Raw genomic sequence first — 57,671 nt, forward strand, 5'->3', positions numbered from 1 at the left:
GCGGCGGCGGTGGCGCCGGAGGTCATGACGTCGTCCACCAGCAAGACCCGCCGGCCAGCGACCACGGCGCCGGCGCCAGGCGCCGCCGCGAAAGCGCCGCGCAGATTGCTGGCCCGCGCGGTGCGCGTCAGCCCGACCTGCGGCGCGGTGCGGCGGACGCGGCGCAGCAGGTCTGGCGCCGCAGGCGGGCCGCCATGGCGGCTCACCGCCGCCGCCAGCGCCGCCGCCTGGTTGAAGCGCCGGCTCCACAGACGCGTCCGGTGCAGCGGCGTTGGCGTGACCAGATCCGCCTCCGCCAGCAACTCGCCGCCGGCCGCGGCCATCATCCGGCCGAGCAGATGGGCGATATCAGAGCGATCGCCGAATTTCATCGCGTGCACCAGATCGCGCGCCACGCCTTCATAGCGCACCGCCGCGCGCGCCCTGCCCCATGGCGGCGGATCAGCAATGGCCGCCGGCGACACCGTCGCCGCGCCAGGATCGGCGGCGAATGGCGCGCCGAGGCGCTCACAACAGGGCCGGGTGATGAAGCCGAGGCCGCGCCAGCAGGCGGGGCACAGGGCGTGCGGCGCGCTGACCGCCTGGCTGCAATGCAGGCAGATGGGCGGATACAGGGCATCGAGGCCAGCGCGGCGGAGACCGGCGAGCAGGGCCGGAAATCGCCGCCAGGCCGGCGGGCCGCGTTCGCTGTCATCTTCCGGGATATCCGTCATGCCGGCTGCCCCTGCTTTGACCGTGGACTGGCCACCGCCATATAAGCGGCATCATAGATCGCGCCGCCGCGCTGGATGAAGCGGAATTCGCGCCATCCACGGACGCGGCGCGCCGGAAGCCGCCGGAGCCGGAAGCCCGGAACAGGAAAGCCGCATGTCCGCGCCAGATACGCCCCAGGGGCACGCCGCCCCGCTGGTTTTCGATCGCCCCCTGGCGCGCCGTTATCTGGAGCGCGCGGCCCGGGCGGGGCTGGCGGATTTTCTGGTCGACCGGGTGGCCGAGGATCTCGACCTGCGCCTGTCGGCGATCAAACGCGATTTCTCCTGCGCCCTCGATCTTGGCGGTCCTGGCGAACAGGTGCGCGATGTGTTGCGCCGGCGCGGCGTGGCGCGGGTGGTGCGCGCGCCCGTTGGCCAGGGGCTCGGCGGCGACGTGGTGGTCGATGAGGAGGCCTTGCCGTTCGCGCCGGAATCCTTCGATCTGATTGTCGGCGTGCTGTCATTGCAGGGCGTGAACGACCTGCCGGGAGCCATGGCGCAGCTGCGCCGGGTGTTGAAGCCAGACGGCCTGTTCATTGGTTGCCTGCCTGGCGGCGCGACGCTCACGGAACTGCGCCAGGCCTTCACCCAGGCGGAGGCAGAGACCACCGGCGGCGTCAGCCCGCGCGTGGCCCCCTTCGCCGACGTGCGCGACATGGGCGCCCTGCTGCAACGCGCCGGCTTCGCCCTGCCGGTGGCTGACCTGGAAAGCCTGACGGTGCGCTATGGCCACCCCCTGCGCCTCGCCGCCGACCTGCGCGCCATGGGCGCCGGCAACGCCCTGGTCGACCGGCTGCGCAAGCCCTTGCGCCGCGACACGCTGATGCGCATGGCCGAGGTGTATCTGCAACGCTTCTCCGACCCGGACGGGCGGGTGCGGGCCACCTTCGAGCTGGTGTGGATGTCGGGCTGGGCGCCGCATGAGAGCCAGCAGAAACCGCTGCGGCCCGGCTCCGCCAAAGCCCGCCTCATCGACGCCCTGAAAGTGGACGCCGCCGCCATGGCGCCGGTTCCGGACCGCAGGCGTTGACGGGATATCGTCGCGCGGATGCGAACCGCGCCCCTGACAGAACTTCTGACAGCACTCCTGGCGGGAAAATGATCCGCGGGACGGATGACATCTGGACAAATTGGGGCCAGGCTTGCCGGACGCTGCCAGCGGGTCGCGTCCAGGGGCATGAGCCCCATGCGCGCCGTCTCCAGCGAAGCGGAGCCTGTCCTGGCCGGCGACAACGCCTGGCCGCCCGGACGCTCCGACAGATAACGCCGGAGCGACGGGACCTCGGCCGTTTGGCTGCAGAGCCGTGAATGCTCCTGCATGACGGGAGCTGTCGTCATGAAGCCGTTCACCTTCGACACCGCGCATTCCATCGTTTTCGGCCCCGGCGTTTCAGAACGCATTGGCGAACTGGCGCTGCAGCGGCTTGGCGGAGCGGTTTCTGATGGCGGCCGCGCCCGACTGCTGGTGGTGACGGACCAGGGCGTCATCGCCGCGCATCTGCTTGACCCGGCCTTGCGCTCCCTGCGCGCCGCTGGTCTTGCCGCAGAAGTGTTCGACGGCGTCGTCGCCGATCCGCCCGAAGCGGTGGTGCTGGCCGCCGTGGCGCAGGCGCGGGCCATGGGGGCGACGGCGGTGATCGGCTTCGGCGGCGGCTCGCCCATGGATACGGCCAAGCTGGTGGCGTTGCTGGCGCGCTCCGGCGCGGCGCTGGGCGATATCTATGGCGTCGGCAAGGCGGCCGGGCCGCGCCTGCCGCTGATGCTGGTTCCGACCACGGCGGGCACTGGCTCCGAGGTGACGCCGGTGGCGGTGGTGACCACCAGCGCCCGCGAGAAGCAGGGCGTCGTGTCGCCGCTGCTGTTGCCGGATGTGGCGCTGCTCGATCCGGAACTGACCTATGGCCTGCCGCACCATGTCACCGCCGCTACGGGCGTCGACGCCATGGTGCACGCCATCGAGGCGCACGAATCGCTCAGCCCCAACAACAATCCGCTGTCGCGGCTGCTGGCCCGCGAGGCGTTGCGCCTGCTCGGCGACGGCATCCGCTCCGCCGTGCGCGAGGGCAGCCACCCCGAGGCGCGCTGCCAGATGATGCTCGGCGCCATGCTGGCCGGCCAGGCTTTCGCCAATTCGCCCGTGGCCGCCGTGCATGCGCTGGCCTATCCGGTCGGGGCGCACTTCCACGTGGCGCATGGCCTGTCCAACGCGCTGGTGCTGCCGCATGTGCTGCGTTTCAACTGTGCAACCGATGGCGGCGCCTGCGCCGGGATCGCGCCGGCGCTGTTTCCGTTCCTCGCCGCAACGCCGGCGTCGAAACGCGGCCTGGCCCTGGCCGACGCGCTGGCCCATCTGATTGACGAAATCGGCCTGCCGTCGCGCCTGCGCGAGGTGGCTCACGGCGCCTCCAGGGATGTTCTGCCCGAACTGGCGCGCGACGCCATGAAGCAGACCCGGTTGCTGGTCAACAATCCGCGCCCGGTTTCAGAAGCCGATGCGCTGGCGATTTACGAAGCGGCCTGGTAGGCCGCCAGGCGACGCGGCGAACCAGGCATGCTCACGCTGGCGCCGGACGGCGCTTTCGACCAAAGGCCCATGCAGCGAAAGCGTAAGCCTCAGGGCGCGCGACTTGCGGGAAGGGTTGCGACTCCCTTATAGAACACTATCAGAACGGGCGGCGAACAACGCCGTCTTTCGTCCACTCCGCGCGACTGGTCCCCGGTGGCGGAACGTGCCGGAAATCCGGCCTGAGCGAGGTGCTTGCTGATGCGAGGCGCTCTTGGCGGCCCACGCGTGCTCCTGCGTCGTCTCCGCGAGGTGATGGCGGAGACGGTCAGCGCCCAGGAGAAGCTCGACCGCATCGTTGTCCTGATCGCCAACAACATGGTGGCCGAGGTCTGCTCGGTCTACGTGCTGCGCGCCGATGGCAATCTGGAACTTTACGCAACGGAAGGCCTTAAGCGCGAGGCGGTGCACCACACCATCATCAATTCCGATGAGGGCCTCGTCGGCCTGATCGCCTCCAGCGCCGAACCGCTGGCGCTTTCCGACGCCCAGAGCCACGAGGCGTTTTCCTACAGGCCGGAAACCGGCGAAGAGATCTATCATTCATTCCTTGGCGTGCCGATCCTGCGCGCCGGCAACACCCTCGGCGTGCTGGTGGTGCAGAACCGCGCCTACCGGATTTACACCGAGGAAGAGATCGAGGCGCTGCAGACCACCACCATGGTCATCGCCGAGATGGTGGCCTCGGGCGATCTGCAAACCCTGGCGGAGCCTGGCCAGGACATCGCCATCCGCCGCTCGCTGGCGCAGCGCGGCGCCTCCCTGTCGGAAGGCATTGGCCTTGGCTACGTGGTGCTGCACGAACCGCGCGTGGTGGTGCAGAAGCTGATCGCCGATGACGCGGCCGGGGAACTGGCCCGCATCGACGGCGCCATCACCAGCCTGCGGGCGCGCATCGACAGCCTGCTGGCGCGCGGCGACGTCGCCCACAGCGGCGAGCACCGCGACGTGCTCGAAACCGTGCGCATGTTCGCCAATGACCAGGGCTGGCTGCGGCGGATTCGCGAGGCCATCAACACCGGCCTGACGGCGGAAGGCGCGGTCGAGCGCGTGCAGTCCGACACCCGCGCCCGCATCCTGCGCCAGACCGACCCCTATCTGCGCGAACGCCTGCACGATCTGGACGAGCTGGCCAACCGGCTGCTGCATGAGCTTTCCGGGGCCAATTTCACCGCGGCGCGCGAGGAATTGCCGGACAACGCCATTCTGGTGGCGCGCTCCATGGGGCCGGCGGCCCTGCTCGACTATGACCGCTCCCGCCTGCGCGGCCTCGTGCTGGAAGAGGGCGGCAAGACCAGCCATATCGCCATCGTCGCCCGGGCGCTGGGCATTCCGGCTGTCAGCGAAATCGACAATATCGTCTCGCTTGTGGAAGCGGGCGACGCCATCATCGTCGACGGCGTCGCCGGCGAGGTGCAGATTCGCCCGCAGCCCAATGTGGAGGCGGCCTACGCGGAAAAGGCGCGGCTGCGCGCCCGCGCCCAGGCCAAATACAAGCGTCTGCGCAAACTGCCTTCCACCTCGAAGGACGGAATCGAGGTCCGGCTGAACATCAACGCCGGCCTGCTGGTCGACATGCCGCATCTGGCCGAATCCGGCGCGGCTGGCGTGGGGCTGTTCCGCACGGAGCTGCAATTCATGGTGGCGGAAAAGCTGCCCTCCACCACCGAACAGCAGATGCTCTACGAGCAGGTGCTGCAGGGCGCCGGCGACGCGCCCGTGACGTTCCGCACGCTGGATATCGGCGGCGACAAGGTGCTTCCTTACATGGAGCGCATCGAGGAGGAGAACCCCGCCCTCGGCTGGCGCGCCATCCGCATCGCCCTCGACCGGCCAGCGTTGCTGCGGGCGCAGATGCGCGCCCTGCTGCGCGCCGCCGCCGGCCGCTCGCTGCGCGTCATGTTCCCGATGGTGGCGACCATCGACGAATTCCTGCGCGCCCGCGCTCTGGTGGCGCGCGAGCGGACCTATCTGCAACGGCACGGCCACGCGGACCCGGCGGAAGTGAAGCTCGGCGTCATGGTCGAGGTGCCGTCGCTGCTGTTCCAGCTCGAAGAGATCTGCGCCGAGGCCGACTTCATCTCGGTTGGCTCCAACGACCTGATGCAGTTCCTGTTCGCGGCGGATCGGGAGAACCGCCACGTGGCGGGCCGTTTCGACCCGCTGGGACCCGCGGCGTTGCGCGCCTTGCGGCACATCGCCCACACGGCCGCCCGGCACAATTGCATGGCGACGGTGTGCGGCGAGATGTCGGGCCGGCCGCTGGAGGCCATGACCCTCATCGGCCTTGGCTTCCGGGCCCTGTCGATGCCGCCGGCGGCGGTCGGGCCAGTGAAAGCCATGCTGCTGGCGCTGGACGTGGCGCCGCTGACGGCCCTCCTCGATGAGGTCCTGCGCTGCGACGGCCAGCTGGAGACGCTGCGGCCGCGCCTGGAAGCCTTTGCCGAAGCCAATTGCATCCCCGTGTAAGCAGCGCCCGGGATCGGCCATCCGCCGGCCGGCGCCCCAGGCTGCGGACAGCCCTGCCAAACTGGATCGGACCCGACATATCTCTTTGGTTTCCATTGGCTTGACGCGCTTTCTCAAGGCAAAGCAGCCCCAGTTCCCCCCGGAAAACGCTGTCGCGGCTTTTCACTGGCCGCGCTTTCTGCCATTGCGGACACATGAACGGATTCAGGCCCCCCGAGGACCGGCTGGACGCGATTCTCGCCCGCCATGCCCAGCTGAACGCCACCCTGGCTGAGGGGCCGGACGGCGCCACCTTCGCCCGCGCCTCGCGCGAGCTGGCGGCGCTTGAACCGGTGGCGGCTGCCATCGCCGCCTACCAGGGCGCCCGCGCCAATCTGGCGGATCTTCAGGCCGTGCTGGACGATCCCGCCTCCGACGCCGAGCTGAGGGCGCTGGCGCAGGACGAGCTCGCCGGCGCGGAAGACGCGATGGAGCGGCTGTCGCACGAGGTGCGGCTGATGCTGTTGCCGCGCGACGAGGCGGACGAGAAATCGGCAATTCTGGAAATTCGCGCCGGGACCGGCGGGGACGAAGCCTCGCTGTTCGCCGGCGACCTGTTCGGCATGTACAGCCGCTACGCCGCCCTGAAAGGCTGGTCGGTCGAACCGCTGTCGGTGAGCGAGGGCGTGGTCGGCGGCTTCAAGGAAATCATCGCCGAGGTGCGCGGCGCCGGCGTTTTCGCCAGGCTGAAGTTCGAATCGGGCGTCCATCGCGTGCAACGGGTGCCGGCGACCGAAAGCTCCGGGCGCATCCATACTTCGGCGGCCACGGTGGCGGTGTTGCCGGAGGCGGAAGATGTCGACGTGGACATCGACGATGGCGACCTGCGCATCGAGACCATGCGGGCGGGCGGGGCCGGCGGCCAGCACGTCAACAAGACGGAGTCCGCCATTCGCATCACCCATCTGCCCACCGGCACGGTGGTCCACGTGCAGGAAGAACGTTCGCAGCACCGCAACCGGGCGAAGGCCATGAGCCTGCTGCGCGCCCGACTGCATGACGCCGAGCGCGGCCGCAAGGACGCCGAGCGCGCCGCCGACCGGCGCTCCCAGGTGGGATCCGGCGACCGCTCCGAGCGAATCCGCACCTATAATTTCCCGCAGGGACGTGTGACCGATCACCGCATCGGCCTGACCCTCTACAAGCTCGACGAAGTCATCGCCGGCGCCGCCCTCGACGAACTGGTCGACGCCCTCACCGCCGCCCGCCAGGCCGAGTTGCTGGCCTCGGACGGCGACGCATGAACGGCGCGCCACGCGGCCGCCACCCGGATGCGCGGCTGGCGCCGCTTGACGCCCTGCCGGCAGCAACCGGACGGGCGGCCACGCTTGCCGCACTGGGCAAGGTTCTGGCCGGGCCCGATGCGGGAGAAGGCGCCCGCATCGCCCGCATCCTGTTTGCCGGCGTGCTCGGCCTTGAACTGGTCCAGATCATCGCCAGTCCTGACGCGCCGCTGTCCGGCGATGAGCGGGCGCGGCTGCGCGCCGCCGCCGCCCGTTGCCTGGCTGGCGAATCGCCGGGGCGGGTGTTGGGGCGACGCGCGTTCTGGGGCATGGAGTTCCGGCTCGGCCCGCACACACTGGAGCCGCGCCCGGACACGGAAACCCTGGTGGAAACAGCGCTGGATCGCATGCGCGAACAGGGAGTTACGGGGCCTTTGCGCCTGCTTGATCTGGGCGCCGGAACGGGCTGCATCCTGATCGCCCTGCTCAGCGAATTGCCGGAGGCCTTTGGCGTCGGCGTCGATCTGGCCGCCGGAGCGGCTGCGATCGCCCGCGACAATGCAGCAGCCAATGGCGTTGGCGGCCGCTGCGGCTTTGTGGCCGGCGACTGGGCCGGCGCCCTGGCGACGGAGCGGTTCGATCTGGTCGTTTCCAATCCGCCCTATATCGAAAGCCACGCCCTGGCCGGCCTTGACGCAACGGTGCGCCTGCATGATCCGGTGCTGGCGCTGGACGGCGGCCCCGACGGGCTTGCGCCTTACCGGCTGCTGGCGCCCCAGGCGATGCGGCTGCTCCGTTCCGGCGGCGTGGCGGCGTTCGAGGTGGGCGTGGGCCAGGCGGCGGATGTGGCGGCGCTGACGCGCGCCGCCGGGTTCGCCGCGACGCGGGTCACGCAGGATCTGGCCGGGGTGATGCGCGTGGTGTCCGGCGTCAAACCGTGAACGGCAAGGACGGTGGTCCTGAATTTCTGCTTGGCGATGACGCGCGAAACAGGTAATGTGCCAGCCATACGACGTGATTTGAGCCCGTAATCTGGCGCTTCGGAGGGAGAAGCGGCCTTATGGGCGCGTCGATCGGCCGTGCCGATCCGGCGCCTTTTCCTGTCAGGCAGATGCCTGACCGTCGGAAAGGTCCCAGGATTCAGATCGTTGGAGTTTGACCTGGTTGCCCTGCTGATGGGGCTGGGTCTTTCAATCTCTGATGACGGCCGATGGACGATTACGGAAGCATCCGCAGACCAGAGCATTTGCACGCGAAGGAGATCCATTCGCGGACGGAAATGCACCAGGTGGACAATGAACCTGGTCTGGCGTCTGTCTGGAGCGGTGGCGGGTTGAGAAACCGGCCGCGTTTCAGGGACTGCCCGGCGGCCGGATGCGCGCCGTCATCAGTTGATCACCTGAGCCAGGGTTATCGGCTTCTCCAGTGAGAAGCGGCCTGTAGCTCGCTGTGGATGTTGATCCCGGCCGTCCAGCGCGCGAAGCCGGCGCGGAGCGGAAAGTAGTGCAAGACAATGGCTTCACATGAGAGACAGATGAGACCAGGTCAGAACAGGCGCGTGCGGGGACGGAGTAACCGCAAGGGCCCCAACCCGCTGACGCGCAGCTACGAGTCCAATGGACCGGATGTGAAGATCAGGGGCACGGCCCAGCATATCGCTGAGAAGTATGCGCAACTGGCCCGTGACGCGCAGGTCACTGGCGACCCTGTCGCTTCCGAAAACTATCTGCAGCACGCGGAGCACTATTTCCGCATTATCGCTGCGGCCCAGGCGCAATTCCAGCAGACCTACGGCGCCCTGCCCCGCTCCTTCGACGACGCTGACGACGGCGAACTCGATGAAGAGTACGGCGTTGACGCCCCGGCGACCCAGCGCCCGCCGCAGGTCGCAACTGGCGATGAAGCCTATCCAGCCAGCGCGCCGCAGCCCGGTCAGGGCGCCTCGTCCGGCTATCGCGACCGGCAGGAGCGTTTCGAACGTCCCCAGCGCGGCGAGCGTTATGAGCGCCAGGAACGTCCCGAGCGGCAGGATCGCCCGGAACGGCAAGAGCGTCAGGAGCGTCCCGCGCGCGGCGAACGCCAGCCGCGCGTCAACGCCGGCGAGAGCGGCGAATTCCGTCAGGCCGGCGAGCGCGAGCCGCGCGGCAGGCGCGAGCGCTTCCGGCGCGACCGGGACGCTGCCCCGACCCGCGATGCCGAGACGCCAGTGGATGAAACGGACGCCGCTGCGGGCCTGCCGGCTTTCCTGACCACGCCGCTGCGCGCCGCGCCAGCCCCGGCGCCTGTGGAAGCCCAGCCCGAGCCGGCCGTTGAGAGCAGCGCGGACCTGTCCGTAGCCGCCCAGCCGCAGGAAGACGGTGGCGTCGATGAAACCGGCGAGCGCTTCCCGGTCCGCGCCCGTCGCCGCCGCGGTCGCCCGCGCGCCGGCGAAGCCGCCGATTCGGCTGACATCGAGCAGTCGGCCGCTGGCTGATTGCTCCCGTTACCGAGCTTTTGAAACCGGGCGATGCCAGTCGCCCGGTTTTTTTGTGCGCCGCGAGGCCCGGACAAGCCCCCGGCAGATCCCCGGCGGCATTCCAGAACGACGGCCCAGAACGACGGCCCAGAAGGACTTGCCCGCGGGCGCGAGGCGCGCCACGCGGGAAACCACCCATGCAACCGGGACGCATCGCCATGACCTGACGCGTAATGGACGCCGGTTGTTCCCCGTGACCTGATTGGCGGCACAATTGCTGGCGGCGGCTCCATGGCCGCTCACCACGCCGGGCAATGACCGGGAAAACGCCATGTCCATCACCGCCACGCTTGACGATCAGGATCCAGGCTCCCCGCAGGCGCCTGACCACGCCAGCCTGTCCCCGCGCACCCGCTGGCTGCTGGAAGGGCCGGTGTTCACGCGGCTGCTGGTGCTTGCCGCCCCCAATGTCGGCGAAGCGATCGCCCGCATCACCTTCATTATCGCCGACGCCTGGTTTGTTTCCTGGCTGGGGCCGGAAGCGCTGGCCGGCGTCTCCGTCGTGTTCCCCCTGCTCATCATCATGCAGACCATGACGGCGGCGGGGGTTGGGGCTGGCGTGGCGTCAGCCGTGGGCCGGGCGCTTGGCGCCGGCCATATCGACAACGCCCAACGGCTTGCTGGCGTTTCCGTGGCGCTGGCGCTGGCGGGCGCCGCCCTGTTCACCGCGCTGGCGCTGGCAGGGGGGCCAGCGCTCTACCGGGCCATGGGCCTCAGCGGCGCCGCCCTGGAGGCGGCCGTCATCTACAGCGTCGTCGGCTTCAGCGGCTGCGTCCTGATCTGGCTGCAGAACATTTTCGCCAATATCTGCCGTGGCTCCGGCAACATGCTCGTGCCGGCGATGGCGATTGTCGTTGGCGAGGCGGCGCACCTGCTGCTGTCGCCGACGCTCATCATGGGGTGGGGGCCATTTCCCCAGATGGGCGTGGCGGGGGCCGGCGTCGCCTTTCTCTCCGCCTATGCCGTGGGTTCGCTGATCATCGGCGTCTACCTGGTCTCGCCCAGGGCGTTGGCCCGGCTGCGGCTGCGCGCCATCCGCCTTGACTGGCCGCAGGTGCGCGACATCATGAGCGTCGGCCTGCTCGCCGCCATTTCAGCGCTGCTGTTCCAGATGGCGCTGTTCCTCGTCACCGGCATGGTCGGCCGCTTCGGCAACGCCGCGATCGCCGGCTATGGGGCGGCCGCGCGCCTCGACCTGTTGCAGGCGCCCATTACCTTCGCTTTTGGCTCGGCTGTCATCGCCATGGTCGCCACTGCCGTCGGCGCCCGCAATCCGGTCCGCGCCCGCCAGGCGGCCCTGGCTGGAATGACCATCGCCGCCGGCATCGGCCTGGCGTTCAGCGTCGTTTCATGGAACGCTGCGGGCTGGATGGCGCATTTCACCTCCGACCCGGAGGTCTCCCGTTATGGCGAACTGTACCTGCATTGCCTGACCCCCATCTTTCCGGTGCTCGGCGCGGGCCTCGCCGCTTACTTCGCCTGCCAGGGCCTCGGCGACATTCGCCGGCCGTTCATCCTGTCCGTTGTCCGCTTTGTCATCGCCATCGGCGGCGGCTGGCTGGCGCTGGCGCTGTGGGGCGACGTGCTGGGGGTCTATCTCGCCAGCGCCCTCGCCTCCCTTGTGTTCTCGGTCGCCATGATCGCCATGGCCATCCGGGCGTTCCACCGCGCCGGCTAGCGGATGATGCGAACAATCGTGCGGCGCCAAAGCTCTGGAGCGTGATCGCGGTCCAGCCTGACCTGCGCCAGCTATTCGCGCAAATCCTTTCCGGCCAGACGGCTCCGTCTGGCCGGAAAGCCCTGCGGATTTCCTTCATGAAAAGCTGGCTCAGGGTTCCCCGGAAATGCCCTGGCTTCCTGGCCGGCGGGCGCACAGCATGTAATTGACCTCGGTGTCCGGCGAACGGCGCCAGACATCGCGCCAGGGTTCGTAGACCACGCCCTCGGTGCGCTGCACGGCCATGCCGCCGCCGGCGATAAAGGCGGCGAGTTCCTCGGGAGTGACGAACCGGTTCCAGTCATGGGTGCCCCGCGGCACCCAGCGCAGCACGTATTCGGCGCCAACAATCGCCAGGGCCCACGCCTTGCGGGTGCGGTTCAGCGTCGCCATCAGCAAGATGCCGTCTGGCTTCACGGCGGCGCAGCAGGCGGCGACGAAGCTTGCCGGATCAGGCACATGCTCAATCACCTCCATCGCGGTGACGATGTCGAAACGCTCGCCCGCCGCCGCGACGTCCTCAACCAGTTCGCCGCGATAGGTGATCGCCAGTCCGCCAGCCTCCGCGTGCGCCCGGGCGACAGCGATATTCTCCGGCGCCGGGTCGAGCCCGGTGACGGAGGCGCCCATGCGGGTCAGCGGTTCACACAACATGCCGGCGCCACAACCGACATCAAGGGCAGTGAGGCCGGCGAAAGGCGCCGCATCGCGCACATCGCGGCCAAAATGCGCGCAAACCACATCGCGGATAAAGGCAAGTCGCACCGGGTTGAGCCGGTGCAGCGGCTTCATTGGCCCGTCCGGGTCCCACCACCGCCGCGCCAAAGCGTCGAAATGCGCGACTTCCGCCGGATCGGCGCGAGGGGGAAGCGGCGCGGACGAATCGTTGCTCACGGGCCTCATTTCCTTGCAATCAAACCTGGCTTCCAGGAAAACTCTTGTGACCTGGTCGCGAAGGCGCCGGAGCGTTCGCGACCCTGCGAAGCCCTGGCGTCGCCCAGGCTTCGCCTGAAACCGTTCGCCAGAACCTGATCAATCCGTTTCATCGGTTCTGGTCTTATCATCACCGCTGGCGCGCGCATAACATGTCATGGGGCGGCCTTTCGCATCTGGCAGGCCCGCCGCGCGCCATGGCCACGCAACCGCCGCGACGCCACGCTATCGCGTTTTCCTGCAATACCCGCTCCCCCTTTCGCGCAAATTGGTTTATCTGCGCGCATCGTTCATATCCCGGATCAAAAGTGTCACGCTTCCAGACAGTTGTTCGCAAGACCGGCTCCCGCATCGCCGGCGTCCTCATGCTTGGCGCCGTGCGCGCCATCTTTGGCTTCTTTCGCCTGCTCGGGCCGGACCGCTCCAGCGCCCTTGGCGGCGCGCTGGCCCGCGCCATCGGCCCATGGATCGGCGTCAATCGCGTCGCCATGGCCAATCTGCGGGCAACCTTCCCGGACAGGTCTGAAACGGAGCTGAAGGCGATCGCCCGCAAGTCCTGGGAAAATCTGGGGCGCACCGCCGGCGAATATCCGCATCTGGCGGAGATTTTCGACTACGACTACGACAATCCCGACCCCAATGGTCGCATCCAGGTTTCCGGCATCGAGCACTTCATCGCCCTGCGGGAAGATGAAAAGCCGGGCATCATCTTCTCGGCGCATCTGGCCAATTGGGAGTTGCCGGCGATCTGCGCCGCCCGTTACGACCTTGCGGTGACGGCGGTGTTCCGCGCCCCCAACGATCCGGCCATCGCCGGAGCCGTGCAGGAAATCCGCAGCCAGACCATGGGCGGCCTCGAAGCGGCGCGGCCTGGCGCCGCCTTCGCCATGGTGGAGGCCCTGGAAAAGGGCGGCCACCTCGGCATGCTGATCGACCAGCATTTTACCCGGGGCGTGGTCACGCAGTTCCTTGGGCGCCCCTGCCTCACCAATCCGATCATGGGCAAATTCGCCCGCCGCTTCGATTGCCCGGTGCACGGCGCCCGCGTCATCCGTCTTGACGGCGCGCGCTTCCGCATCGAACTGACGCCGCCGCTGGAATTACCGCGCGACGCCAGCGGCGAAATCGACGTGGCCGGGGCCATGCAGGCCATGAGCGACGTGGTGGCTGGCTGGGTGCTAGAGCACCCCGAGCAGTGGCTGTGGATGCACCGCCGCTGGCGGCCGCAATTCATCAAGGCCAAAAAGCCGGCGGATCAGCAGGCAGCGGCGCCGGAAGGTCCAGCCGCCTGACGCAGCCAGCCAGCGCCAGCTCAAAAACGCCAGCACAAACAAAAAAGGCCAGGCTTGCAAAACGACGTGGCTTGCAAGAAGACCTGGCTTGCAAAAAAAGGCCGGGCTTGCGCCCGGCCTCATGTTTACATCCTGTCGCGGCGTTACTCGGCGGCCTGCTTCGGCACGCCCAGAACAGCCTTGACCTCCAGGAACTCGCCGAAAGCGTGATCGCCCCACTCGCGGCCGTTGCCGGACATCTTGTAGCCGCCGAACGGAGCCATCAGGTCCGGCGCGGCGCCGTTGAGGATGACCTGGCCAGCGCGCAGGCGCGAGGCCACTTCCCGCACCTTGGCCGGATCCGAGCCCGAGACATAGGCGGCGAGGCCATACTCGGTGTCGTTGCCAACGCGAACAGCCTCATCAACGTCCTTGTAGCCAATGATCGACAGCACCGGGCCAAAGATTTCTTCCTTGGCGATGGTCATCTCATTGGTGACGTTGGCGAACACGGTCGGCTTGACGTAGTAGCCCTTGTCCAGGCCTTCCGGACGGCCAGGGCCGCCGGCGACCAGGGTCGCGCCTTCATCGACGCCCTTCTGGATCAGACCCTGGATCTTGTTGAACTGGGTCTCGGACACCACCGGACCGATGGTGACCTTGTCCTGGGGCTTGCCGACCACGGTGGCTTCCGCCGCCGCGCGGGCGATGCTGATGGCCTCTTCCATGCGGGCGGCCGGCACCAGCATGCGGGTTGGGGCGTTGCACGACTGGCCCGAGTTGTTCATGACGCTGCGCACGCCGCCGGAAACGGCGCGGTCGAAGTCGGCGTCATCAAGGATGATGTTCGGGCTCTTGCCGCCCAGCTCCTGGTGCACGCGCTTGACGGTCGGCGCGGCGTTCTTCGCCACCTCGATGCCGGCGCGGGTCGAACCGGTGAACGACACCATGTCAATCAGCGGGTGCGAGCTGATGGCGGCGCCCACGGTCGGACCATCGCCATTGACCAGGTTGAACACGCCTGCCGGCACGCCGGCGGCGTCCATGATCTCGGCGAAGATCTGGCCGGAGAACGGCGCGATCTCGGACGGCTTCAGCACCATGGTGCAACCGGTGGCGAGCGCCGGCGCGACCTTGCAGGCGATCTGGTTGACCGGCCAGTTCCACGGCGTGATGAAACCGCAGACGCCGATCGGCTCCTTGACGATAACCGTGCCGCCGCGCTCTTCCTCGAACTTGTAGTTCTTGAGGACGTTCAGCGCCGTCTGCAGGTGGCCAACGCCCATCGGAGCCTGGGCGCGCTGGGCGAGGATGGTCGGAGCGCCCATTTCCTCGGTGATGGCGGCGGCCATGTCATCGAAGCGCTTCTTGTACTCTTCAATGATGCGCTCGAGCAGGGCGATGCGCTCTTCGCGGCTGGTGCGCGAGAATGTCTGGAACGCCCGGTGCGCCGCCTTCGCCGCCGCATCCACGTCCGCCGCGCTTCCCAGCGAGATGCGACCCGCAACGGATTCATCAGCCGGGTTGATCACGTCGAGGGTTTTCGCGCCGGCGGCGGGCTCAACCCATTTCCCGTCGATATAGAACTTCGTGTAATCGCGCATGACGTTCTCCCTGCCTTTCCGCCGAATTCGGGCCCCAGGGACCCGCCTGACGATGAACCTGGACGTTCTTGTGCACGGCCCGCCATCAGGCAGCGCAACAGAAGCGCGCGCCCGGCAGACCGTCCCGCTCCCTCAGATAGGGCGCCGGTCGCGCCTTCGCTACCGAAATCAGCAATTGTCCTGCCCCGGTATTGTCCAGGACGCCAGCCTGAATGGCCGGAAGGAACCGGATCGGGGAAGGCCGGATATTTTGACCCTCACCAGGAAACCAGGCGACGCCTGGCTTTACAGACCTTGGGTTTGCGGGCCCAGGGTTTGCGGGCCAGGGACCCATCGCCGTACTGGCGCGGCAAATCACGCCCGTGCGTTGCAGGTCTCGGTCAGCGTCCTGCGCACCGCATCCCGGTAGGCGGCGAACACCCGCGGAGTTTCCGCGTCCGGCCCGCGCCAGTTGATGGTGAAACAGAATGTTGCCGGCCCGCCCGCCGTCAGCATCTGGCCGGCGAGGCTGAAACAGTGAAAACCGGCCCAGTCAATGCTGCCGCCCTTGCCCCAGGCCATGATGTCTGGCGGAACAACCTGCGGCAATGCGTCGGCCATGGCCATGATGCGCCGGTATTGCAGGAAAGTTTCCGGCTTCTCGAAGAAACGCCCGGTCATGGCGGCGCGGTGCCAGTTCACGAGATCGCTCGCCGTGCTCTGCATGGTCGGGCCGTCGCCGCCGACCGGGCTGCGGCTTTTGGCTGGCGTGGGGCCAGCTGCAATCGCCTGCAACCCCTGCCAGCCTGGATCGACGCCTGGGGCGTCGCCAGCCAGCCAGCCGAACAGCGCCCGGGTCGAATCCGGCATGCGGGTTTTCGCCAGCCCGGCTTTCTGGATCAGCTTCCGCACATGGGCTGGCCCGGTAGCAGCCAGCGCCACGTCGGTCGCCGTATTGTCGCTGTGGGTGATCATCGCCTCCAGCACGCTGACAAAGGGCGTGCGGCCGGTGAGGTTGATGAACACCGGGCTCGACAGCGACCGGACCGAATCATCGATCAGCGCCTGGGCGCTCATGGAGGTCTTGCCAGCCTCCTGCTGTTGCAGGAATCCGGCGAGAATGAAGGTCTTGATGGCGCTGCCAACGAACAGCGCCTCGTCCGGCGCGTACTCCGCCCGCCACAGGGTCCTGTCTTCCTTTTTCGCGCCTGGCGTCTGTCCGCCTCCGGGCGTCTCGCCACCGGCGCGTTCATCAGCAACGATGAGACAGGAAGCGCGGCCGTCCGGCCCCAGATCCATGGCGGCGAACGCGCGCACCGCTTCATTCACCGGCTCGGGAGCGGGCCCTGGGGACGGCTCATTCCTTGCGGCCTGACGGCGCGGCTGCCTGGCTGAAGCTGGCGCAGCGAGCCCGGCGGTTGTCGCTGCGGACAGTGAAGCGAGCAGAAGTGTGCGTCTGTCCATAAACCCCCTCGCCATAAACCCCCTCGCCATAAACCCTCGCGCGCAAAAGCGGCGCCAGATCCGTATGTGCGGAACGATTCATGCGGAGCGCAGACCATGCCGCGCAAGAAAACGCATCCAACCAAATTGACAGGGCAAACGCCGCCGCCGGACGAAGACCCATTGCCATGAGGACTGGCGACTGTCGCGACGCGGCGGAAGCACCCTGGCGATGACGCCCTGTGATCGATTCCGCCAGTGCGGCCAGCCCGGGAGGATGATTGTCGCCAGATGGCCGTCATGCAAGGGCCTGACCGGCGGCAACGGGGTGATTTCAGCGTCGTGTGGCTTCGGCGGGACGGATCGAACTGGTCAGGTCGCCAGCTGCGGGCTGGGCGCAGGCTGATGTGGTGGAAGCGCTGGCGGCGAACAGCGCCGCGATCTGCGGCTCGTCCTGCTCGCGCTGCCAGCGGACAGCGTCAATGATGCAGGCTGCGGCCTCTGGCGCCGGCGGCGCGGCGCCGTCGAGGCAGACCCACCCGCTGAGACGCAGATCGGGCTGGGCGCGCATTTGTTTGAACGTCACGCAGCTGCGGGCGCCAGATGGACCGCCAAGGCGCGCCACGGCGATGTCAACCGGCCCCAGCCGGGTCTCCAGCGCCGGCAATGGCGCGAAGCGCTCCACCCACATGCCGGTCTCGCCAGCCCGGCGCGCCACGTCGACGAAGAACGAACCGCCGGGCTGTGGCTCGGAGCCTGGCCGGTACAGCGACAGGCGCAGCAGTGGCCCCGCCTGCCCCGGATCGCCAATGATCAGCGCATCGTCGCGGCCGCCGCCGGAGGCGTGGCGCACGCCCTCGACCATGCCGGCCGTGGCCATCAGCCCCCTGAGCGTTGCGGTGCCAGGCAATTGTGGCAGCGGCGCGAGACGAAACGCCGGCTGTTCCTCACTGGCCGCGACCCAACCAGCCGCTGGTGATTTTTCCGGCTGGGCCGTCTGGCCGCCGGCTTCCGGGGTTTTGGCTTCCGGAGCTCTGGCGTCGGCAACGCTGGCTGTCTGGGCGTTCGCGGCCCCGGCATTCCCGACCTGGGAACTCGCCTGCTGATTTTCCGCATCCGCAGCAGCAGCCGGAGCCGGCGTCTCCGGTCGTTCATCGCCGGGCATCATGGCAAAAGCGGCAAAACCACCGAGCAGCACGACGGAAAGCGCAGCAACGCCGCGCCAGGAGCCCTTGCGGGCTGGAGCGTTATCCAGCGCCGGCGCGGCGCGGCGCGGGCCGGCGGCCCGCCTGCTTCCGGTCAATCCTGCGCGCGCCAGCTTTCCGATGCGATTCATGGAGACGACATCCCTGGAGCGCGGTCGCCGCCGCGCATGGTCTATCCGGGGCCGGTCATCATGCAGCCGGCTCCGCATCAAAGGGTGGAAGATCGCATCATGGCGCCAGGACCGTGAGCAGACCGTTACCGGCGCAAGCAGTGCGCCTGGTCCGGTTAACGTCAGCTTCACGCCGGGACGCGACGGGCGATGGAACGGCGTTGTTCACGGAAATATTGACAACAACGCCAGTCATGTGCTTGTGGAAGCCGGCCGCGACAGGTGCGGCGCACGGGACGTTTGACATGCTTCCGCTCAGGTTCACTGGAAATCTGGCGAACGGCGCATCGCTGGGGACGGCGACCGCCGCCGCGTCCACCAGCCTGTCCCCGGCCACTCTCCGGATAAAAACGGCGAAACCCTGAATCGCGCCCTCTCCCGCGTCCTCCGACGGGTGAGGACGGCGTGTGGACGACCGGCGCGGCCGGTGCGGAGGCTGACGGCAATTCCATGAACCCCGGCTGGGCCGGAATTGCGTCAGATCAGGAATACGGGCGTTTCCGCACTTTCATCATGCGAACGGAAACGCTCCAGACGTGGTTTGTCTGGCGCCTGCTTCCCATATGCGCGGACAACCCCGTCAGGAACTCTGAAACGGAACTGTCTTCCAACCGGCTCTGAGGCGGAAAGGAACATCACGATGGGTTACAAGGTTGCCATCGCCGGCGCCACCGGCAACGTCGGGCGTGAGATGCTGCAGATCCTTGCCGACCGGGCCTTCCCGGCGGACGAGGTCGTGCCACTGGCTTCGCGCCGCAGCCTCGGCCAGGAGGTCTCCTACGGCGACCGCACCCTGAAGGTGAAGGATCTCGCCACCTACGACTTCTCCGATGTCGACATCTGCCTGATGTCCGCTGGCGGCGACGTGTCGAAGGAATGGTCGCCGAAGCTGGGCGCCCAGGGCGTCGTCGTCATCGACAACTCCTCCGCCTTCCGCATGGATCCGGACGTGCCGCTGGTGGTGCCGGAAGTGAACGGCGACGCCGTGCGCGGCTTCGGCAAGAAGAACATCATCGCCAACCCGAACTGCTCGACCGCCCAGCTTGTCGTGGCGCTGAAGCCGCTGCACGACAAGGCGACCATCAGGCGCGTCGTCGTCTCGACCTACCAGTCGGTGTCCGGCGCCGGCAAGGACGCCATGGACGAGCTGTTCAACCAGACGCGTTCGATTTTCACCGCTGGCGAACTGAAGACCACGAAGTTCCCCAAGCGCATCGCCTTCAACCTCATTCCGCAGATCGACGTCTTCATGGAAGACGGCTTCACCAAGGAAGAGTGGAAGATGGTGGTCGAGACCAAGAAGATCCTCGATCCGAAGATCAGGCTCACCGCAACGGCCGTGCGCGTGCCCGTGTTCATCTCCCATTCGGAATCCGTGAACATCGAGTTCGAGAACCCCATTACCGCCGATGAGGCGCGGGAGATCCTGCGCAATGCGCCGGGTTGCCTCGTCATCGACAAGCACGAGCCTGGCGGCTACATCACCCCGCACGAGGCGGCGGGCGAGGACGCCACCTATATCTCGCGCATCCGCGAGGATTCGACCGTTGAGAACGGGCTGGCCATGTGGGTGGTCGCGGACAACCTGCGCAAGGGCGCGGCGCTCAACGCCGTGCAGATCGCCGAGGCGCTGATCAACCGCAAGCTGCTGACGCCGAAGAAGAAGGCGGCCTGATTTCCGCCCCCCAAACGACAACGCCGCCCAACCGGGCGGCGTTTTCATTTTCCGGCGGCGCTTCAGGACAACCCGCCGGTTCAGCGCGAACGCGCGGGTTGCCCTGCTTTCCTGGCCGGCCGCCATGCGGCGGCGACCGCTTCAGTCGCAGCGCGGCGCCATCCGGCCCAGCGCCTCCAGACCTTCCACCGCCGGCTCGAATTCCCCGGTTTGCGGATTGCGCACCCGCAGCACGCCATCGGCCACGCCGAAGTAAGCGCCGTGCAGGGCGATCTGGTTGCGCTCCGCCAGAATGCGCACGCAGGGGAAGGTCAGCAAATTGCGCAGCGACAGTTCGATCGCCGCGAACTCCAGCCGGGTGATGTAATCCGCCCCCGTGCGGGCCTGGGCGCCGAGCGCGTCGGCCGCCGGCTGGATCTGCGCCATCCATTTGCCAATGAAGTCGCCCGGCGACAGCGGATCGGCATGGTTGGCGAACGCCTTGATGCCGCCGCACATCTGGTGGCCCAGCACGACAATGTGCTTCACCTTCAGCGCCTGCACGGCGAATTCCAGCGCCGCCGAGGTGCCATGGAAGTCGCCGCCGGTCTCGTAGGGCGGCACCAGATTGGCCACGTTGCGGACCACGAACAGCTCGCCCGGGCTGGCGTCAAAAATCACTTCAGGCGACACGCGGCTGTCGCAGCAGCCGATGATCAGCGTCTCGGGGCTCTGTCCGCGCTCGGCCAGAATCTGGAACCGGTTGCGTTCGCTGGGAAAGCGCTCGTTCAGGAACGCCTTGTATCCCTCCGTCAGACGGGTGGGGAATGCGTTGGTGACAGCTTCTCTGGCCATGGGCGCTCCATGTCATGGGGGACAGTGTCCCGGAGCGGCGCGGCGCGCAGTCAGGCGCGCATGCAGTCGCGCGCCTGACTGCGCGCGCAACTGGCGCCCCGCAGACGGATTGCAACACCGTTTGCTCCCGCAAAGCCTTGCACGCAATCATTTTATGCACCATGGAAAAATGTGGAATTTGCCGGCGCAACAGCCGGCGAAGGCGCCGGAAAGGCGACGCACACGCGATCCAGAATGAATGAATCGGGGTCCAGGCTTGCGAAATTGCGCAAATCCGGCACAAACACCTCCGGCAACATGAACTGTTCCGGACAGGACAGACGACCACACATTCCAGGAGCTCCTGATGACCGCCATTCGCCCCCGCCGCAGCGTTCTTTACATGCCGGGCTCGAACGCCCGCGCGCTGGAGAAGGCGAAAACCCTGCCGGCCGACGCCCTGATTCTCGATCTGGAAGACGCCGTCGCGCCGGACGCCAAGCTCAATGCCCGCGAGCAGGTCTGCGGCGCCGTGAAAGCTGGCGGCTACGGGCCGCGCGAGGTCATCATCCGCGCCAACGGGCTCGACACCCCCTGGGGCCGCGACGACATTCTGGCCGCCGCCGCCGCCAATCCTGACGGCATCCTGATTCCGAAGGTATCCAACCCGGAAACCCTGCTGGAAGTCGGCAAACTGCTGGCCAACGCCCCCGACGCCATCCGCGTCTGGGCCATGGTCGAAACCCCGGCCGCCATGCTCGACATCGCCCGCATCGCCGCCGCGGCCCGCGACAAATCCACCCGCCTCGCCTGCTTTGTCATGGGCACCAACGACCTGGCCAAGGAAACCCGCGCGCGCTTCGTGCCCGGCCGCGCGCCAATGCTGCCGTGGCTGTCTCTGGCTCTCACCGCCGCCCGCGCCGAAGGCCTCGACATTCTTGACGGCGTTTACAACAACATCTCCGACATGGACGGCTTCCGCGCCGAGTGCGAACAGGGCCGCGATTTCGGCTTTGACGGCAAGACCCTGATTCACCCGACGCAGGTCGAGCCGGCCAACGAGATCTTCGCGCCGCCGGCCGCCGAGGTGGAGTGGGCCCGCAAGATCATCGCCGCCTTCCAGCTGCCGGAGAACGCCGGCAAGGGCGTCCTGTCCGTGGACGGCAAGATGGTGGAGATCCTGCACGCCGAGATGGGCAAGCGCGTCGTCGCCGTCGCCGACGCCATCGCCGCCCGCCAGGGCTGACGCGGCCAGGCGGACGTCGCCACGACGGACGCGGCATGGCCCACGCGACAGGGGATTGCGGGACGCTTCAGGCGTTCCGCGCCGCCTGAGCGGCAAGCTGGCCCGCAAGGTTCTGACAAACCGCTGCGGCATGCCCATATAGGGAGCATCAGGCGCCTTCCACCGGGAGGCGCCGTCCCGCAACACAAAAAGCGCCGACCATGCCGGAGCATCACGGTCAGCTCCGGCCATCCGGTCCTGCGCCTTTCCGGGAAGCGGCGTTCGCTTTCCGGCAGGGCTCCGGCGCGCCGGCCATCCAATGAGCAATCGCCCTTCTTCCGCCCGGGGGACCCTGCCGCCCGGCGAACGCGCCCGCGGCGTCACCGCCATTCTCGGGCCGACCAACACCGGCAAGACCCATCTGGCCATCGAGCGTCTCGTGGCCCACGGCGAGGGCATGATCGGCCTGCCGCTGCGGCTGCTGGCGCGCGAGGTCTACCAGCGCGTGGTCGAGAAAGTTGGCGCGGCCCATGTCGCCCTGATCACCGGCGAAGAAAAGATCAAGCCGCCGCGGCCGCGCTACTGGATCTGCACCATTGAAGCGATGCCGCGCGACATCTCCGTCGCCTTCTGCGCCATCGATGAAATTCAGCTGGCGGCGGATTTTGGTCGCGGCCATGTGTTCACCGACCGGCTGCTCAACATGCGCGGCCGCGACGAGACGCTGATCATCGGCGCCCTGACCATGAAGCCGCTGATCCAGAAGCTGCTGCCGGGGGCGGAGATCGTCACCCGCCCCCGCCTGTCGACGCTGATGTTCGCCGGCGGCAAGAAAATCACCCGCCTGCCGCCGCGCTCCGCCATCGTCGCCTTCTCGGTGGAGGAGGTTTATGCGGTCGCCGAGTTGATCCGCCGCCAGAAAGGCGGCGCGGCCGTGGTGCTGGGCGCCCTGTCGCCACGCACCCGCAACGCCCAGGTGGCGATGTTCCAGTCGGGCGAGGTGGATTATCTGGTCGCCACCGACGCCATCGGCATGGGGCTCAATCTCGACCTGCATCACGTCGCCTTCGCCAGCGACCGCAAATTCGACGGTTTTGGCTTCCGCCGGCTGAATCCGTCCGAGTTTGGCCAGATCGCCGGGCGCGCCGGCCGCTACATGCGCGACGGAACCTTCGGCACGACGGGCCGCTGCCCGGCGTTCGAGCCGGAACTGGCCGAAGCCATCGAGGAACACCGTTTCGACCCGCTGCGCGTGCTGCAGTGGCGCAACGCCAGCCTGAATTTCCGCTCCATCCGGGGGCTGCTGGCCTCGCTGGCCGCGACGCCAAATGAAGAAGGCCTGACGCGCGCCCAGACCGCCGACGACATGGCGGTGCTGGAGGCGCTGGCTGGCGACGTCGAAGTGACCGGCCTGGTGCGCCACCCCCAGCATATCGCCCGTCTGTGGGACGTCTGTCAGACGCCGGATTACAGAAAAGTCTCGCCACACGCCCATGCAGACCTTGTCAGCACGATATTTCGTGCTCTGATGCGCCACGGCAGCCTTGATGAAACCTGGTTCGGCCGGCAAATAGCCGCTGTTGACCGCACCGATGGGGACATCGACGCCCTGTCAGCGCGCATCGCCCAGGTCCGCACCTGGACGTATGTCGCCAACCGCCCCGACTGGCTGGCCGATCCTGAGCATTGGCAGGAGCGCGCCCGTCAGGTAGAGGACAAACTTTCGGATGCATTGCACGAGCGGCTCGCCAGCCGTTTCGTGGACCGGCGCACAAGCGTGCTGATGCGGCGCCTCAGAGAGAACGCGCATATGGAAGCAGTAGTCACGCCCACGGGCGAAGTCAGCGTCGAAGGGCAGCACGTGGGCAATCTCCGCGGCCTTCATTTCGTCCCTGACCCGCAGGCGGATGGATCGGAAGCCCGCGCCTTGCGCGCCGCCGCGCAAAAATCGCTCGGCCCCGAGCTTGAAGCCCGGGCCGAACGGGTGTCGATGGCGGTGGACGAAGCGTTTGTGCTGTCCAACGACGGCTCGCTGCGCTGGCTGGGCGACATTGTCGCGAAGCTGGCCCCCGGCGAAAAGCTGCTGGAGCCGCGCGCCATCCTGCTGGCCGACGACATGCTGGCCGGCGAAGCGCGCGAGAAAGCGCAGGCGCGCGTCGATCTCTGGGTCAAATCGCACATCGCCAAACTGCTCGGCGCACTGACCGCGCTTGAGGAAGCAACCGACATCGAAGGCCTTGCCCGCGGCGTCGCCTTCCAGGTGGTCGAGGCGCTGGGCGTGCTGGAGCGCGCCAAAGTGGCGCAGGACGTCAAGGCGCTGGACCAGAACGGCCGCGCCCAGTTGCGCAAATATGGCCTGCGCTTCGGCGCCTACCACATCTACCTTCCGGCGCTGCTGAAGCCGGCCCCGCGCGCGCTCGCCGTGCAGCTCTGGGTCCTCAAGCATGGCGCCGCCGAAACGAAGGGGCTGGACGAGCTGCCGCATCTCGCCGCCTCTGGCCGCACCTCGATCGTGCTCGACCCGGAAATCAGCCGCGACCTGTATCGCGCGGCCGGCTTCCGCGTCTGCGGCGCCCGCGCCGTGCGCGTCGACATCCTGGAGCGACTGGCCGACCTGATCCGTCCGGCGGTGACCTACCGCCCGGGCGTGACGCCCGGCGAGCCCCCGGCTGGCGCCGCTGATGGCGACGGTTTCGTCGTCACCGTCGCCATGACCTCGCTCGTTGGCTGCGCCGGCGACGATTTCGCCTCGATCCTGCGCTCGCTGAACTATGCTTCGGAGCAGCGCGAGGGCCCGGCCATCACCGTGCCGCTGGTTCCCCGCGCCGCCACCGCGCCAGCGGAAGCCGTGACGGGCGAGGCTGCGGCGGAAGAAACCGCTACTGCCGAAGCGGCTGCCGCGAGCGACGCGCCGGCCGAAGCAGCGATGGAAGCGCCGGCGGACCCGGCTGCGGAAACGGCGGAAGTCATGGCGCCGGCCGTCGCGGCCGAAGCGCCCGTCGAAACTCCGGCGGCTGAAGCGACGGCGGACGATGTTGCCGCGCCGCAGGCAGGGGAGCCCGCAGCGGAATCTGTCGCGGCAACAGAGACCGTAGCGGAAGCCGCAGCAACGGAAGAGGCGGCTGCAGAAGACGCCGGGCCGACGCTGCTCGACATCTGGCGGCCCCAGCGTCACCAGCATCATCGCCATGGTCGCGGCGGGCGTGACAACGCCGGTCGCGGCGGACGCGGACGCGGCGGCCAGGGCGGGCAGCAAGCTAGCCAGCACGCGGGCCAGCAGGACGGTGAGCGCGGCGGTTATCGCGGCGGTCAGCGTCAGGGTGGCCAGGGCCAGGCAGACGCCGGTGAAGGCGGCGGACGCCGTGGCGGCGACGACCGGCGCAAGGGCGGTTTTCGCGGCGGCTTCACGCCGGGCCAGGAAGGTGGCCGCCCACGTCCCCGGCATGAGGGGCAGGGGCGTCAGGACAACCGTCACGAGGCGCGGGGCGACCAGCGCGGCGATCGCAAGCCACAGCGGGCGGAAAAGCAGCCAGACCCGGATTCGCCCTTCGCCAAGCTGCTGGCGCTGAAGGAGCGGATGCAGTCCGGCGACAAGAAACCCTGATCCGTCGGCGCATGTTCAGGCGAAGCGGACACTGCTTCGCCTGAACCAGGCGCGTCAGGCTCCGGTCCAGAATGCCCTGTGTCTCCCGACCGGTTCAGGAAGCCGTTGCGGCCACGAGCCGTTTCGTCTGCACGTCGCATTGCGCCCAGGCGCAGGGACATCTGAGCGGATGACCGAAACCCCAGACCGGCAACGCATCGACAAATGGATCTGGTTTGCGCGCATGGCGCGCTCCAGGCCCCTGGCGGTTGCGCTGGTCACCGATGGCAGGGTCCGGCTCAACGGCGCCCGCGTTGATGCGCCAGGCAAGAGTGTGAAGCTCGGCGACGTATTGACCCTGAACCTGCCGCAAGGGGTGCGCGTGGCGCGTGTTCTGGCCCTGCCGCAGCGACGCGGACCGGCCCCCGAGGCGGCGCTTTGCTGGCGGGACGTGGCCACGGAGGGGGCATCGGACCCCAACGACCAGGAAAACGCCCCAGGTCCCGGCGGCGCCAGTTCAACCAGCCAGGAAATGTGAATTAACTTAATCAACATTCCTGGTTGAGTATCGCGGCGCCGCAGATTATTTCAGCATCGTCCGGGCAGCCGGGGGAAGCGCGGCGCGTGGCCGGCGCGTGGACCGCCGCCGCATGGACGTGCTTTACAGGAATGCCGCCCCCAGGGGCTGGCGGTCAGGCGGAATTCAGGTCAGGACGGACCGGGCTCCCGCCATTGATGCGTTGTCCGCAAGCGAGGATCGCCGATCCCGCCTGGAAAACGCTCCAGGAATGCCTCTGGCGTCGTCCGCCAGGGCCGATACGAGGTCGCGATGACATACGTCGTCACTGAGAACTGCATCAAGTGCAAGTATACGGACTGCGTCGAGGTCTGCCCCGTTGACTGTTTCTATGAGGGCGAAAACTTCCTCGTCATCAATCCGGACGAATGTATTGACTGCGGCGTCTGTGAACCCGAATGCCCGGCCGAAGCCATCAAACCCGACACCGAACCGGGCCTTGAGGACTGGCTGAAGCTGAACACCGACCTGTCTGTCTCCTGGCCCAACATCACCCGCAAGCGCGACGCGCCGCCGGACGCCAAGGAGTGGGACGGCAAGCCGGGCAAGCTGGCCCTGCTGTCGCAGGAGCCGGGCGAAGGCGACTGAGCCAAAGCGACTTCACAGGACGACTGGATCCGCCCGACGCTAGCGCGCGTCGGGGGGGTGACGTTTGGTCAACCCGCCGCCGCAACCCGTCGCTTGCGGAATCGCGCGGGTGCGCGCCCGGTTGCCTCAAGGGCTTTTCGGAACCAGCCGCCGGCCGCACCGGACAAATCACGCAAGGCTGACCGTGGGCAGCCCCTGCCCTGACGGCAGGATGCCCCCGGCAACCGGACGCAGACATGCGTCCGGCGCGCATGACGTCAGCCGAATGCTTTGATTCTTTGCAAATTTGTGATATGCAATGTGCTGAATGGCCGTTGCCCCATGAAGATGGCGCAATAGCGCATCCAAGCACCATGCAAATGATTTCCTGTTTGTGGCCTCAATTGAGTTGACGCCGCAGGTGGGAATGTTTTGCGAGCACCTTGTAGCGCGCAGGTTCAGCTCTTGTCTCGAACCCGCGTGGCAATGGCGATTGTCCGCCCTGACGTCGACGACCACGTCCCAATGGACCGTGATCAGGAGGCTTTCCGAATCATGACTGCAAAGAAAACAGCTAACAAGCTTGGTTTCAAGACTGGAGAGGCCATTGTCTACCCCTCGCACGGGGTTGGCCACATCCTTGCGATTGAGGAGCAGGAGGTCGCCGGTTTCAAGCTGGAGCTGTTTGTCATCAGCTTTGACAAGGACAAGATGACCCTCAGGGTTCCGACCTCGAAGGCGGCGGGCGTCGGCATGCGCAAGCTGGCGGACGGCGAAGTGGTGTCGAAGGCGCTCGTGACCCTTACCGGCCGCGCCCGCGTCAAGCGCACCATGTGGTCGCGCCGGGCGCAGGAATACGAAGCGAAGATCAATTCCGGCGACCTCGTCAGCATCGCCGAAGTCGTTCGCGACCTGCACCGCTCGGACGCCCAGCCGGAACAGTCCTACAGCGAGCGCCAGCTTTATGAGGCGGCGCTGGAGCGCGTGATTTCCGAGCTTGCCGCGGTCAATCGCATCACCGACACCGAAGGCCGCAAGCTGGTCGAGGAAGCCCTCGCCAAGAGCCCGCGCGGCGCTGGCAAGGCCGATGCGGCGGCGGCGACCTCAGAGGATGAGGATGTGCAGGAAGAGGCCGCCTGATAGCGGCTGGCATTGCGGACAGCGCGCCCGATGGCGCGAACTGCCGCAAACCGATCATATTGGCGCCCCCGCTCTCCGCGAGCGGGGGCGTTTTTTTGATGCCAAAACGCACTGGCCATGTCTGAAAATCAGGTCTGGAAATCAGGCTGCCGTAATTCGCCGCCCGACCGCCGGCCATTCCCGCCTCCACCCGGCCCCGCCACCGGCTGACCCGGGCGATTTCATTTCCCCGCGCGGCTGCGTCTTCCAGCACGGCGACGCGCCAGAAACCGCGAACAACGGGGAGAAACCGCCCCCCACGCCGTTTGCGGGCAGCGGAGCCGGTGACGGCTCACGGCGCCGGCGTTGCGCAACGCCTGATCGACCGGCGCTTCCACCTGCCGGACAGCCGCTAGTCGACAATCTTGTAGGAATAGCCGGGAACGGGCGCTTCGCCCTCGCGCAACCCATTGATGGCGGCGAAGCGCGCCAGGGGATTGTCGACGCCCTGCATGCGCGCGGCGAGGCTTTGCTGGGTGTCTTCCGGCCGCGCCGTGACAATGCGGATGCGCAGCGGCGCGACGGAGCGCGCCTCTTCCGCCGTCAGCCTGCGGATGCTGCGGAGGCTTTCCTCGAACCTGGCCTGCTCCTGCGCGCCCGGCGACCGCGTGGCGTACAGCAGGCGATAGGTGACATTGTCGATGCGAACGGCGCCGAGCAGGAACATCCAGTCCTTGCCCTGGGCTTCGGCGACCACCATTGGCGCGGCCCCGCCCTCGAGCGCGCGGATGTTCCGCGCCGCGAGGCCATCAATCCATCCGGAGGCGATAAAGGACTCCAGGGATTCGCCGACGTCGCTGATATGGTCGAAGCGCAATGCCCCGGCCGAGCCGCCATGCGCCAGCCCGATGACGGCTTCCGCCGACGCCTCCAGCTGGAAGCCTTCCGGCGCGACGAACGTCACGGCGAGACGGGGGCTGGCGAACATGCGCCCGCGCACCACGCCAGCCGCTGCGTCATCACCATAAAGCATGCCGTTGATGGCGCCGGCGTAGTCCTCCGCCGCGCCGGCGGTGGTTTCACTGGCGCCCGTTTCACGCGCCACGGAGATTGCCGCGGCGACGCGCTCCGGCGTCGATGGGTGGGACGACAGGAAGTCGACGGCCTTGCCGCCATTACCGCTCCGCAGCTTCGCATGGCGATCCAGCGCCACCAGGAAGCGCGCCGCGCTGTAAGGGTCATAGCCCGCGCGAGCGATGACATTGACGCCGATCCGGTCCGCCTCCAGCTCCTGGGCGCGCGAGAACCGCGCAAGGGTCACCCGGCCTTCACTCTTGGCCACGCGGCTGGCGTTGGGGTCATTGAGCACGTCGGCCACCACGCGCGTCACCAGGGCCGAGCGCTGCGCCAGCTCGGCGCGCGCCCTGGCGTGCTCCAGCGTCACATGGGCGATCTCGTGGGCGAGCACAGCCGCCACCTCGCCTTCATCCCGCGCCAGCTCAAGCAGACCACGGGTGACATACACCTTGCCATTGGGCAGGGCGAACGCGTTGATCGTGGGCGAATTCAGAATCTCGACGCCATAGGCGTTGGCCGGTCGCCCCGTCACCCTGGCGATGCGCTCAACCACCCGGTTCAGCAAGCTGTCCATCGGCGCCCAGCGATAGCGGCCGCCCAGCGAGGCCGCCAGCCGCTGCTGCTCGCGCTCAACAGCGCGCTCAACGCCGGTGACCCGGGGGGCGCTGTCAGGAACCTTCAGGCTGGCGATCGCGTCCGGGTCCGCCGACACGCACCCGGCAAGCAGCAGCGCGATCGCCGGAACGCTCACGACGCATCGCGTGAAGCCGGGGAAACACAGCGCTCGTCTCGTCAAGGGCGACTTCCCGTTTCTGCGACTTCCAGCTCGGCGGGCGAGGCAAGCTCGATCAGTGGACCGCCCCTGCTCTCAACAATACCCCTGACGCGGACCAGACCGCCCTGCAGCCGGGCGACCGTTAACCCGCTCCTCTTAACCATACGCCAGATTCGCGCCGGCGCCGAGACGGTCATGTCTTCAGACCATTGTGAACCGAAATTCAGCCAGGTCTGACCGGTCTGTTCGTTAACGCTCGCCACCTGGCCCTCGACAATCACGAACCGCCCTTCCTGCCGGAGAATGGCTCCCGGCTGCGCGGCTGGCAGCGGCGCATAGGCCGGTTCGCCCCATAGCGCAAGTTTCGCCGTTTCGGCGGCCCTCTCCGCCTCCCGCCAGGCCTGCAGTTCCGCTGGCGCCGGCTCGTTGGCTGCCTCGGGTCGCAGCCGCGCCAGCCCCCGCGCCAGCAGCCACGCCTGAACATTGACGCACCGGCCCTGAAGGTCGACGTCAGCGACCACGCCGGACGCGCCCCACCGGTCGCGGGCGCCGCCATTACGCGCCCGGATTTCAGGCGGAGCAGCGGAGGCGCCGCCGAGCAGCCCATCAAGCGCCGCCTTGCGCGCCGGCGCAAAAGCCTCCGGCGTATCCAGCCAGGCCAGCCGCGCGACCTCGCCGCTGGCCAGCAACAGTTCCCCCCGCGCCGTGACGCCGGCCACCGGAAACCGGACGTCATCGGGCGCGGACCGGCAGGCGCCGCCATCGCCAGCCCAGACAGGAGCGCCCAGCAGCACAAGCCCGCAAAGGCCCCACAGGATCCGCTGCAAGAGGCCTGTCTGGAGCGAAACCGCCGCGGCCGCCGCAATCGCCATCCGCCCGGCCATCGCGCATGACGACGCCATATCCCCTCCAGACCATCTGGCTGAAGCACGCCGGCCGGAAAACCGGCCAGCAAACCGGCCACGCCCACTGCATTCTGGAAAAACCCACGAGCGGACGTGACGGCGGCTCGCGTCCGCGCTATATGATCCGCCGTATCTTACATGCCCGCCCGCACTGCGGCCATGTGGGGCTCCCGGTAGCTCAGCAGGATAGAGCAACGGTTTCCTAAACCGTAGGTCAGGGGTTCGAATCCCTTCCGGGAGGCCAGTTTTCGCCTTGCGCTGCCCCTTGGGCTGCCCCCACCCGGTCGCGGGCTGGCGGCGTGGCGGGCCAGCGCGGACAAATTTAGCCGCGATCTGTTGCTTTGGCGCCGAATTGCCGGCGATCCCCCCGCGTGATAGCCAGCGCCGCATGAGCAAGCCCAAGCGCAGCGCCGCCCTTGACCTGAGCGGCGACACCATCGCCACCATTCGCCGTCTCTGGCAAAGCCAGATGCGCGCGCACTGGCGCATGCTCGCCGTGGTGCTGTTGTGCATTGGCCTCGTCGCCGGAGCCACCGGCCTCTATCCGGTGCTGATCAAGCACGCGTTCGACGCCTTCACCAACAAGGACACGCAGGCCATCCTGTATGCGCCGCTATTCGTCATCGCCGTCACCTCGGTGCGCGGCTTCTCGCTGCTGGCGCAGAGCGTGCTGACCAACAAGGTGGTGACCCAGGTCGAAGCGGACATGCAGACCGAGCTGTACGCCCATCTGATCGACGCCGATCTGGCGCAACTGGGCGAGGAAAGCCCCGCCGCCCTCACCCAGCGCTTCACCACCGATTTCGCCTTCATCAAGGAGGCGCTGACGCGGATCTCCACCGTCTTCCTGCGCGACGTCGCCCAGATCATCGCGCTCGTGTGCGCCATGCTGTGGATCGATCCGGTGCTGACCATCGCCGCCGCCCTGGTCGTGCCCTTCGCCGCCATCCCCATCGGCCGCATCGGCAAAAAGCTGCGCCGGGTAGCCAATTCCACCCAGGAGCAGATCGGCGCCATGGCCGGCCTGGTGTCGGAAAGCCTCTCAGGCGCCCGGGTCGCCAAGACCTTCAGCCTCGAGGGCTATCTCAAGCAGCGCGCCTGGCAGGCGTTTGACGAGGTGCGCAAGCTGAAGATGAAAGCGGCCAACGCGCGCGGCCGCCTCGATCCGCTGCTGGAAGTCGGCGGCGGCGTCGCCGTGGCCGGCGTGCTGGTGCTGATCGGCCTGCGCATTTCGCGCGGCGAGAGCACCGTTGGCGAATTCACCGGCTTCGTCACGGCGCTGCTGCTCGCCGCCCAGCCGATGCGCTCCATCGGCAACCTCAACGCCATCGTCCAGGAGGCCATGGCGGCGCTGAAGCGCTATTACGCCATCATGGACCGGAGCCCGACCATCGTCGAGCAGCCCGGCGCCATGGACCTCCAGGTCAGCGCCGGCGCCATCTCTTTCGACCGCGTCAGCTTTCGCTACCATGATGAGGCGACGGCGCTGCGCGACGTCACTCTCAGCGTTCCGGGCGGATCGGTGACCGCGCTGGTCGGCCGCTCCGGCTCGGGCAAATCGACGCTGATGGCGCTGGTTCCCCGCCTTTACGATGTAACGGAAGGCGCCGTGCGCATTGACGGCGCCGACGTGCGCGCGGTGACGCTGCAATCATTGCGTCGCCAGATCGCCGTGGTCAGCCAGGACGTGGTGCTGTTCGACGACAGCGTGCGCGCCAACATTGCCTTCGGCCGGCCTGACGCCACCGACGCCGAAATCCAGGCGGCGGCGGAAGCGGCGGCGGCGCACGGCTTCATCAGCCGCCTGCCGGAAGGATACGCGACCCGCGTCGGCCATGGCGGCTCGCGCCTGTCTGGCGGCGAGCGCCAGCGGATTTCGCTGGCCCGCGCCATTCTCAAGGACGCCCCAATCCTGCTGCTGGACGAGGCCACCAGCGCCCTCGACGCCGAGAGCGAGCAGATCGTGCAGACTGCTTTGGCCCGGCTGATGCGGGGGCGCACGACCCTCGTCATCGCCCACCGTCTCGCCACGGTGCGGGAAGCGGACCAGATCGTGGTGATGGACCACGGGCAGATCATCGAGACCGGGACCCACGCCGTCCTGGTCGAAGCCGGCGGCGTCTATGCCCGCCTCAGCCGCATGCAACTGGTCGACGATGGTCCCGCCATCGCAACCGGGGCCGGCGAGGCCGTTACTCGCGGCGGATAATGCGGTCGACCACCAGGTCAGAGAGCAAACCCGGCCGGAAGTTGCGCTTGACCGCCTCCGGATCATAAATGGTGTCCACCCAGGTCAGAAAGTCGACGCCGTTGGCCTCGCCCTCGCGCAGATAGGCGTCGAAGAAAGCGTCCAGCACGCCGGTGCGGGCAAAACGGAAATGGCCATAACGCCAGGACAGTTGCCGCATCGCCTCACGCACCGGCAGCTTTTCGTGCAGGACCAGATACAGCGCCGACATCATGCCGGCCCGGTCGGCGCCGGATTTGCAATGCACCAGCGCAGGATATTCCAGCGTCTCGAAGAAACGCTTCGCCGCATGAATGGTTTCGCGGTCCGGCGCTTCCCGCGAGCGCACCACGAATTCGGTCAGCGTCACCCCGTGGCGCTCGCAAGCCTCGCGCTCGAGCGGCCATGAGCCGTATTCGCGCCCGCCGCGCAGATTGACGATGGTGCGCAGACCCTGTTTCGCCAGCCGGCCGATCTGAGTGGGCGTCGGCTGGGCGGCGCGCCAGAACTCGGGCGTCACCCGGAACAGGTTGAGATAAGCGACGCGAAACACGCCGTGGTCCACCAGCAGCATGTTGGTCCACGCGCGCATGCGATCCCACGTCCCGCCCACGGGCCTGTCCCAGCGGGCGATCCGCGCCATGCGCCGCGCATAGCGCTCTTCATCCTTCAGTGGTCGACCGAACCCCATCTGCCTTCCTGGTCAAGAATACCCGCCCGCCGGGCGGCGCTGTTTAACAGACAGTCGCGCCAATCCAAAGCGGCTCCGGCAAAGGCTGCGCCCCCATGGCGCCGGCTGCCTCGCCTGAGGCCCCCGCCGGAACCGCGTGCGCCGAACGCGCGAATTTCGCGGCCTGATGCAGGCTCCGGCCATTCGCGCCGTTCTTTTCGCGAAAGTGGGGTCCATTTTTCCCTGAAATGGCCCCAAAGACATCGACAGACATACATTCTTGCCCGCTTCACGCTTTCGTCAGCACAGCCCAGCTTGTCGATCCTGGAGCTGTTACATACGCTCTCTTTATGCGTGAACTTGTCATCAGCATCCGTCGCGCCAGACTCTCCGATGCCGAGGGTCTTTCAATCGTGCATGATGCTGCCTGGCGTGAAGCGTATCAGGGCATGCTGCCCGGCGTCGCGCTGGAGCGGATGATCACCCGGCGCGGGCCTGACTGGTGGCGGCAGAACGCCACGCGGGGCAATGAACCCGGCAGTCGCCAGATGTTGGTTCTGGAGGTCGGCGATCAGGTCGGCGGCTATGTCATCTATGGCCCCAACCGCATGCTTTCCCTGCCGCAGCGCGGCGAGATCGACGCCCTGTATCTGGATCCGGTTTGTCAGGGGCTCGGCCTTGGCCGCCGGCTGTTTCGCGCGGCCCGGCGCGATCTGTCCGGCCGCTCGCTCGGCTCAACGGTGATCTGGTGCCTCGACGCCAACACGCGCGGCAGCCAGTTTTACGCCGGCCTTGGCGGGGCGCGCCATACCCACGCCGACTTTCGCATTGGCGGCGTGGATTTCCCCGCCAGCGCCTGGACATTCAGTTAAGCGCGCCCTGTCCGGAGGCCAGTTGCGCCGTGTTCTGCTCCCGGACGAAAAAAACCTCTGTCTCACTTGTTGTTGCGGCCGATCGGACCTAAACAGACGCCGTTCACGGGACAAACCGTCCTGCAATCCATTCACGGCTTTTACCGGAAGACTCCCATGCGCCTTGACGCGATTTCGATCGGCAAGAATCCGCCCCACGACATCAATGTCATCATTGAGGTTCCGCTCGGCGGCGAGCCAATCAAGTACGAAATGGACAAGGATGCGCAGATCCTGACCGTGGATCGCTTCCTGTACACCCCGATGCGCTATCCGGGGAACTACGGCTTCGTGCCCCACACCCTGTCCGAGGATGGCGATCCGATCGACGTTCTGGTGGCCAACACCCGCCCGATCGTGCCAGGCGCCATGATGAACTGCCGCCCGATCGGCGTGCTGAAGATGGAAGACGATGGCGGCGGCGACGAGAAGATCATCGCCGTGCCGTCCACCAAGCTGACGCGTCGCTACGAAAGCGTGCAGAACTACACCGACCTGCCCGAGATCACCTGGAAGCAGATCGAGCACTTCTTCCTGCACTACAAGGATCTTGAAGCCGGCAAGTGGGTCAAGCTGAGCGGCTGGGGCGACGCTGAAGAGGCTCACCGTTACATCGCCGAGGCCATTGAGCGCGGCAAGAAGCTGAAGGCCTGAGCTTTCAGCCCCGCGAGAACGCAAAAAAGCGCCCGAAAGGGCGCTTTTTTTATTCGGACTGGCCGCCCACGGGGCGGCCAGTCGTTTGATCCGGCCTTGACCTGCCGCGCACTACTGCGCCGCGCCAGCCTTGTCCTGGTTGTCCAGCGACCGCTGGACCACATGGACGATGCCCTTCATCACTTCGTCGAGGGCATAGTCCTTGGGAGTGTAGACCGCGGCGACGCCGATATTCTTCAGCACCAGCTCGTCCTCGGGCGGCACGATGCCGCCGACCACCACCGGAATGTGATCCAGCCCCTCGGCGCGCAGCTTCGCCTTCACCTCGCGAACCAGCGGCACGTGCGAGCCGGAGAGGATCGACAGGCCGATGACGTGGGCGTTGGTCTCGCGGGCCCGGCGGACAATCTCGGTCGGCGTCTGGCGGATGCCCTCATAGGTTACGTCCATGCCGACGTCGCGGGCGCGCAGCGCCACCTGCTCGGCGCCGTTGGAATGGCCGTCAAGGCCAGGCTTGCCAACGACGATGCGCGGAGCCGCGCCGATGCGGTCGGCGAGATCGGCGACCAGCAGCCGCACCTCGCGCTCGATCTCCGGGGACTTCGTCTCGATGGTGACGCCGGTCGGCGCGCGGTATTCACCGAAGATGTCGCGCAGGGTCTGGCCCCATTCGCCGGTGGTCACGCCGACGCGGGCGCAGACGATCGACGGCTCCATGACATTGCGGCCCTCGCGCGCCGCGGCGGCGAGATCGGCCAGCGCCGCATCCACCGCCGCCTGATCGCGGCCGGCGCGCCAGGCGCGGATCTTGCTCACCGCCTCCATTTCCACCGTCTCGGGAACGGTCAGGATGGCCCCCTCGCCGGCGGTCAGCGGCGACGGCTCACTCTCCATCCAGCGGTTGACGCCAACGACCACCAGCGAACCGTCCTCGATGGACGCCAGCCGGCGGGCATTGGACTCCACCAGGGCGCGCTTCATCACGCCGTTCTCGACGGCGACGATGGCGCCGCCCATGGCGTCGATGCGGGCCAGTTCGGCGCGCGCCGCCGCCTTCAGGTCCTCCACCTTGCGGGTGATCTCGATAGAGCCGTCGAAAATATCGCCGTAGTCGAGCAGATCGGTCTCATAGGCCATGATCTGCTGCATGCGGATCGACCATTGCTGGTCCCAGGCGCGCGGCAGGCCCAGCGCCTCGTTCCACGCCGGCAACTGCACGGCGCGGGCGCGGGCGTTCTTCGACAGCACCACCGCCAGCATCTCGATCAGGATGCGGTAGACGTTGTTCTCCGGCTGCGGCTCGGTGAGGCCCAGCGAGTTCACCTGCACGCCGTAGCGAAACAGTTTCTGGCGGGCGTCGGTGATGCCGTAGCGCTCGGTGCAGATTTCGTCCCACAATTCGACGAAGGCCCGCATCTTGCACATTTCGGTGATGAAGCGCAGGCCGGCGTTCACAAAGAACGAGATGCGCGCCACCACCTTGCCGAAACCGGCTTCATCCACCTCGCCGGAGGCCTTCACCGTGTCGAGCACCGCGATGGCGGTGGCGAGTGCGTAGGAGAGTTCCTGCACCGGCGTCGCGCCGGCTTCCTGCAGATGGTAGGAGCAGACGTTCATCGGGTTCCACTTGGGAACCTCGCGGGTGGTGAACAGCGCCACGTCCTTGATCAGGCGCATGGATGGCGCCGGCGGGAACACGTAGGTGCCGCGCGACAGATATTCCTTGATGATGTCGTTCTGCGTCGTGCCGGTGAGGGCGGAGCGCGGCGCGCCCTGCTCGTCGGCCACGGCGATGTACAGCGCCAGCAGCCAGGCCGCCGTGGCGTTGATGGTCATCGAGGTGTTCATGGTCTCGAGCGGGATGCCGTCGAACAGCGCCCGCATGTCGCCGATATGCGACACCGGCACGCCCACCTTGCCAACCTCGCCGCGCGCCAGTTCGTGATCAGGATCGTAGCCGGTCTGGGTCGGCAGGTCGAAGGCGACCGAGAGGCCGGTCTGGCCCTTGGCGAGGTTGCTGCGGTACAGGCGGTTGGACTCAACCGCCGTTGAGTGGCCAGCGTAGGTGCGGAAGATCCAGGGTTTGTCGCGTGCGACCGTCGGGCCGGCGTTGGCGCCTGCTGCGGTGCTGTCCTGTGCGCTCATCAAGCCACTCACTCATAGGGTCCGGCCGCCTTGCGCCTCGGCGTCAGCGACGGACAAAAAACTGCGCCCCACGCGGGAGCTGTTGCATGAAACGCCAATCTAGCCCGAAGATGTCGAAACGTCTGCCGGGCGCGCAACGGAAGCGCATCAAACTTTTGGCCAACTTCCGGGCTCCCGTCGCCATGTCTATATCTCGGAGACTGGCGCGGTCTGCGGTTCCGGAAGCGAAACGCTATCTGGCCGCCTGTCGCGCCGGATGTCGCGCCCCGCCTGGAGCTGGCGCGCCTGAGCTTTGTTTATACGCGGCCGCCTCCGTCTGACAGCGGGCGAACGCCGCAATCAGCAAGGCGGAGCACGATCCGGCCCTACCGGAACGCCGCCCGCCCGTTATCATAGCCCTTCCGTACGGGCCATGGAGTGGAACATCATCATGACCGCCGTTCAGAAGTCGTCCAGTGGAGAGCAGAAGGATCTGTACCGCATGGGCGAGGTGCCGCCGCTCGGCCATGTGCCAGCCAACATGACGGCGTGGGTGGTGCGCAAGGAACGCCACGGCCCGCCAGACACCGCCATGCTGCTGGAAACCGTGCCGACCTGGACGGTGGGCGAGGACGAGGTGCTGATCTATGTGATGGCCGCCGGCGTCAACTATAACGGCGTCTGGGCCGCACTCGGCGAGCCGATCTCAGTGCTGGACGCCCACAAGCAGCCTTTCCATATCGCCGGCTCTGACGCCTCTGGCGTCGTCTGGGCGGTCGGCAGCAAGGTGAAGCGCTGGAAGGTCGGCGACGAGGTCGTGGTGCACTGCAACCAGGACGACGGCGACGACGAGGAATGCAACGGCGGCGACCCGATGTTCTCCTCCTCCCAGCGCATCTGGGGCTATGAGACGCCGGACGGCTCTTTTGCCCAGTTCTGCCGCGTGCAGTCGCGCCAGCTCATGGAAAAGCCGCGCCACCTCACCTGGGAGGAGGCCGCCTGCTACACTCTGACGCTGGCCACCGCCTACCGCATGCTGTTCGGCCATGCGCCGCACACCATCAAGCCTGGCGACAACGTGCTGGTCTGGGGCGCCTCGGGCGGCCTCGGCGTGTTCGGCGTGCAGCTCTGCGCCGCTTCCGGCGCCAACGCCATTGGCGTGATTTCGGATGAATCGAAGCGCGATTACGTCATGCAGCTCGGCGCCAAGGGCGTCATCAACCGCAAGGACTTCGACTGCTGGGGCCAGATGCCCAAGGTGAACTCGCCCGAGTTCAACACCTGGACCAAGAACGCCCGCGCCTTCGGCAAGGCCATCTGGGACATCACCGGCAAAAAGGACGTCGATATCGTTTTCGAGCACCCGGGCGAGGCGACTTTCCCGGTCTCGGCCCTGGTGGCGAAGCGCGGCGGCATGGTGGTGTTCTGCGCCGGCACGTCCGGCTTCAACATCACCTTCGACGCCCGCTACGTCTGGATGCGGCAGAAGCGCATCCAGGGCTCGCACTTCGCCCACCTCAAGCAGGCCTCCGCGGCGAACCAGTTCGTCATTGACCGCCGCATCGACCCCTGCATGTCCGAGGTCTTCAAGTGGAATGACATTCCGGACGCCCACATGAAGATGTGGCAGAACCGCCATGCGCCTGGCAACATGGCCGTGCTGGTCAACGCGCCGCGCACCGGCCTGCGCAACCTCGACGACGTTATCGAGGCCAGCAAGGGCGGCTGAGGCCCGACAAGGCGGACATCGCTGGCCCGAAATCGCTCCAGGACAGGCGGCAGGCCATGCGGGAGCGCTCCAGGGCGGGACGTCTGAGCGACACAGAAAAACCGGCCCTGGCGGCCGGTTTTTTTATGCGCGCCCCCAATTCCTCAGTCACTCTCCTCCGCGTAATCGATCAGCGCCGCGTTGACCTCGCCGCCGAGCAAAAAGAGCGCGCCCAGCACGTAAAGGAACACCAGCGCGATGGCGACCGAGGCGAGCCCCGCGTAAGTGGTGACATAGCCGCGCTGGCCAAAGTCGGCGATATAGGCCCCGAAAATCGCGCCGCCGACGAACCATGCGATGATGGTCAGAGCCACGCCCGGCATCACCTGGCGAAAGCTGCGCCGGCCGGCGGCGATCAGCATGTGCGCCGCCGTCAGCACCACGAACATCACCGCGCCGGTCACCACGTAGCGGACCACGCCGACGAGGAAGCGCAGCGGTTGCAACTGCGCCTCCAGCGCCGGAGCCCACGCCATCACCGCCTGCCAAAGCACCGGCCACAGCACCACCAGCACGGCGAAGATCATCAGCGCCGCCGCGCTCACCAGCACGAACAGGATGGATTCCAGCCGGGTCCAGTACCAGGACCGCCATTCCACCGCCCCATAGGCGCGGTTGAGCCCGATGCGCAGCGCCTCAATGCCGTTGGAGGCGAAGTAGACGGCGAACAGCGCGCCGACGGTCAGCGCATCGCCGCGCGTCACCGTCAGCACCTTGCGGATTTCGCTGGCCAGCGGCGCGGCGATGTCCGCCGGCCAGACCTCGAACAGCAGCGTCGCGGCGCGATTGGCCAGATCGGCGGCGCCAATCATGCTCGCCAGCGAAGCGATAACGATCATGAATGGAAACAGCGCCATCAGCGCCGACATGGCGATATGGCTGGCAAGCGCCCAGCCGTCGTGCTCCAGGAAGCGGTTGATGGCGACGCTGAACACCCGGTAGATCGCGATGATGACTGCCCCCTGATTGCCTGAAGCGTTTCCTGAAACAGGGCGGCGGCCGCCCGCGACAGGACTGCGCGTCCACCTGGATAACATGAAGCCAATTCCGGTTCAGGATAAACGGATTCTGCTCCAGGCGCCGATCCTGCGCCCGCGCCACCCATGCGCCCGCACGAAGCACAACGCGGGGCGGCCCAAAAGGCAACCCCGCCCGCCGGTTTCCTGGCCCACCCCATCTGGCGCATGGTCCTCATGCGTCGCGGCGATTGCTTTTGAGCGCAAAAAATCCCACCACTGTTGCGCCGGGATCAGAGTTTGCTGCGCTGGCGGGGCCATAACCGGCTCTCCGCACGCGGCAACCTCCTGCCTCTCCTGGAAGCCCTGAATCAATAACGTCGCCGGAATTTTCACGAAGCCGCGCGCTACGCGGAAAATCAGGCGCGCCTTGCTCTGGCCTGACGCAGCAGCCGGCCGCGCTGCTGCGGCTGCCACATCCGGAAACGCCGTTCCCATGCCTCATTCCGCTCCGGCTGTCCGCCTTGCGGGCGCCGCTCTGGTCGTCATTCTCGCCAGCGGTTACATCGTCGCCCGCTACGCCGCCCCGCACGCCGAGCCGCTGACCTTTCTCTCCATCCGTTTCGCCGCCACGGCTCTGGTCATGGGCGTGCTCGCCGTCGCGGCGCGCGCGCCGTGGCCAGCTTCGGTGCGGGAATGGCGCGACATCGCCATCGCCGGCGCGCTATTGCAGGGCGTCATGCTCAGCGCCGTGTTCTGGAGCGTCCGGCACGGCCTGCCGGCTGGCGTCTGCGCGCTGATTCTCGCCCTGCAGCCGGTGCTCACTGGCCTGCTCGCCGGCCCGTTCCTCGGCGAGCGCGTGACGGCGCGGGCCTGGGCGGGTCTGGGCGCGGGGCTGGTCGGCGCCGGCATGGTGCTGGCGCCGCGCATTGCCGGCGACGACGCCCTGCCGCCCGCCGCGATCTTCGTCGCCGGCTGCGGCCTGGTGGCCATTTCCATCGGGACGCTCTGGCAGAAGAAAACCGGCCAGACCGGCGACCTCAAGGTCAACGTCACTATCCAGTTCCTCGCCGCCTTCGTGCTGGTGACGCCGCTGGCGCTGCTGGTTGAAGACCTGCATTTCGACGGCGCCGCCGAATTGTGGATCGCCATGGCCTGGTCGGTGCTCGGCACCTCGGCGGCCGGCATCCTGCTGATGCTGTGGCTGCTGCGGCGCATGCAGGTTTCAGCCATGTCGGCGCTGTTCTATCTGGTGCCCGTCACCGCCGCCGCCATGACCTGGCTGGTTTTCGGCGAAACGCTGACGCCGCTGCAGATCCTGGGCATGGTCATCGCCGTGGCGGGCGTCTGGCTGGCCAACCGCGCGCCGCGCGCGCGGCGGCCTCCGCCGGGCCCGACGCCGCCTGCATAGCGCGCATCTTTGCTCCCATTTGCCTGGATTTCGCCGTCACAACGGCGTTGCCTGCACAGACAGCTTGTTTATTGTGCCGCCAACAACCGGTTCTGTTGTGACTTTTGCCGGATTGTCACCCGCGCGCCCTCCGGCGCAATGTGACCTCCGGAATCGGTTCCCGTCAGATGGGCCGCCAGCGCCCGCAGCGGTGCGGCGGACAACCCGGATTGCTTCACGGCCGGCCCGCGCCGGCCCTGTCAGGATACAGCACCGCGACGCCCCCGACCGGACCGTCGCGTAACAAGGAAACTGCGTCATGAGCCAAGTGGCGACCGCCACCCTTCCCGCCGCCTCCGACCTCATTTCCCTGGTCAGCCGGGTTTCCGGCGATCTGGAGGCGTTGCAGGCCGCCGCCACCTCGGCGGTGCGCGCCCGCGTTTCCGAGAACGGCAAGGTCTCCGCCGCGCGGATCGACGCCGAGCAGCACGCCGCCCACGGCCTGTCCTGGCTCGCCACCTATGTCACCGGCGTGCGCGAGGCCGCCGGCTGGGCCCAGCGCCTCGCCGATGACGGCAAGTTCGGCGAAGTGGAGCAGCTGCTGCTGGCCATCGCCGCCGGCGAATACACGGCGCAGATTTTCGGCGGCATCCCGATCAGCCAGAACGAGATGGTCCGCCTCGCCGATCTGGGCGTTGACGCCGGCACGGTCGCCAGCCACCGCAGCGCTGCGGTTGAGGAACTGGTCGCCGCCGGCAACACCCCGGCCACCCGCCTGCGCCTCGTCGAACTGATGAAGGACATGGATGGCGGCTCCAGCATCGGCGCCACCGGCCTCGACGAGACGCTGGAAGCCATTCGCTCGGAAATGAAGCGCTTCGCCGACGCCGAAGTGGTTCCCTACGCCCATCAGTGGCACCTGAAGAATGAGTACATTCCGCTCGACGTGGTCGCCGGCATGGCCAGCCTCGGCGTGTTCGGCCTGACCATTCCGGAAGAATATGGCGGCATGGGCCTGTCCAAGGTCTCCATGTGCGTGGTTTCCGAAGAACTGTCGCGCGCCTATATCGGCGTCGGCTCACTCGGCACCCGTTCCGAGATCGCCGCCGAGCTGATCCTGGGCGGCGGCACCGACGCGCAGAAGCAGTACTGGCTGCCGAAGATCGCCTCGGGCGAGATCCTGCCGACCGCCGTGTTTACCGAGCCGAACACCGGCTCCGACCTCGCCTCGCTGCGCACCCGCGCCGTGAAGGAGGGCGAAGGGGACGCGGCTGTGTGGAAGGTTTACGGCAACAAGACCTGGATCACCCACCCGGTCCGCGCCGACGTGATGACCATGCTGGTGCGCACGAAGCCTGACGTGGCAGGCTATCGCGGCCTGTCGCTGCTGCTGGCCGAGAAGCCCCGCGGCGACGACGCCAACCCCTTCCCCGCCGACGGCATGACCGGTGGTGAGATCGAGGTGCTCGGCTACCGCGGCATGAAGGAGTTTGAACTGGCGTTCGACGGCTTCGAGGTGAAGGGCGAGAACCTGCTCGGCGGCGTCGAGGGCGAAGGTTTCCGCCAGCTCATGCAGACCTTCGAGTCAGCCCGCATCCAGACGGCGGCCCGCGCCGTCGGCGTCGCCCAGGCGGCGCTGGAAGTTGGCCTGCGCTATGCCCAGGAGCGCATCCAGTTCGCCAGGCCGATCATCAGCTTCCCGCGCGTCTCCGACAAGCTGGCGATGATGGCGGCGGAACTGATGATCGCCCGCCAGCTCACCTATTTCGCTGGCCGCGCCAAGGACGAAGGCAAGCGCTGCGACCTGGAGGCCGGCATGGCCAAGCTGCTGGCCGCCCGCATCGCCTGGTCGAACGCCGACAACGCCCTGCAGATCCACGGCGGCAACGGCTTCGCGCTGGAGTACACCGTGAGCCGCCTGCTCTGCGACGCCCGCATCCTGTCGATCTTCGAGGGCGCCGCTGAAATCCAGGCCCAGGTCATCGCCCGCCGCCTGATTGAGGGCGGCAACTGAGCGCCGACGACGACAATGCTGGCGGGGCCCGATCCCGCCAGCGCATCTCCACCGGCTCGCCCTTTGAGAGCGCATGGGGATATTCAAGGCTCGTCATCGACGGGCCTTTTGCCTTTGTGGCCGGAACCACCGGCTATGATTACGCGACGATGACCTTGCCCAAGGACGCGGCGGAACAGGCGCGCAACGCGTGGGCGACCATTTCGGAAACCTTGCGGCAGGGCGGCTTTGCCCTGGAGGACATCGTGCGGGCCACGTATTACGTCACCAGCCGCGACGACGCCCGCGCCGTGCTGGACGTCTGCGGCGCGGTGCTGGCCGGGATTCGCCCCGCCGCCACGGTGCTCGTCGTCTCCGGCCTCATCGAACCGGAAATGAAGGTCGAGATCGAAGTAACGGCCCTACGCGACCGGGGCTGAGCCCACAGAAAACTTGCCACCGGGCCGCCGCCGCGCCTAAACCCGGACGCGAACAATCTCTGTGAGGCGTCCATGGCATCCTTCAATCTTCTCCTGCTCCCCGGCGACGGCATCGGCCCCGAAGTCAACGTCGAAGTCGAAAAGCTGGTGCGCTGGCTCGACCAGGCTGGCGTGGCGAAATTCGAAATCGAGAAAGACCTGGTCGGAGGCTCCGCCTATGACGCCCATGGCGTGTCGATCACCGAGGAAGCCATGGCGCGCGCCCAGGCCGCCGACGCGGTGCTGTTCGGCGCCGTTGGCGGCCCCAAGTGGGATTCTGTGCCCTACGAAGTGCGCCCGGAAGCCGGCCTGCTGCGTCTGCGCAAGGACCTCGGCCTGTTCGCCAACCTGCGCCCGGCCATCTGCTATCCGGCGCTCGCCGAGGCATCCTCGCTGAAGCGCGAGCTGGTCGAAGGCCTCGACATCATGATCGTGCGCGAGCTGACCGGCGGCGTCTATTTCGGCGAGCCGAAGGAAATCGTCACCCTGGAGAACGGCGAGAAGCGCGCCGTCGACACCCAGCTCTACACCACCCATGAGGTGGAGCGCATCGCCCGCGTCGCCTTCGATCTGGCGGCGAAACGCAACAACCGCGTTGCCTCGGCCGAGAAGCGCAACGTCATGCGCACCGGCGTGTTGTGGCATGAGGTGGTGAGCCGCGTGCACCGCGAGGAGTTCGCCGGCGCGGCGCTGGAGCACGTGCTGGCCGACAATTGCGCCATGCAGCTGGTGCGCAACCCGAAGCAGTACGACGTGATCGTCACCGACAACCTGTTCGGCGACATCCTGTCCGACGTCGCCGCCATGCTGACCGGTTCGCTCGGCATGCTGCCGTCGGCCTCGCTGGGCGCGGAAGATCCGGTGACTGGCAAGCGCAAGGCGCTGTATGAGCCGGTGCACGGCTCGGCGCCAGACATCGCCGGCAAGGGCATGGCCAATCCGATCGCCATGATCGGCTCGCTGGGCATGGCGCTGCGCTATTCCTTCGGCCTCGGCGAAGCAGCCGACAAGCTGGACCTGGCCATTGCCAACGTGCTGGGCGCGGGCCTGCGCACCCGCGACATCGCCGGCCAGGGCGCCAACGCCGTCTCGACCAGCGAGATGGGCGACGCCATCATCGCCGAGATGCAGCGCCTCTCCTGAGGACAGGACGACGCCATCACAGGCAGCCGGCATGGCAGCCTGTGACGGCTGTCGGCCCGCCAGGCCGCGGATCCCGATACGGGAGCCTGAACGCAAAAAGAAACAGGGCCGGTCAGACCGGCCCTGTTTCTTTTTGTTGTCCGGCAGCCCAACCAGCCATCCGCCGGTGGGGCTGGGGGGCTGATAAACCCGGCGAAACAGCGTCAGACTGCCGGAACAACGAAGAGATTATTGACGTGACTTTGCGGCAACCGCAAGGCATGGCGATGTCGATATCGTGATTTTTCAATAACAATTTCTTGAACACCGACAAGTATAATAAACCTACACAATGATTGGTGTTTGCACAACAAATAATCATTCCCAATACAGCGACAATACAAATTCAGCCTCATGCCAGCGACGTCCGGGTCCGGAAATCGGAAATGCACGCGGCGATTTCCACAGCACAACAATCCCTGCCCTTGCGCGGGCAACAATCCCGGACAATTGCCTCGCGGCGCAGGCCATCCCCCGTCTCATGGCTGGCGCAGCCGCCATTTACCTCAGAGCCAATTGGCTTCAGACTGGTAAAGCAACACATCGGTCTTGCGCTCTGCATCCAGGAGGATAGCGACCGACATGATGACTTCCGAGCAACCGGCAGAAGATGAGCAGGCCGGGCGCCTGCCGTCCGGCGACGTGGTCGCCATCAGCGCCCCGCCTTCCCGGGCCGCCGTCCAGCCCCCACGGGCAGCTGCCCCTTCCCCCTCTTCCCCTTCCCAGCCAGCGCCAGCCCAGCCAGCGCCAGCCCAAGCCCCCATCCCTGCCCGGGTCAGCTTCGATCGCCGCGAACTGAACGCGCTGCTCAACCTTTATGGCCGGCGCGTGGCCGAAGGCGAATGGCGCGATTACGCCATCGACTTTCACAAGGACCGGGCCATCTTCTCGGTGTTCCGGCGAACGTCGGAAGCCCCCCTGTACCGCATCGAAAAGCAGCCGCGTCTCGAACGCAGGCAGGGCGCCTGGAGCGTGGTTTCGGCGGCGGGGCTCATCCTGAAACGCGGCAACGACCTCCCCCGGGTGCTCGCGGTGATCGACAAGCCCCTGCGCCTCGTGCGCGGCTAGCGTGCTTTCCGGTCAGACGGAATCGTCTGATCGACCAGAATTCACGCAGGACAGAGGCTCCAGACGCCGCCGCTGGAGCGGGATGCGGTTCGCCCCGGCCCTGTTCGCGATGCATTGTCTCCACGAAAAGTGGAGGCAGCTTTTTCCGACAGACGGCCAGCACAGCAGATACGAAAAAGGCCCCGCGAACGGGGCCTTCCACTTTGCGGTCCATACCGGACCTGTCGTCTCAACCGGATCAGTTGTTGCGCGAGCCGAACAGCTGCAGCAGCATCGTGAACAGGTTGATGAAGTCGAGATACAGCATCAGAGCGCCGAGGATCGACTTCTTGGCGGCGGTCTCATAACCGTCAGCCTCGTAGTACATCTCCTTGATGCGCTGGGTGTCCCAGGCGGTCAGACCGGAGAACACCAGCACGCCGACCAGCGAGATGGCGAACTGGAAGGCCGACGACTGCAGGAACAGGTTGACCAGCGAGGCGATCACCACGCCGATCAGGCCCATCACCAGGAAGGTGCCGAACGCCGACAGGTCACGCTTCGTGGTGTAGCCATAGAGGCTCAGACCACCGAACGCCGCCGCCGTGATGAAGAACACCCGGGCGATCGAGGCATGCGTGTAGACGAGGAAAATCGACGACAGCGACAGGCCCATGATCGCCGCGAAGGCGAAGAACAGCACGCGGGCCGTCGACGCCTGCATGCGCTCCATGCGGGCGCTCAGGAAGAACACGAAGGCGAGGGGCGCAAGGATCACCACCCACTTCAGCGGGCTGGCGAACAGCGCGTAACCCACGCTGGTCAGCATGATGTTGCCGGCCCGCGCCGCAGCCTGCGACGCGTCGTTCGTAACCGCCAGCATATACGCGCCGATGGCGACAAGGCCGGTGATGGCCAGGCCAACCACCATGTTGTTGTAGACACCGAGCATGTAGGACCGCAGGCCCTGATCGAGCTCTACAGTCCCGGTCTGGGCATACCCCTGGTTCAGCTCAGGGGCGCCGCGGTTCCAGTTTGACATTAAACCCTCACAACGTCTCATGGCGCGCATGCTTCAGCCCACAGGGGCCGGCAGTTGCACCGTCACCAAAACATGGTTGCTCGGCGCGCATAATACAAGTGAAAACCCGTTCATGCGTTAATGCGCCAACTGGAGCTGGCGACGGCGGGCCATCCGCCCCGAAACCAGTCGGGGCGGATGGGTTTCCGCGTCAGTTCGCCCGCAGCCTTTGCGCCGGAGACTGGCCGAGCACCCGCCAGGTCCCGGCAAGGCCAAGCGCGACTGTCACGACAATGGCGATGACGATCGCCATCATCGGCTCCGGCCAGCTGAACAGGAATTCGAGACGCATCGGTTTGGTGACGATGAACCACCCCGCCGCCGCGCCGGCCGCGAGGCCAAAGACGCTGGTCATCACCGCCAGCCCGCCGTATTCGAGCGCATAGGCCAGCAGCAGCCGGCCGCGCGTCGCGCCCAGGGTTTTCAGGATCACCGCGTCGTAGAGGCGCGCCCGCTGCCCCGCCGCCAGCGCCCCGGCCAGCACCAGCACGCTTGCCGCCAGCGAGATCAGGCTCGCGCCAGCCACAGCCCAGGACAGCTTGCCGACGATCTCGTCGATGGCGTTGAGCGCCTCGCGCACCCGCAGCGACGCCACCATCGGAAACGCCTTCGCCGCCTCGCGCACCACCGGATCGGCGGCTCCGGCCGGCGCATCCGGCGCCATGCGCAGGGTCGCCAGCGCCGTGTGCGGCGCGCCGCGAAAGGTGTTGGGTGAGAAGATCATGACGAAATTGATGCCGAGCGAGCGCCATTCGATCGCCCGCAGGCTGGCGACCCGCGCCCGGATTTCACGCCCGAGCACATTGACCACCAGTTCGCCGCCCACTTCCACGCCAAGTCCCTTGGCGATGCGCTGGTCCAGCGACACCAGCGGCTGGCCGCTGTAGTCCGCCGGCCACCAGGCGCCCGATGCGATGCGCGATCCCTCCGGCGGATTATCCGAGAAGGTGACGCCGCGATCGCCGTCCAGCACCCACGCCACGTCCTGCGGCGCATTGATCTTCTCCGCCGGCACGCCGTTGATGGAGACGATGCGGCCGCGCATCATCGGCACGCGCTCAAAACGGCCGCCAGGAGCGAGACGGTCAATCATCGCGGAAAAGGCGTCGGCCTGGGCCGAGGGAATATCGACGAAATAGAAATCCGGCGCCGTGCCGGGAACCGACCGGGTCAGCTGGTCGCGGATATTGGTCTGCACCAGGGCCAAAGCCACCAGCAGGGTCACGCCGAGGCCGACCGACAGCACCAGCGACGGCGTCAGCGCGCCGGCGCGGTGGATATTGGCCAGCGCCAGCCGGGCCGGCGCGTGGCGCGGGCGCGGCAGGCGGCGCGCCGCTGCCATTAGCCCCATCGCCACCACGCGCAGCATCAAAAAGGTCAGAAAGGCGGCAACGACGAAAGCAATGGCAATGCGCCGGTCATAGGAAAAGCCAACGGCGACCGCCACGAGAACCGCGAGGCCCGCCGCCATCGCCAGCAAATAAACCAGGCGCGGCCAGCGCCGGTCCGCGTCAGCCATGTCGCGAAACAGGCCGGACACCGGCACATCGCGCGCCCGCCCCAGCGGCCCGATGGCGAAAACGAACGCCGTCAGCAGGCCATAGACCGCCGCCAGCGCCAGCTCGCGCCAGGCCAGGGTGGGAATGATCGGAACCGGCAGCAGATCGCCGGCCAGCGCCACGGCGGCGAACGGCGCGATCGCCCCGACCATCAGGCCAATGATGACGCCAGCCAGCGCCACCAGCATCACCTGGGTCAGATAGATGGCGACGATGCGCCTGCCAGAAGCGCCAAGGCTCTTCATGGTGGCGATGCTGCGCCGCTGCCGGTCAACAAAGCCGCGCGTGGCGTTGGCGACGCCGACGCCGCCCACCAGCAGGGCCGTCAGCCCCACCAGCGACAGAAACTGGGTGAAACGCTCGATATTGCGCTCGAATTCGGGCGCCGCCGCCTGGCGGGAGCGCACCTGCCACCCGGCCTTGCCCCAATCTGCCTCCAGCTTCGCCTGCACCGCCTTCAGGGCCGCGTCGTCGTTGGCTCCCATGGGCAGCGCCACCTGGCGGGTCCAGCGCACCAGGCTGCCTGGCTGGATCAGGCCGCTGGCGCGCAGGGCGTCCGTGCTGACCATCAGGCGCGGGCCAAAGCCATAGCCGCCGCCAAGCTTGTCCGGTTCGCTGACCAGGCTGGCGCGCAGTTCGACAGGCTTGTCGCCGATCAATATCCGGTCGCCAACTTTCACGCCAAGACGGGCGAACAGGGCGGGCTCCGCGACAGCGCCAGGCGCGCCGTCGCGCACGGCCAGCGCCTCGCCCAGAGGCAGCGCCGGCTCCAGCTCCAGCTTGCCAACCAGCGGATAGGGGTTCTCAACCGCCTTCAGTTCGACCATGGCGGCCGAGCCGGCGTCGCCATCTGCTCCGTCGACCCGGGCCATGGCGCGCAGATTGGCCGTGACGGCGTTGGCGCCCAGGGCCTTGATATAGGCGGTTTCACGGGCGTCCGGCTCGCGCTGGACGAAACTGATGGCAAGATCGCCGCCAAGAATCGCCCGCCCCTCGCGCGCCAGCCCCTCGGTCAGGCTACGCGAGATGCTGGAAACAGCGGCGATGGCGGCGACGCCCAGAATGATGCAGCCCAGAAACACCCCAAATCCGCGCAGTCCGCCGCGCAGTTCACGCAGCGCCAGGCGCAGGGTCAACGGCAATGCGGCGCGCCGGCCGCCAGCAACGCCGGCGCTCATGCCGCGGTTTCCGCCGCAACCGTCAGATCGCCGTCGATCCGCCCCGAGCGGATGCGGATCACCCGGTCGCAGCGCGCGGCCAGATTGTTGTCATGGGTGACAATCACCAGCGTCGATCCGCGTTCGCGGCGCAGGGAAAACAGAAGTTCGACAATGCTTGCGCCGGTGGCCTCATCGAGATTGCCCGTTGGCTCATCCGCCACCAGCAGGGGCGGATTGGCGACGATGGCGCGCGCCACCGCCACGCGCTGCTGTTCGCCGCCAGACAGTTGCGCCGGATAATGACCGCCCCGGTCGGCCAGGCCGACAGCGGCAAGTTCGGCGGCGGCGCGCGAAAAGGCGTCGGCCTCGCCAGCCAGCTCCAGCGGCAGGGCGACGTTTTCCAGCGCCGTCATGGTCGGCACGAGATGGAAGGACTGGAAGACGATGCCGACATTGCGGCCACGAAACCGCGCCAGATCATCCTCGCCATGGCGGGTGAGGTCCTGGCCGGCGACGACAACGCGGCCGCTGTCAGGCCGCTCAAGCCCGGCCAGCGTCATCAGCAGCGTGGATTTTCCTGATCCGGAGGGACCAACGAGGCCGACGATCTCGCCCCGGCGGATGTTGAGCGAAATGCCTTTCAGGATATGAACCCGCGCCGCGCCGGCGCCCAGCGACAGTTGTAAATCTGTCAACGCCACCGCCATATCTTGAGTCGATTCGCGATCTGCGGGCTGCGTCATGCTTCAGGTCCAATCCAGTTGCCGTCACGTCGCGTCAGGCCCGCTTTGCGCAGCCCTGGGCAGGGCCGCGCAAAAACCCGCCCTCTTCAGATTTGCCGCAATTCCAGGGACAAAACAGAAAAGAGGCAACCACAAGCCGCGCCGTCACAGGAACGGCTTTTGCTGCAAGAGCTCTGGTGTCTGACGCAATCAGCCTCATATGGGGTCACCCGGTTCCGGCGCCACCCCTGCTGCGCCGGATGGTTACGCCCTCCCGTCCGCAACGCCTGCCCGCCACGGAGATTTCCCGCATGTCACGGCCCGCCCATCGCACCAGCGCCCCCAAGACCCCGCAGGCTGGGACCCCGCAGGCTGACGTTGGCCAGCCCGCCACCAGGTCAGGAAGCGTCTGGTCAGGGCGCGCCGGACTCCGGTTCGCGGCGGCCGCATGCGCCCTGGCGCTGGCCACGATGGCGTTAACGCCGGCCAGCCCCGCCTTTGCCCAGGGCGCAGCGTCTGACACGCCGGCTCCCGCGCAACAGGCGCCCGCCCCCGCGCAGCAGGAGCAGCCAACCACCCCTGCCCAGCCCGCGCCCCAGCAGGCGCCCCAAGCCGAAACCCAACCGCCAGCGACGCAGCCCCAGGCAAAGGAACTGGTGCTGGTGGTGCTCGGCGACAGCCTCAGCGCCGGCTACAATCTGCCAGGCGACAAGGCGTTTCCCGCCGTGCTGGAAAAAGCCCTGCGGGTGCGCGGCCATCAGGTGAAGGTGGTCAACGCCGGCGTTTCCGGCGACACCACAACCGGCGGCCTGGAGCGGCTTGACTGGTCGGTGCCGGACAACGCCTCTGGCGTCATCGTCGAACTGGGCGCCAACGACATGCTGCGCGGCATTGATCCGGCAATTCCGCGCGATGCGCTCGACAAAATCGTCACCCGGCTGAAGCAGCGCAACATACCGGTGCTGCTCGCCGGCATGCGGGCGGCTCCAAACCTTGGCGGCCGCTATAGCGATGATTTCGAAAGCATCTACCAGGATCTGGCGAAGCGTCACAACCTGACGCTGTATCCGTTCTTCCTCGACGGCGTGGCCGGTGACCGCAACCTGCTGCTGCCCGATGGCATGCACCCCAACCCGGTCGGCGTCCAGATGATGGTCAGCAAGATCCTGCCAACCGTGGAGCAATTCCTGACGTCGCTACGCCCCCAGTAAGCCGCCGGTCCCGGTTCTCTGTCCGCCTCGCCGCCTGAATCGACAGGCGCGATGCTGGCCTGCGATACTGCGGCGGCCGTTGTGACGGCAGAGCCAGCCAACGCCGGCCTGCAGACAGTTGCGTTTCATCCAGCCATGCGCCGATGTCCCGCCTGCAGGGAGCATCGCCCCTCGCGGAGGTCCCATGCCAAGACTGTTCACCGGACTGGAGCTTCCGGACGACCTCGCGGCGGCATTGACCGGCGCGCGCGGCGGCCTGCATGGCGCGCGCTGGATTGACCCGGAGAACTACCACATCACCCTGCGCTTCATTGGCGACGTGGATCATGCGCTTGCCCGCGACGTCTACGGCCTGCTGGCGGAAATTCACCGCGATCCGCTGGAAGTCACCATCGAGGGGCTTGATGCTTTCGGCGGCAAACGCCCCCGCGCCATTGTCGCCCGCGTCACGCCTGACAGGGCGCTGCTGGAATTGCAGGCAGCGCATGAGCGGCAAATCCGCAAGGCCGGAGCGGCGCCGGAGGGACGCAAGTTCTCGCCGCATATTACGCTGGCGCGCCTGCGCGACGCGTCGCCGCTGGATGTCGCTGATTATCTGGCGGTGCGCGGCGCCTTCCCGCGCGTCTCCTTCACCGCCCGGCGTTTCGTATTGTATTCCTCACGCGATTCCGTCGGCGGCGGGCCTTATGTGGTCGAGGCGGCGTATCCGCTGGGCTGAGCGCCATATCTCCCGGAAGATATGGAAGAAATCTTGAAATCGGCGTTATTGGGACCAGATTCCGGTCTATCCGTTGCCAATTGGCAATTTGTCGGGAGACGCATCCTTCATGCCCCGTTCGCTGACAGAACCCTTCACCGAGGCGGAAATGCAGGCGATCCGCCGCGCCGCCAGCGGCGAGGACTCCGGCGCCCACGCAAGTGAAGAGCATGTCCGGATCAATTTCTGGCGGGCGCTGAAGCGCATCGCCCGCCATACGCCTTTCGCCCACGATCTGGCGGCGGCCTTCTATTGCGCCTGCGATCCGGCGACCCCGATGAAAGTGCGGATGATCCTGTTCGGGGCGCTGGGCTATTTCATCCTGCCTCTCGACGCCATCTCGGATTTCCTGCCGCTCGTCGGGTTTACCGACGACATCGCCGTGTTGACCCTCGCCCTCGCCACCGTGGCAACGGCCATCAAACCGGAACATCGGCAGAAGGCGGAGGAAGCGCTCGCGGATCGCGAAGCCACTGCCGGGCCGCCAACGATTGATGACGAGGGGCCCGGGCGGAAGGCGCGCGGGGGCTGGCGCAAATGGACGGATCGCTTCAGACGGTGAAGCTGCGCGCCCTGGCGACGGAGCATGCGGCGTCCGCATCGCCAGGTTGCGTCTTTTGTCCGTCCCTGACAAAAGTTCCTAACGCCCTGATAACGATCACAGGGTATGGTCATGACATTCGCATCAGCGACCGTTCAGGTCCCAGCCGCGCGGTCGTTGCCTCACGTCATTTATGAGGCCCTTCGGGCTCACCACCGCAGGGGATTTGATCATTCAATGATTCGTCCGGACCGTTTGCTGCGCCGCGCGCTTGTCTGCATGGGCTTGCTGCTTTCAACCACCCTCGTCGCTGGCCTGGCGACCGACGCCAACGCCCAGGGACGCAGCAAAGCCGCGGCCAAGGCCGCCGCCCCCGCTGGCGGCCAGTCAGTGGGAACCTATGGCGACTGGGGCGTTTACGTCTCCAGGAATAGCCGCGGCAAGGTTTGCTACGCCCTCTCCCACCCCAAGGTCCGCCTTCCCAAGGGGCTGAATCGCGATCCAGGCTATGTGTTCGTTTCGGCGCGCCCGGCGGACGGCGTCCGCAACGAGATCGCCTGGGGCCTTGGCTTCTCCGCCAAGCCGGACGGCGAAGTGCTGATCGACGGCGCCAGCCAGCCGGTGGTGACGCGCGGCGAGAGCGCCTGGCTGCGCGACGCCTCCCAGGAGGGCCCGACCGTGGCCGCCATGACGCGCGGAACCAAGCTGGCGCTGAAGGTGCAGTCGCAACGCGGCAACAGCCTCACCGACGAATATTCCCTGCGCGGCTTCACCCAGGCCATGGAGCGGGTGCGCAAGGAATGCCCCTGAACCGGGCAGGTAATGAACGTCATCAAGCGGGCCATATGGCCCGCTTTTTTGTTGCTCGGCTCCCGGAGCAAGGACAGGTAGCCTGTCGCGCCTCCCGGCGAGTCGTCAGAACCGTCTTGAAAAGCGGCGCCATCCCGGCCATTTCCGCCACTGTGACAAACCGCGCGCCCACGCGCTCGCGCGTTTTCCGGCAAAGTGGACGCCGCCTTGCGTCGGGAAGACGCGGCGCGCCAGGGAGCAGGAACAAAAACGCAGGTTCGGCGCGGGCGGATTTGCGCTGGCTACCGGGCCGGCGCCAGACAATTCAGGGACAACAGATGACGATGGCAGACGGGACAATCGGTCAGAAACAGGCGTTCGGCGCGGATGTCGCGCGGCTGCTGCACATGATGGTGCACTCGGTTTATTCCGACAAAAGCGTCTTCCTGCGCGAGCTGATTTCCAACGCCGCCGACGCCTGCGAGAAGCTGCGCTACGAGGCCATCGCCCGTCCTGAACTGCTGGGCGACGATGCCTCTGGCATGCGCATCGACATCACCCTGGACCGGGCGCAGCGCACCTTGACCGTTGCCGACAACGGCGTCGGCATGACCGCTGCGGAAATGGCCGAGGCGCTCGGCACCATCGCCCGCTCCGGCACCCGCGCCTTCATGGAAGGCCTTCAGGGCGACGCCAGCGGGCAGGGCAAGGCGCGGGAAAATGGCGAAGGCGCCGCGACGGCGCCTGGCGAAGCGCATCTCATCGGCCAGTTCGGCGTCGGCTTCTACGCCGCCTTCATGGTCGCCGACCAGGTCGAGGTGATTTCACGCAAGGCCGGAACTGACGCAGCGGCGCGCTGGTCTTCCGACGGCAAGGGCGAGTTCACCGTCAGCCCCATTGACGTTACGGAAGCGCCGGCCCACGGCGCGCGCGTCGTGCTGCATCTGATGGAGGGGGCTGACGAATGGCTGGATCCGGCCAACCTCCGCCGTCATATCCGCGACCAGTCCGGCCACGTGCCGGTGCCTGTCACCCTGCACTTCACCCGCCCGGTCCAGGAAGATGATGGGGCGCAGGACGACGGAGCGGAAGGAACTGCGGACGCCGGAAAAACCGCGAAGCCGGATGAAGCGGTCGATGAGCAGATCGTCGACGGCAGCGCCCTTTGGACCCGCTCCCGTAACGAGATAAAGCCGGACGAATATACCGACTTCTACCGCTCCGTCGGCGGCATGTTCGACGAGCCGGCGATGACGATCCATTACCGCGCCGAGGGTCGCCACGAGTTCAGCGCCCTGCTGTTCGTCCCGTCGTCGCGGCCGTTCGACCTGCTCGATCCGGAGCACAAGGGCCGGGTCAAGCTCTACGTCAGGCGCGTGTTCATCACCGATGACGCCGAGATCCTGCCGCGCTATCTGCGCTTCGTGCGCGGCGTGGTCGATTCCGCCGATCTGCCGCTCAACCTTTCCCGGGAGATGATCCAGAACAGCCCGGTGCTGCGCGCCATCAGCCAGAATGTCACCGGCCGCGCGCTCACCGAACTGGAGAAGCTGGCGGAATCCGACGCGGACGCCTACGCAAAGGTCTGGGAGAATTTCGGTCCGGTCATCAAGGAAGGCGTGCACGAGGACTTCGCCCGCCAGGAACGGCTGCTCGGCCTCACCCGTTTCAGGACCACGGCCGGCGGCGACAGCTGGCGGTCGCTGAAGGACTATGTAGCGAACCTGCGCGAGAACCAGACGGCGATCTATTACATCACCGGCGACGCCGCGGCGAAGCTGGAGAACTCGCCGCATCTGGAAGGCTACCGGGCGCGCGGCGTCGAGGTGCTGTTGCTGACCGATCCGGTCGACAGCTTCTGGGTGATGGGCGCGCCAGGCTTCGAGGGCAAACCCTTCCGCTCCGTCACCCAGGGCGGCGCCGATCTCGATCTCATACCGCTGGTTGATGCGGAAGCGCAGAAGGGCGGCGACGCCAGTCCCGAGGTCGCCGCTTTCATCGCCGCCGTGAAGGAGACGCTCGGCGAGGCCGTCACCGATGTGCGCGCCTCAAACCGGCTGACCGACAGCGTTGTCTGCCTGGTGGCGCCGGGTGGGGGCTATGACCGTCATATGGAGCGGCTGCTTTCCGGTTTCGGGCGTCTCGACCAGGCGGCGAAGCCGGTGCTGGAAATCAACCCGCACCATGCGCTGACCCAGGCCCTGGCGGCCCTACCGACGGACGATCCGGACTTCCGCAGCGACGTGGCGCATCTGCTGCTCGACGAGGCGGCGATCCTTGACGGCGGCCAGGTCAGCGATGCCGGGGCGTTCGCCGGCCGCCTGACGCGGCTGCTCGCCCGCGCGGCGCGCCAGTAAGCAACCGACCCAAGCACTGACCCCGGCACTCCGGTCAGGCCAGAGCCCAATCCGTTACGGGTTGGGCTCTGTGCTTTTGTCCGGCGTGGTTTCTGAACGGCTCCCTGGATGCTTCCTGGCGCGCGACAGCGCCAATGCGCTGGATCGCGTTAGAGCAGTTTTCGATCAATCTGGATCGCACACTGCTCCAGTTCTCTTTGTTTTGAGCGAATCCTGATCGATCAGCCGATTCCGGCTGATCGGAAAGCGCTCTAGCCGGGCCGGCCGCCCGCCGCTTCCTTGCGCCGCGCGGCGGAAAGCGCCTGCAACACATTGGCCGTTGCCTCATCCACCGGGAAGAAGGTTTCCAGCGCCAGCTCCGACAGGGTGATGTCCAGCGGCGTGCCAAAGATGGTGGTGGTGCTGATGAACGACAGCACGACGCCGTCCATGGCCAGTTGCAGCGGCGCGACAATGCCGGTCGCGGCCTGCCGGCGCGTGGCGCCGGGCGGCGCCGGATAGGCCTTCAGCTCGTCCAGCAAGGCAATCAGCCCGGCGTCGGCGGTGACGTCGATCTGCTGCCGCAACCTGGCGAGCAGATGCTCGCGCCATTCATGAAAATTCAGCGTCCGGCTGGCGAGACCATCCGGGTGCAGCGACAGGCGCAGCACATTGACCGGCGGCTCCAGCAGGGTCGGCGCGACGCTCGCCAACAGCGGCGCCACCGCCGCATTGGCGGTGATCAGGTTCCAGTGCCGGTCGATGGCCAGCGCCGGCCAGGGGTCGTGCCCGGCCAGCACCTGTTCAACGGCGGCGCGGGCGCCGGCCATGTCGGGATGGTCGAGCGGACGCTCGGCGAAGACAGGCGCATAGCCGGCGGCAACCATGAGCACATTCCGTTCACGCAACGGGATGTACAGGTGCTCGGCCAGCAGCATCAGCATGTCGCGCGACGGCTGCGCCCGGCCGGTTTCGACGAAGCTCAGATGCCGCGTCGAGATCTCGGCCTCGCACGCCAGATCGAGCTGGCTCATGCGCCGCCGCAACCGCCACTCCCGCAACCGGCCGCCAACATCGCCCTGCGCCTCCGCCATCACCCGTCTCCCTGTCAGCAACGGTCCGATCGAAGCACGGCGAACGGCCCGCCGCCATTACCCATGGGGTAATGGGAATGCAGGCCAGTCGCCATCAGGTCAGTCGCCGCTTTGCCGGAAGGACGCGTGATATTCGGGGTTCGGCCGCATATCGATGGCCGACGCCATGCGGTTGCTCATGTTGTAGAATGAGGCCACCGCGCCGATGTCCCAGATGTCGCGATCGTTGAAACCGGCGGCGCGCAGGGCGTCACGATCCGCCTCAACCACCTTTTCCGGAGTCTCGGTCAATTTCGCGGCGAAGTCGAGCATGGCGCGGTGGCGCGCGTCGAGATCGGCGGCGCGATAGTTCATCACCAGCAGTTCGCCCAGCACCGGATCGCCGGACAGCTGCCGCACGGCGGCCCCATGGGCGGTCAGGCAATAGAAGCAGCGGTTGATGCTCGACACCACCACCGCGATCATCTCCCGCTCCAGCTTGGACAGTCCGGAGGGCGCCAGCATCAGATCATTGTAGAAGGTGGAGAACGCCTGCAGCTTGGCGTCGTCGAACGCATAGGCCTGGAGCACGTTCGGCACATAGCCGATCTTCTCCTCGCACTTGCGGAAATACGCCTGTGAGCGCTCGGAAAGCTCCCCCCGGGGCAGTTCCACCGCCATGACGTGATTGTCCCGCTGCCGGCGGGGCGCGACATCCCGCGCGCCGTCCTTCGCCGCCTTGTCCGTCTTTTTGCCCTTGTCGCCCGACTTCTTTGCCATTGTGTTTCCTCCCGCGCGCGCCATCGCGCGCTTTCCCGCGAATCGGCGTCCGCCTCACTGGA

44 protein-coding genes, 1 tRNA gene and 1 pseudogene (1 of these 46 cut by a window edge) are annotated in these 57,671 nt (G+C 67.2%); 29 read left to right on the forward strand and 17 right to left on the reverse strand.

What is annotated here, in order from left to right:
* Positions 1 to 713: the 5' portion of a ComF family protein gene (locus tag ACERNI_RS05235; protein ID WP_448832223.1), read on the reverse strand. Its footprint begins 79 nt before the window's first position; the window shows 713 of its 792 coding nt (coding positions 1-713); the start codon lies at positions 711 to 713; its stop codon lies beyond the left edge, outside the window.
* 154 nt (positions 714 to 867) lie between these two features.
* Between ACERNI_RS05235 and ACERNI_RS05240 the strand changes: the two genes are divergently transcribed.
* The 7 genes from ACERNI_RS05240 to ACERNI_RS05270 all read left to right on the forward strand — a co-directional run bounded on the left by ACERNI_RS05240 (position 868) and on the right by ACERNI_RS05270 (position 11,239).
* Positions 868 to 1,782 carry a methyltransferase domain-containing protein gene (locus ACERNI_RS05240; RefSeq protein ID WP_448832224.1) on the forward strand — a complete coding sequence of 305 codons (915 nt, stop codon included), beginning with the start codon at positions 868 to 870 and terminating at the stop codon, positions 1,780 to 1,782.
* Positions 1,783 to 2,088: 306 nt separating this feature from the next.
* Positions 2,089 to 3,276 (forward strand): iron-containing alcohol dehydrogenase, encoded by a 1,188-nt coding sequence (locus ACERNI_RS05245; protein WP_448832317.1) that lies wholly within the window; start codon positions 2,089 to 2,091, stop codon positions 3,274 to 3,276.
* 240 nt (positions 3,277 to 3,516) lie between these two features.
* Positions 3,517 to 5,784, forward strand: a complete 2,268-nt coding sequence (ptsP, locus tag ACERNI_RS05250) for a phosphoenolpyruvate--protein phosphotransferase (RefSeq protein ID WP_448832225.1) — start codon at positions 3,517 to 3,519, stop codon at positions 5,782 to 5,784.
* A 194-nt stretch (positions 5,785 to 5,978) separates the two neighbouring features.
* Positions 5,979 to 7,067, forward strand: a complete 1,089-nt coding sequence (gene prfA / locus ACERNI_RS05255) for a peptide chain release factor 1 (RefSeq protein WP_448832226.1) — start codon at positions 5,979 to 5,981, stop codon at positions 7,065 to 7,067.
* On the forward strand, positions 7,064 to 7,987 hold the full coding sequence (prmC, locus tag ACERNI_RS05260) for a peptide chain release factor N(5)-glutamine methyltransferase (protein ID WP_448832227.1): 924 nt from the start codon (positions 7,064 to 7,066) through the stop codon (positions 7,985 to 7,987). Before prfA ends, prmC begins: the two co-directional genes overlap by 4 nt.
* Before the next feature lie 593 nt (positions 7,988 to 8,580).
* Positions 8,581 to 9,519 (forward strand): DUF4167 domain-containing protein, encoded by a 939-nt coding sequence (locus ACERNI_RS05265; RefSeq protein ID WP_448832228.1) that lies wholly within the window; start codon positions 8,581 to 8,583, stop codon positions 9,517 to 9,519.
* Between the two features lie 313 nt (positions 9,520 to 9,832).
* Complete coding sequence (locus tag ACERNI_RS05270) at positions 9,833 to 11,239, forward strand: MATE family efflux transporter (RefSeq protein ID WP_448832229.1); 1,407 nt, start codon at positions 9,833 to 9,835, stop codon at positions 11,237 to 11,239.
* 150 nt (positions 11,240 to 11,389) lie between these two features.
* Here the strand turns inward: ACERNI_RS05270 and ubiG are convergent, their stop codons facing one another.
* Positions 11,390 to 12,181 carry a bifunctional 2-polyprenyl-6-hydroxyphenol methylase/3-demethylubiquinol 3-O-methyltransferase UbiG gene (ubiG, locus tag ACERNI_RS05275; RefSeq protein WP_448832230.1) on the reverse strand — a complete coding sequence of 264 codons (792 nt, stop codon included), beginning with the start codon at positions 12,179 to 12,181 and terminating at the stop codon, positions 11,390 to 11,392.
* A gap of 338 nt (positions 12,182 to 12,519) precedes the next feature.
* Here ubiG and ACERNI_RS05280 point away from each other — a divergent pair, with 338 nt between their 5' ends.
* The gene (locus ACERNI_RS05280) at positions 12,520 to 13,503 is read left to right on the forward strand and encodes a lipid A biosynthesis lauroyl acyltransferase (RefSeq protein ID WP_448832231.1); all 984 of its coding nucleotides are present in this window, start codon (positions 12,520 to 12,522) and stop codon (positions 13,501 to 13,503) included.
* Between the two features lie 143 nt (positions 13,504 to 13,646).
* On the opposite strand, the gene ACERNI_RS05285 is transcribed toward ACERNI_RS05280, so the two are convergent.
* The 3 genes from ACERNI_RS05285 to ACERNI_RS05295 all read right to left on the reverse strand — a co-directional run bounded on the left by ACERNI_RS05285 (position 13,647) and on the right by ACERNI_RS05295 (position 17,844).
* Positions 13,647 to 15,086 carry an aldehyde dehydrogenase family protein gene (locus ACERNI_RS05285; RefSeq protein ID WP_448832232.1) on the reverse strand — a complete coding sequence of 480 codons (1,440 nt, stop codon included), beginning with the start codon at positions 15,084 to 15,086 and terminating at the stop codon, positions 13,647 to 13,649.
* Positions 15,087 to 15,440: 354 nt separating this feature from the next.
* Positions 15,441 to 16,382, reverse strand: coding sequence for a serine hydrolase (locus tag ACERNI_RS05290; protein ID WP_448832233.1), 942 nt, complete (start codon positions 16,380 to 16,382; stop codon positions 15,441 to 15,443).
* A gap of 460 nt (positions 16,383 to 16,842) precedes the next feature.
* Positions 16,843 to 17,844 carry a hypothetical protein gene (locus tag ACERNI_RS05295; protein WP_448832234.1) on the reverse strand — a complete coding sequence of 334 codons (1,002 nt, stop codon included), beginning with the start codon at positions 17,842 to 17,844 and terminating at the stop codon, positions 16,843 to 16,845.
* A 679-nt stretch (positions 17,845 to 18,523) separates the two neighbouring features.
* On the opposite strand from ACERNI_RS05295, the gene ACERNI_RS05300 reads away from it, so the two are divergent.
* Positions 18,524 to 19,558, forward strand: a complete 1,035-nt coding sequence (locus tag ACERNI_RS05300) for an aspartate-semialdehyde dehydrogenase (protein ID WP_448832235.1) — start codon at positions 18,524 to 18,526, stop codon at positions 19,556 to 19,558.
* Between the two features lie 141 nt (positions 19,559 to 19,699).
* Here ACERNI_RS05300 and ACERNI_RS05305 read toward each other — a convergent pair whose 3' ends face one another.
* Entirely contained in the window at positions 19,700 to 20,392 is a 693-nt protein-coding gene (locus ACERNI_RS05305; protein ID WP_448832236.1) for a carbonic anhydrase, read from the reverse strand.
* Between the two features lie 346 nt (positions 20,393 to 20,738).
* Between ACERNI_RS05305 and ACERNI_RS05310 the strand changes: the two genes are divergently transcribed.
* From ACERNI_RS05310 to ACERNI_RS05330, 5 genes are all read left to right on the forward strand, one after another.
* A complete protein-coding gene (locus tag ACERNI_RS05310) occupies positions 20,739 to 21,617 on the forward strand; it encodes an HpcH/HpaI aldolase/citrate lyase family protein (protein WP_448832237.1) in 879 nt (292 codons plus the stop codon).
* Between the two features lie 298 nt (positions 21,618 to 21,915).
* On the forward strand, positions 21,916 to 25,200 hold the full coding sequence (locus ACERNI_RS05315; protein ID WP_448832238.1) for a helicase-related protein: 3,285 nt from the start codon (positions 21,916 to 21,918) through the stop codon (positions 25,198 to 25,200).
* A 169-nt stretch (positions 25,201 to 25,369) separates the two neighbouring features.
* Entirely contained in the window at positions 25,370 to 25,717 is a 348-nt protein-coding gene (locus tag ACERNI_RS05320) for an RNA-binding S4 domain-containing protein (protein ID WP_448832239.1), read from the forward strand.
* 291 nt (positions 25,718 to 26,008) lie between these two features.
* Positions 26,009 to 26,344, forward strand: a complete 336-nt coding sequence (gene fdxA / locus ACERNI_RS05325) for a ferredoxin FdxA (RefSeq protein WP_448832240.1) — start codon at positions 26,009 to 26,011, stop codon at positions 26,342 to 26,344.
* Positions 26,345 to 26,875: 531 nt separating this feature from the next.
* Positions 26,876 to 27,463 carry a CarD family transcriptional regulator gene (locus ACERNI_RS05330; protein WP_448832318.1) on the forward strand — a complete coding sequence of 196 codons (588 nt, stop codon included), beginning with the start codon at positions 26,876 to 26,878 and terminating at the stop codon, positions 27,461 to 27,463.
* Positions 27,464 to 27,854: 391 nt separating this feature from the next.
* Here ACERNI_RS05330 and ACERNI_RS05335 read toward each other — a convergent pair whose 3' ends face one another.
* Positions 27,855 to 29,315, reverse strand: coding sequence for a M48 family metalloprotease (locus tag ACERNI_RS05335; RefSeq protein WP_448832241.1), 1,461 nt, complete (start codon positions 29,313 to 29,315; stop codon positions 27,855 to 27,857).
* Positions 29,312 to 30,196, reverse strand: coding sequence for a thermonuclease family protein (locus ACERNI_RS05340; protein WP_448832242.1), 885 nt, complete (start codon positions 30,194 to 30,196; stop codon positions 29,312 to 29,314). The genes ACERNI_RS05335 and ACERNI_RS05340 overlap by 4 nt, the downstream gene beginning before the upstream one ends.
* 170 nt (positions 30,197 to 30,366) lie before the next feature.
* Here ACERNI_RS05340 and ACERNI_RS05345 point away from each other — a divergent pair.
* Positions 30,367 to 30,443 (forward strand) — tRNA-Arg (locus ACERNI_RS05345).
* A 144-nt stretch (positions 30,444 to 30,587) separates the two neighbouring features.
* Positions 30,588 to 32,408, forward strand: coding sequence for an ABC transporter ATP-binding protein (locus ACERNI_RS05350; protein WP_448832243.1), 1,821 nt, complete (start codon positions 30,588 to 30,590; stop codon positions 32,406 to 32,408).
* On the opposite strand, the gene ACERNI_RS05355 is transcribed toward ACERNI_RS05350, so the two are convergent.
* Positions 32,392 to 33,117, reverse strand: coding sequence for a fused DSP-PTPase phosphatase/NAD kinase-like protein (locus ACERNI_RS05355; protein ID WP_448832244.1), 726 nt, complete (start codon positions 33,115 to 33,117; stop codon positions 32,392 to 32,394). The two genes, ACERNI_RS05350 and ACERNI_RS05355, sit on opposite strands and share 17 nt — an antisense overlap.
* Positions 33,118 to 33,446: 329 nt before the next feature.
* On the opposite strand from ACERNI_RS05355, the gene ACERNI_RS05360 reads away from it, so the two are divergent.
* A complete protein-coding gene (locus ACERNI_RS05360) occupies positions 33,447 to 33,968 on the forward strand; it encodes an N-acetyltransferase family protein (RefSeq protein ID WP_448832245.1) in 522 nt (173 codons plus the stop codon).
* A gap of 156 nt (positions 33,969 to 34,124) precedes the next feature.
* Positions 34,125 to 34,661, forward strand: a complete 537-nt coding sequence (gene ppa / locus ACERNI_RS05365; RefSeq protein WP_448832246.1) for an inorganic diphosphatase — start codon at positions 34,125 to 34,127, stop codon at positions 34,659 to 34,661.
* A gap of 111 nt (positions 34,662 to 34,772) precedes the next feature.
* On the opposite strand, the gene ACERNI_RS05370 is transcribed toward ppa, so the two are convergent.
* The gene (locus ACERNI_RS05370) at positions 34,773 to 36,806 is read right to left on the reverse strand and encodes a protein meaA (RefSeq protein WP_448832247.1); all 2,034 of its coding nucleotides are present in this window, start codon (positions 36,804 to 36,806) and stop codon (positions 34,773 to 34,775) included.
* A gap of 430 nt (positions 36,807 to 37,236) precedes the next feature.
* Here ACERNI_RS05370 and ccrA point away from each other — a divergent pair, with 430 nt between their 5' ends.
* A complete protein-coding gene (gene ccrA / locus ACERNI_RS05375) occupies positions 37,237 to 38,514 on the forward strand; it encodes a crotonyl-CoA carboxylase/reductase (RefSeq protein ID WP_448832248.1) in 1,278 nt (425 codons plus the stop codon).
* 143 nt (positions 38,515 to 38,657) lie between these two features.
* On the opposite strand, the gene ACERNI_RS05380 is transcribed toward ccrA, so the two are convergent.
* Both ACERNI_RS05380 and ACERNI_RS05385 read right to left on the reverse strand, forming a co-directional pair.
* A complete protein-coding gene (locus ACERNI_RS05380; protein ID WP_448832249.1) occupies positions 38,658 to 39,590 on the reverse strand; it encodes a YihY/virulence factor BrkB family protein in 933 nt (310 codons plus the stop codon).
* Positions 39,591 to 39,605: 15 nt separating this feature from the next.
* A complete protein-coding gene (locus ACERNI_RS05385) occupies positions 39,606 to 40,007 on the reverse strand; it encodes a hypothetical protein (protein WP_448832250.1) in 402 nt (133 codons plus the stop codon).
* Between ACERNI_RS05385 and ACERNI_RS05390 the strand changes: the two genes are divergently transcribed.
* From ACERNI_RS05390 to ACERNI_RS05410, 5 genes are all read left to right on the forward strand, one after another.
* Positions 40,006 to 40,920, forward strand: a complete 915-nt coding sequence (locus tag ACERNI_RS05390; RefSeq protein WP_448832251.1) for a DMT family transporter — start codon at positions 40,006 to 40,008, stop codon at positions 40,918 to 40,920. The two genes, ACERNI_RS05385 and ACERNI_RS05390, sit on opposite strands and share 2 nt — an antisense overlap.
* Positions 40,921 to 41,218: 298 nt before the next feature.
* On the forward strand, positions 41,219 to 42,913 hold the full coding sequence (locus ACERNI_RS05395) for an acyl-CoA dehydrogenase family protein (RefSeq protein WP_448832252.1): 1,695 nt from the start codon (positions 41,219 to 41,221) through the stop codon (positions 42,911 to 42,913).
* A complete protein-coding gene (locus ACERNI_RS05400) occupies positions 42,910 to 43,332 on the forward strand; it encodes a RidA family protein (protein WP_448832319.1) in 423 nt (140 codons plus the stop codon). Before ACERNI_RS05395 ends, ACERNI_RS05400 begins: the two co-directional genes overlap by 4 nt.
* Positions 43,333 to 43,404: 72 nt before the next feature.
* The gene (gene leuB / locus ACERNI_RS05405; RefSeq protein WP_448832253.1) at positions 43,405 to 44,514 is read left to right on the forward strand and encodes a 3-isopropylmalate dehydrogenase; all 1,110 of its coding nucleotides are present in this window, start codon (positions 43,405 to 43,407) and stop codon (positions 44,512 to 44,514) included.
* Between the two features lie 801 nt (positions 44,515 to 45,315).
* On the forward strand, positions 45,316 to 45,621 hold the full coding sequence (locus tag ACERNI_RS05410) for a DUF2794 domain-containing protein (protein WP_448832320.1): 306 nt from the start codon (positions 45,316 to 45,318) through the stop codon (positions 45,619 to 45,621).
* A gap of 238 nt (positions 45,622 to 45,859) precedes the next feature.
* On the opposite strand, the gene ACERNI_RS05415 is transcribed toward ACERNI_RS05410, so the two are convergent.
* From ACERNI_RS05415 to ACERNI_RS05425, 3 genes are all read right to left on the reverse strand, one after another.
* Positions 45,860 to 46,642 (reverse strand): Bax inhibitor-1/YccA family protein, encoded by a 783-nt coding sequence (locus ACERNI_RS05415; protein WP_448832254.1) that lies wholly within the window; start codon positions 46,640 to 46,642, stop codon positions 45,860 to 45,862.
* Between the two features lie 190 nt (positions 46,643 to 46,832).
* Positions 46,833 to 49,418 carry an ABC transporter permease gene (locus ACERNI_RS05420; RefSeq protein WP_448832255.1) on the reverse strand — a complete coding sequence of 862 codons (2,586 nt, stop codon included), beginning with the start codon at positions 49,416 to 49,418 and terminating at the stop codon, positions 46,833 to 46,835.
* Complete coding sequence (locus ACERNI_RS05425; RefSeq protein WP_448832256.1) at positions 49,415 to 50,143, reverse strand: ABC transporter ATP-binding protein; 729 nt, start codon at positions 50,141 to 50,143, stop codon at positions 49,415 to 49,417. Before ACERNI_RS05425 ends, ACERNI_RS05420 begins: the two co-directional genes overlap by 4 nt.
* 449 nt (positions 50,144 to 50,592) lie before the next feature.
* On the opposite strand from ACERNI_RS05425, the gene ACERNI_RS05430 reads away from it, so the two are divergent.
* From ACERNI_RS05430 to htpG, 5 genes and pseudogenes are all read left to right on the forward strand, one after another.
* Complete coding sequence (locus tag ACERNI_RS05430; protein ID WP_448832257.1) at positions 50,593 to 51,333, forward strand: arylesterase; 741 nt, start codon at positions 50,593 to 50,595, stop codon at positions 51,331 to 51,333.
* 184 nt (positions 51,334 to 51,517) lie between these two features.
* Complete coding sequence (gene thpR, locus ACERNI_RS05435) at positions 51,518 to 52,051, forward strand: RNA 2',3'-cyclic phosphodiesterase (RefSeq protein WP_448832258.1); 534 nt, start codon at positions 51,518 to 51,520, stop codon at positions 52,049 to 52,051.
* Positions 52,052 to 52,199: 148 nt separating this feature from the next.
* Positions 52,200 to 52,553 (forward strand): annotated as a pseudogene (locus tag ACERNI_RS05440) (YkvA family protein); the annotation flags it as partial.
* A 315-nt stretch (positions 52,554 to 52,868) separates the two neighbouring features.
* Positions 52,869 to 53,441 (forward strand): invasion associated locus B family protein, encoded by a 573-nt coding sequence (locus ACERNI_RS05445; protein ID WP_448832259.1) that lies wholly within the window; start codon positions 52,869 to 52,871, stop codon positions 53,439 to 53,441.
* 317 nt (positions 53,442 to 53,758) lie between these two features.
* Positions 53,759 to 55,777 carry a molecular chaperone HtpG gene (gene htpG / locus ACERNI_RS05450; protein WP_448832260.1) on the forward strand — a complete coding sequence of 673 codons (2,019 nt, stop codon included), beginning with the start codon at positions 53,759 to 53,761 and terminating at the stop codon, positions 55,775 to 55,777.
* A 251-nt stretch (positions 55,778 to 56,028) separates the two neighbouring features.
* On the opposite strand, the gene ACERNI_RS05455 is transcribed toward htpG, so the two are convergent.
* A complete protein-coding gene (locus tag ACERNI_RS05455) occupies positions 56,029 to 56,850 on the reverse strand; it encodes a helix-turn-helix transcriptional regulator (RefSeq protein WP_448832261.1) in 822 nt (273 codons plus the stop codon).
* A 99-nt stretch (positions 56,851 to 56,949) separates the two neighbouring features.
* Positions 56,950 to 57,510, reverse strand: coding sequence for a peroxidase-related enzyme (locus ACERNI_RS05460; protein WP_448832321.1), 561 nt, complete (start codon positions 57,508 to 57,510; stop codon positions 56,950 to 56,952).
* Positions 57,511 to 57,671: the final 161 nt, after the last annotated feature.

It is taken from the genome of Camelimonas sp. ID_303_24 (genome assembly GCF_053543495.1).

Excerpts from the sequence above, each read along its gene's own strand:
- ACERNI_RS05300 (WP_448832235.1), top strand. The coding sequence starts at position 18,524 with ATGGGTTACAAGGTTGCCATCGCCGGCGCCACCGGCAACGTCGGGCGT.
- ACERNI_RS05340 (WP_448832242.1), bottom strand. The coding sequence starts at position 30,196 with ATGGCGTCGTCATGCGCGATGGCCGGGCGGATGGCGATTGCGGCGGCC.
- ACERNI_RS05245 (WP_448832317.1), top strand. The coding sequence starts at position 2,089 with ATGAAGCCGTTCACCTTCGACACCGCGCATTCCATCGTTTTCGGCCCC.
- htpG (WP_448832260.1), top strand. The coding sequence starts at position 53,759 with ATGACGATGGCAGACGGGACAATCGGTCAGAAACAGGCGTTCGGCGCG.
- ACERNI_RS05315 (WP_448832238.1), top strand. The coding sequence starts at position 21,916 with ATGAGCAATCGCCCTTCTTCCGCCCGGGGGACCCTGCCGCCCGGCGAA.
- ACERNI_RS05350 (WP_448832243.1), top strand. The coding sequence starts at position 30,588 with ATGAGCAAGCCCAAGCGCAGCGCCGCCCTTGACCTGAGCGGCGACACC.
- ACERNI_RS05265 (WP_448832228.1), top strand. The coding sequence starts at position 8,581 with ATGAGACCAGGTCAGAACAGGCGCGTGCGGGGACGGAGTAACCGCAAG.
- fdxA (WP_448832240.1), top strand. The coding sequence starts at position 26,009 with ATGACATACGTCGTCACTGAGAACTGCATCAAGTGCAAGTATACGGAC.
- ACERNI_RS05270 (WP_448832229.1), top strand. The coding sequence starts at position 9,833 with ATGTCCATCACCGCCACGCTTGACGATCAGGATCCAGGCTCCCCGCAG.
- ACERNI_RS05240 (WP_448832224.1), top strand. The coding sequence starts at position 868 with ATGTCCGCGCCAGATACGCCCCAGGGGCACGCCGCCCCGCTGGTTTTC.
- ACERNI_RS05455 (WP_448832261.1), bottom strand. The coding sequence starts at position 56,850 with ATGGCGGAGGCGCAGGGCGATGTTGGCGGCCGGTTGCGGGAGTGGCGG.
- ptsP (WP_448832225.1), top strand. The coding sequence starts at position 3,517 with ATGCGAGGCGCTCTTGGCGGCCCACGCGTGCTCCTGCGTCGTCTCCGC.
- ccrA (WP_448832248.1), top strand. The coding sequence starts at position 37,237 with ATGACCGCCGTTCAGAAGTCGTCCAGTGGAGAGCAGAAGGATCTGTAC.
- prmC (WP_448832227.1), top strand. The coding sequence starts at position 7,064 with ATGAACGGCGCGCCACGCGGCCGCCACCCGGATGCGCGGCTGGCGCCG.
- ACERNI_RS05285 (WP_448832232.1), bottom strand. The coding sequence starts at position 15,086 with ATGCGCGATTACACGAAGTTCTATATCGACGGGAAATGGGTTGAGCCC.
- ppa (WP_448832246.1), top strand. The coding sequence starts at position 34,125 with ATGCGCCTTGACGCGATTTCGATCGGCAAGAATCCGCCCCACGACATC.
- ACERNI_RS05295 (WP_448832234.1), bottom strand. The coding sequence starts at position 17,844 with ATGAATCGCATCGGAAAGCTGGCGCGCGCAGGATTGACCGGAAGCAGG.
- ACERNI_RS05380 (WP_448832249.1), bottom strand. The coding sequence starts at position 39,590 with ATGTTATCCAGGTGGACGCGCAGTCCTGTCGCGGGCGGCCGCCGCCCT.
- ACERNI_RS05355 (WP_448832244.1), bottom strand. The coding sequence starts at position 33,117 with ATGGGGTTCGGTCGACCACTGAAGGATGAAGAGCGCTATGCGCGGCGC.
- ACERNI_RS05360 (WP_448832245.1), top strand. The coding sequence starts at position 33,447 with ATGCGTGAACTTGTCATCAGCATCCGTCGCGCCAGACTCTCCGATGCC.
- ACERNI_RS05445 (WP_448832259.1), top strand. The coding sequence starts at position 52,869 with ATGATTCGTCCGGACCGTTTGCTGCGCCGCGCGCTTGTCTGCATGGGC.
- prfA (WP_448832226.1), top strand. The coding sequence starts at position 5,979 with ATGAACGGATTCAGGCCCCCCGAGGACCGGCTGGACGCGATTCTCGCC.
- ACERNI_RS05385 (WP_448832250.1), bottom strand. The coding sequence starts at position 40,007 with ATGGGAACGGCGTTTCCGGATGTGGCAGCCGCAGCAGCGCGGCCGGCT.
- ACERNI_RS05305 (WP_448832236.1), bottom strand. The coding sequence starts at position 20,392 with ATGGCCAGAGAAGCTGTCACCAACGCATTCCCCACCCGTCTGACGGAG.
- ACERNI_RS05425 (WP_448832256.1), bottom strand. The coding sequence starts at position 50,143 with ATGACGCAGCCCGCAGATCGCGAATCGACTCAAGATATGGCGGTGGCG.
- ubiG (WP_448832230.1), bottom strand. The coding sequence starts at position 12,181 with ATGAGGCCCGTGAGCAACGATTCGTCCGCGCCGCTTCCCCCTCGCGCC.
- ACERNI_RS05320 (WP_448832239.1), top strand. The coding sequence starts at position 25,370 with ATGACCGAAACCCCAGACCGGCAACGCATCGACAAATGGATCTGGTTT.
- ACERNI_RS05415 (WP_448832254.1), bottom strand. The coding sequence starts at position 46,642 with ATGTCAAACTGGAACCGCGGCGCCCCTGAGCTGAACCAGGGGTATGCC.
- leuB (WP_448832253.1), top strand. The coding sequence starts at position 43,405 with ATGGCATCCTTCAATCTTCTCCTGCTCCCCGGCGACGGCATCGGCCCC.
- ACERNI_RS05310 (WP_448832237.1), top strand. The coding sequence starts at position 20,739 with ATGACCGCCATTCGCCCCCGCCGCAGCGTTCTTTACATGCCGGGCTCG.
- ACERNI_RS05390 (WP_448832251.1), top strand. The coding sequence starts at position 40,006 with ATGCCTCATTCCGCTCCGGCTGTCCGCCTTGCGGGCGCCGCTCTGGTC.
- ACERNI_RS05420 (WP_448832255.1), bottom strand. The coding sequence starts at position 49,418 with ATGAGCGCCGGCGTTGCTGGCGGCCGGCGCGCCGCATTGCCGTTGACC.
- thpR (WP_448832258.1), top strand. The coding sequence starts at position 51,518 with ATGCCAAGACTGTTCACCGGACTGGAGCTTCCGGACGACCTCGCGGCG.
- ACERNI_RS05370 (WP_448832247.1), bottom strand. The coding sequence starts at position 36,806 with ATGAGCGCACAGGACAGCACCGCAGCAGGCGCCAACGCCGGCCCGACG.
- ACERNI_RS05430 (WP_448832257.1), top strand. The coding sequence starts at position 50,593 with ATGGCGTTAACGCCGGCCAGCCCCGCCTTTGCCCAGGGCGCAGCGTCT.
- ACERNI_RS05460 (WP_448832321.1), bottom strand. The coding sequence starts at position 57,510 with ATGGCGGTGGAACTGCCCCGGGGGGAGCTTTCCGAGCGCTCACAGGCG.
- ACERNI_RS05395 (WP_448832252.1), top strand. The coding sequence starts at position 41,219 with ATGAGCCAAGTGGCGACCGCCACCCTTCCCGCCGCCTCCGACCTCATT.